Annotated in this window: 51 protein-coding genes and 2 pseudogenes (2 of these 53 running past the window's edge); 23 read left to right on the forward strand and 30 right to left on the reverse strand. The window is 72.4% G+C overall.

Annotation, left to right across the window (positions count from 1 at the left end; genetic code table 11):
- Positions 1-1,054, reverse strand: partial view of an alpha/beta hydrolase gene (locus WQO_RS02080; protein ID WP_029182396.1) — the 5' portion only. 617 nt of this gene lie to the left of the window's left edge; 1,054 of the gene's 1,671 nt are visible here — the first part of the coding sequence; the start codon lies at positions 1,052-1,054; the stop codon falls past the left edge of the window.
- A gap of 229 nt (positions 1,055-1,283) precedes the next feature.
- Complete coding sequence (locus WQO_RS02085) at positions 1,284-4,646, reverse strand: glycoside hydrolase family 2 (RefSeq protein ID WP_029182397.1); 3,363 nt, start codon at positions 4,644-4,646, stop codon at positions 1,284-1,286.
- A 230-nt stretch (positions 4,647-4,876) separates the two neighbouring features.
- Between WQO_RS02085 and WQO_RS02090 the strand changes: the two genes are divergently transcribed.
- Positions 4,877-5,293: an ATP-binding protein gene (locus WQO_RS02090; protein ID WP_010061746.1), complete on the forward strand. Its 417-nt coding sequence runs from the start codon at positions 4,877-4,879 to the stop codon at positions 5,291-5,293.
- 106 nt (positions 5,294-5,399) lie between these two features.
- Positions 5,400-6,410 carry a DUF6777 domain-containing protein gene (locus tag WQO_RS02095; protein ID WP_010061747.1) on the forward strand — a complete coding sequence of 337 codons (1,011 nt, stop codon included), beginning with the start codon at positions 5,400-5,402 and terminating at the stop codon, positions 6,408-6,410.
- A gap of 33 nt (positions 6,411-6,443) precedes the next feature.
- Here the strand turns inward: WQO_RS02095 and WQO_RS02100 are convergent, their stop codons facing one another.
- The 4 genes from WQO_RS02100 to WQO_RS02115 all read right to left on the reverse strand — a co-directional run bounded on the left by WQO_RS02100 (position 6,444) and on the right by WQO_RS02115 (position 9,260).
- Entirely contained in the window at positions 6,444-6,785 is a 342-nt protein-coding gene (locus WQO_RS02100; RefSeq protein ID WP_010061748.1) for a YkvA family protein, read from the reverse strand.
- Positions 6,786-6,857: 72 nt separating this feature from the next.
- Positions 6,858-7,133 carry a WhiB family transcriptional regulator gene (locus tag WQO_RS02105; RefSeq protein WP_010061749.1) on the reverse strand — a complete coding sequence of 92 codons (276 nt, stop codon included), beginning with the start codon at positions 7,131-7,133 and terminating at the stop codon, positions 6,858-6,860.
- Positions 7,134-7,265: 132 nt separating this feature from the next.
- Complete coding sequence (locus WQO_RS02110) at positions 7,266-8,369, reverse strand: PP2C family protein-serine/threonine phosphatase (protein ID WP_029182398.1); 1,104 nt, start codon at positions 8,367-8,369, stop codon at positions 7,266-7,268.
- 57 nt (positions 8,370-8,426) lie between these two features.
- Positions 8,427-9,260 carry a Scr1 family TA system antitoxin-like transcriptional regulator gene (locus WQO_RS02115; RefSeq protein ID WP_010061751.1) on the reverse strand — a complete coding sequence of 278 codons (834 nt, stop codon included), beginning with the start codon at positions 9,258-9,260 and terminating at the stop codon, positions 8,427-8,429.
- A gap of 177 nt (positions 9,261-9,437) precedes the next feature.
- On the opposite strand from WQO_RS02115, the gene WQO_RS02120 reads away from it, so the two are divergent.
- Positions 9,438-9,848, forward strand: coding sequence for an ATP-binding protein (locus tag WQO_RS02120; RefSeq protein ID WP_073823245.1), 411 nt, complete (start codon positions 9,438-9,440; stop codon positions 9,846-9,848).
- Between the two features lie 20 nt (positions 9,849-9,868).
- Here WQO_RS02120 and WQO_RS02125 read toward each other — a convergent pair whose 3' ends face one another.
- Together WQO_RS02125 and WQO_RS02130 are read right to left on the reverse strand one after the other, a co-directional pair.
- Positions 9,869-10,579 (reverse strand): ribonuclease H family protein, encoded by a 711-nt coding sequence (locus tag WQO_RS02125; protein ID WP_010061754.1) that lies wholly within the window; start codon positions 10,577-10,579, stop codon positions 9,869-9,871.
- A 63-nt stretch (positions 10,580-10,642) separates the two neighbouring features.
- On the reverse strand, positions 10,643-11,437 hold the full coding sequence (locus WQO_RS02130; RefSeq protein WP_010061755.1) for an SDR family NAD(P)-dependent oxidoreductase: 795 nt from the start codon (positions 11,435-11,437) through the stop codon (positions 10,643-10,645).
- A 191-nt stretch (positions 11,438-11,628) separates the two neighbouring features.
- Here WQO_RS02130 and WQO_RS02135 point away from each other — a divergent pair, with 191 nt between their 5' ends.
- Entirely contained in the window at positions 11,629-13,527 is a 1,899-nt protein-coding gene (locus tag WQO_RS02135; RefSeq protein WP_010061756.1) for an ABC transporter ATP-binding protein, read from the forward strand.
- A gap of 67 nt (positions 13,528-13,594) precedes the next feature.
- On the opposite strand, the gene WQO_RS02140 is transcribed toward WQO_RS02135, so the two are convergent.
- Entirely contained in the window at positions 13,595-13,861 is a 267-nt protein-coding gene (locus WQO_RS02140; RefSeq protein WP_010061757.1) for a hypothetical protein, read from the reverse strand.
- Positions 13,862-14,012: 151 nt separating this feature from the next.
- Here WQO_RS02140 and WQO_RS02145 point away from each other — a divergent pair, with 151 nt between their 5' ends.
- The 3 genes from WQO_RS02145 (at position 14,013) to WQO_RS02155 (ending at position 17,133) form a co-directional block, all read left to right on the forward strand.
- Positions 14,013-14,666, forward strand: a complete 654-nt coding sequence (locus tag WQO_RS02145; RefSeq protein ID WP_010061758.1) for a class I SAM-dependent methyltransferase — start codon at positions 14,013-14,015, stop codon at positions 14,664-14,666.
- Between the two features lie 327 nt (positions 14,667-14,993).
- Entirely contained in the window at positions 14,994-15,590 is a 597-nt protein-coding gene (locus tag WQO_RS02150) for a carbonic anhydrase (RefSeq protein WP_010061759.1), read from the forward strand.
- 73 nt (positions 15,591-15,663) lie between these two features.
- Positions 15,664-17,133 (forward strand): SulP family inorganic anion transporter, encoded by a 1,470-nt coding sequence (locus WQO_RS02155; RefSeq protein ID WP_010061761.1) that lies wholly within the window; start codon positions 15,664-15,666, stop codon positions 17,131-17,133.
- An 11-nt stretch (positions 17,134-17,144) separates the two neighbouring features.
- Here WQO_RS02155 and WQO_RS34640 read toward each other — a convergent pair whose 3' ends face one another.
- A complete protein-coding gene (locus WQO_RS34640) occupies positions 17,145-17,384 on the reverse strand; it encodes a helix-turn-helix domain-containing protein (RefSeq protein WP_079055628.1) in 240 nt (79 codons plus the stop codon).
- Between WQO_RS34640 and WQO_RS02160 the strand changes: the two genes are divergently transcribed.
- From WQO_RS02160 to WQO_RS02170, 4 genes and pseudogenes are all read left to right on the forward strand, one after another.
- Positions 17,292-17,981: a FecCD family ABC transporter permease gene (locus WQO_RS02160; RefSeq protein WP_237274089.1), complete on the forward strand. Its 690-nt coding sequence runs from the start codon at positions 17,292-17,294 to the stop codon at positions 17,979-17,981. The genes WQO_RS34640 and WQO_RS02160 overlap by 93 nt on opposite strands.
- Positions 17,981-18,409, forward strand: a pseudogene (locus tag WQO_RS34645) (iron chelate uptake ABC transporter family permease subunit); the annotation flags it as partial. The gene WQO_RS02160 and the pseudogene WQO_RS34645, both read left to right, overlap by 1 nt.
- Before the next feature lie 64 nt (positions 18,410-18,473).
- Positions 18,474-19,210: pseudogene (locus tag WQO_RS02165) on the forward strand (ABC transporter ATP-binding protein); the annotation flags it as partial.
- A 3-nt stretch (positions 19,211-19,213) separates the two neighbouring features.
- On the forward strand, positions 19,214-19,630 hold the full coding sequence (locus WQO_RS02170; RefSeq protein WP_010061767.1) for a methyltransferase: 417 nt from the start codon (positions 19,214-19,216) through the stop codon (positions 19,628-19,630).
- 66 nt (positions 19,631-19,696) lie between these two features.
- Here WQO_RS02170 and WQO_RS02175 read toward each other — a convergent pair whose 3' ends face one another.
- From WQO_RS02175 to WQO_RS02205, 8 genes are all read right to left on the reverse strand, one after another.
- On the reverse strand, positions 19,697-20,134 hold the full coding sequence (locus WQO_RS02175) for a DUF2267 domain-containing protein (protein WP_010061768.1): 438 nt from the start codon (positions 20,132-20,134) through the stop codon (positions 19,697-19,699).
- A gap of 198 nt (positions 20,135-20,332) precedes the next feature.
- Positions 20,333-21,118 carry an SAM-dependent methyltransferase gene (locus WQO_RS02180; protein WP_010061770.1) on the reverse strand — a complete coding sequence of 262 codons (786 nt, stop codon included), beginning with the start codon at positions 21,116-21,118 and terminating at the stop codon, positions 20,333-20,335.
- Positions 21,119-21,258: 140 nt separating this feature from the next.
- Positions 21,259-21,414: a hypothetical protein gene (locus WQO_RS36305; RefSeq protein ID WP_010061771.1), complete on the reverse strand. Its 156-nt coding sequence runs from the start codon at positions 21,412-21,414 to the stop codon at positions 21,259-21,261.
- 106 nt (positions 21,415-21,520) lie between these two features.
- A complete protein-coding gene (locus tag WQO_RS02185; RefSeq protein WP_058953846.1) occupies positions 21,521-22,531 on the reverse strand; it encodes an acyltransferase domain-containing protein in 1,011 nt (336 codons plus the stop codon).
- Positions 22,528-24,348, reverse strand: a complete 1,821-nt coding sequence (locus WQO_RS02190) for a glycoside hydrolase family 20 zincin-like fold domain-containing protein (protein ID WP_010061773.1) — start codon at positions 24,346-24,348, stop codon at positions 22,528-22,530. Before WQO_RS02190 ends, WQO_RS02185 begins: the two co-directional genes overlap by 4 nt.
- A gap of 82 nt (positions 24,349-24,430) precedes the next feature.
- Complete coding sequence (locus tag WQO_RS02195) at positions 24,431-25,336, reverse strand: polysaccharide lyase (RefSeq protein WP_010061774.1); 906 nt, start codon at positions 25,334-25,336, stop codon at positions 24,431-24,433.
- Positions 25,337-25,408: 72 nt separating this feature from the next.
- Positions 25,409-26,476: a dihydrodipicolinate synthase family protein gene (locus WQO_RS02200; protein ID WP_010061775.1), complete on the reverse strand. Its 1,068-nt coding sequence runs from the start codon at positions 26,474-26,476 to the stop codon at positions 25,409-25,411.
- Positions 26,476-27,510: an NAD-dependent epimerase/dehydratase family protein gene (locus tag WQO_RS02205; RefSeq protein WP_010061776.1), complete on the reverse strand. Its 1,035-nt coding sequence runs from the start codon at positions 27,508-27,510 to the stop codon at positions 26,476-26,478. Before WQO_RS02205 ends, WQO_RS02200 begins: the two co-directional genes overlap by 1 nt.
- A gap of 122 nt (positions 27,511-27,632) precedes the next feature.
- Between WQO_RS02205 and WQO_RS02210 the strand changes: the two genes are divergently transcribed.
- From WQO_RS02210 to proP, 7 genes are all read left to right on the forward strand, one after another.
- Positions 27,633-28,766, forward strand: a complete 1,134-nt coding sequence (locus WQO_RS02210) for a GntR family transcriptional regulator (protein WP_010061777.1) — start codon at positions 27,633-27,635, stop codon at positions 28,764-28,766.
- A gap of 55 nt (positions 28,767-28,821) precedes the next feature.
- Positions 28,822-29,844: a Gfo/Idh/MocA family protein gene (locus WQO_RS02215; RefSeq protein WP_010061779.1), complete on the forward strand. Its 1,023-nt coding sequence runs from the start codon at positions 28,822-28,824 to the stop codon at positions 29,842-29,844.
- Positions 29,841-30,617, forward strand: coding sequence for a sugar phosphate isomerase/epimerase family protein (locus tag WQO_RS02220; protein ID WP_010061780.1), 777 nt, complete (start codon positions 29,841-29,843; stop codon positions 30,615-30,617). The genes WQO_RS02215 and WQO_RS02220 overlap by 4 nt, the downstream gene beginning before the upstream one ends.
- A 104-nt stretch (positions 30,618-30,721) precedes the next feature.
- Positions 30,722-32,041 (forward strand): ABC transporter substrate-binding protein, encoded by a 1,320-nt coding sequence (locus tag WQO_RS02225; RefSeq protein ID WP_010061781.1) that lies wholly within the window; start codon positions 30,722-30,724, stop codon positions 32,039-32,041.
- On the forward strand, positions 32,038-33,027 hold the full coding sequence (locus WQO_RS02230; RefSeq protein WP_010061782.1) for a carbohydrate ABC transporter permease: 990 nt from the start codon (positions 32,038-32,040) through the stop codon (positions 33,025-33,027). The genes WQO_RS02225 and WQO_RS02230 overlap by 4 nt, the downstream gene beginning before the upstream one ends.
- Positions 33,024-33,950 carry a carbohydrate ABC transporter permease gene (locus WQO_RS02235; protein ID WP_058953847.1) on the forward strand — a complete coding sequence of 309 codons (927 nt, stop codon included), beginning with the start codon at positions 33,024-33,026 and terminating at the stop codon, positions 33,948-33,950. The genes WQO_RS02230 and WQO_RS02235 overlap by 4 nt, the downstream gene beginning before the upstream one ends.
- A gap of 220 nt (positions 33,951-34,170) precedes the next feature.
- Positions 34,171-35,688, forward strand: coding sequence for a glycine betaine/L-proline transporter ProP (gene proP, locus WQO_RS02240; RefSeq protein ID WP_010061784.1), 1,518 nt, complete (start codon positions 34,171-34,173; stop codon positions 35,686-35,688).
- Between the two features lie 45 nt (positions 35,689-35,733).
- Here the strand turns inward: proP and WQO_RS02245 are convergent, their stop codons facing one another.
- The 6 genes from WQO_RS02245 to WQO_RS36310 all read right to left on the reverse strand — a co-directional run bounded on the left by WQO_RS02245 (position 35,734) and on the right by WQO_RS36310 (position 43,398).
- Entirely contained in the window at positions 35,734-36,687 is a 954-nt protein-coding gene (locus WQO_RS02245) for a 5'-nucleotidase (protein WP_010061786.1), read from the reverse strand.
- Positions 36,688-36,753: 66 nt separating this feature from the next.
- Complete coding sequence (locus WQO_RS02250) at positions 36,754-38,211, reverse strand: lanthionine synthetase C family protein (RefSeq protein WP_010061787.1); 1,458 nt, start codon at positions 38,209-38,211, stop codon at positions 36,754-36,756.
- Positions 38,183-39,394 (reverse strand): JmjC domain-containing protein, encoded by a 1,212-nt coding sequence (locus tag WQO_RS02255; RefSeq protein ID WP_010061788.1) that lies wholly within the window; start codon positions 39,392-39,394, stop codon positions 38,183-38,185. The genes WQO_RS02250 and WQO_RS02255 overlap by 29 nt, the downstream gene beginning before the upstream one ends.
- Positions 39,391-40,665, reverse strand: coding sequence for a hypothetical protein (locus tag WQO_RS02260; protein WP_010061789.1), 1,275 nt, complete (start codon positions 40,663-40,665; stop codon positions 39,391-39,393). The genes WQO_RS02255 and WQO_RS02260 overlap by 4 nt, the downstream gene beginning before the upstream one ends.
- Positions 40,662-43,151, reverse strand: coding sequence for a DUF6624 domain-containing protein (locus tag WQO_RS02265; RefSeq protein ID WP_010061790.1), 2,490 nt, complete (start codon positions 43,149-43,151; stop codon positions 40,662-40,664). Before WQO_RS02265 ends, WQO_RS02260 begins: the two co-directional genes overlap by 4 nt.
- Positions 43,152-43,230: 79 nt before the next feature.
- Positions 43,231-43,398: a hypothetical protein gene (locus WQO_RS36310; protein WP_007449166.1), complete on the reverse strand. Its 168-nt coding sequence runs from the start codon at positions 43,396-43,398 to the stop codon at positions 43,231-43,233.
- A 231-nt stretch (positions 43,399-43,629) separates the two neighbouring features.
- On the opposite strand from WQO_RS36310, the gene WQO_RS02270 reads away from it, so the two are divergent.
- Positions 43,630-45,696: a neutral/alkaline ceramidase gene (locus WQO_RS02270; RefSeq protein ID WP_058953848.1), complete on the forward strand. Its 2,067-nt coding sequence runs from the start codon at positions 43,630-43,632 to the stop codon at positions 45,694-45,696.
- A gap of 33 nt (positions 45,697-45,729) precedes the next feature.
- On the opposite strand, the gene WQO_RS02275 is transcribed toward WQO_RS02270, so the two are convergent.
- From WQO_RS02275 to WQO_RS02290, 4 genes are all read right to left on the reverse strand, one after another.
- A complete protein-coding gene (locus tag WQO_RS02275; RefSeq protein WP_010061792.1) occupies positions 45,730-46,212 on the reverse strand; it encodes an NUDIX hydrolase in 483 nt (160 codons plus the stop codon).
- A gap of 30 nt (positions 46,213-46,242) precedes the next feature.
- Positions 46,243-47,835, reverse strand: a complete 1,593-nt coding sequence (gene lnt / locus WQO_RS02280; RefSeq protein ID WP_032748706.1) for an apolipoprotein N-acyltransferase — start codon at positions 47,833-47,835, stop codon at positions 46,243-46,245.
- A 181-nt stretch (positions 47,836-48,016) separates the two neighbouring features.
- On the reverse strand, positions 48,017-48,580 hold the full coding sequence (locus tag WQO_RS02285; protein WP_010061796.1) for a hypothetical protein: 564 nt from the start codon (positions 48,578-48,580) through the stop codon (positions 48,017-48,019).
- Between the two features lie 69 nt (positions 48,581-48,649).
- Complete coding sequence (locus WQO_RS02290; RefSeq protein ID WP_010061798.1) at positions 48,650-49,435, reverse strand: glutamate racemase; 786 nt, start codon at positions 49,433-49,435, stop codon at positions 48,650-48,652.
- Between the two features lie 58 nt (positions 49,436-49,493).
- On the opposite strand from WQO_RS02290, the gene WQO_RS02295 reads away from it, so the two are divergent.
- Positions 49,494-50,675 carry a glycosyltransferase gene (locus WQO_RS02295; RefSeq protein ID WP_010061799.1) on the forward strand — a complete coding sequence of 394 codons (1,182 nt, stop codon included), beginning with the start codon at positions 49,494-49,496 and terminating at the stop codon, positions 50,673-50,675.
- 42 nt (positions 50,676-50,717) lie between these two features.
- Here the strand turns inward: WQO_RS02295 and WQO_RS02300 are convergent, their stop codons facing one another.
- Positions 50,718-52,034 (reverse strand): TerD family protein, encoded by a 1,317-nt coding sequence (locus WQO_RS02300; RefSeq protein WP_050992318.1) that lies wholly within the window; start codon positions 52,032-52,034, stop codon positions 50,718-50,720.
- A gap of 258 nt (positions 52,035-52,292) precedes the next feature.
- Here WQO_RS02300 and WQO_RS02305 point away from each other — a divergent pair, with 258 nt between their 5' ends.
- The 3 genes from WQO_RS02305 to WQO_RS02315 all read left to right on the forward strand — a co-directional run bounded on the left by WQO_RS02305 (position 52,293) and on the right by WQO_RS02315 (position 56,169).
- A complete protein-coding gene (locus WQO_RS02305; protein WP_010061801.1) occupies positions 52,293-52,772 on the forward strand; it encodes a DUF6643 family protein in 480 nt (159 codons plus the stop codon).
- 179 nt (positions 52,773-52,951) lie between these two features.
- A complete protein-coding gene (locus WQO_RS02310) occupies positions 52,952-53,572 on the forward strand; it encodes an Rv1733c family protein (protein ID WP_010061802.1) in 621 nt (206 codons plus the stop codon).
- 167 nt (positions 53,573-53,739) lie between these two features.
- Positions 53,740-56,169 (forward strand): right-handed parallel beta-helix repeat-containing protein, encoded by a 2,430-nt coding sequence (locus WQO_RS02315; RefSeq protein WP_010061803.1) that lies wholly within the window; start codon positions 53,740-53,742, stop codon positions 56,167-56,169.
- On the opposite strand, the gene WQO_RS02320 is transcribed toward WQO_RS02315, so the two are convergent.
- A protein-coding gene (locus WQO_RS02320) for an integral membrane protein (RefSeq protein ID WP_010061804.1) crosses the window boundary here: on the reverse strand, positions 56,136-56,472 show its 3' end. The gene runs 2,093 nt beyond the window's last position; only the last 337 of its 2,430 coding nucleotides appear in the window; the start codon falls outside the window, past its right edge; its stop codon occupies positions 56,136-56,138. The genes WQO_RS02315 and WQO_RS02320 overlap by 34 nt on opposite strands.

The raw sequence follows: 56,472 nt of genomic DNA on the forward strand, positions 1-56,472 counted from the left end.
CGGCCTTCTTCAGCTCCACGACCGCCTCGGATGCGGCCTGCGGGGTGAAGGACAGCGCACGCATCCCCTGGCGGATGTCGTCGCCGCTGGTGGGCTGTCCGTCCACCTCGATCGGGTCCTTGTCGGCCCGCGCGACGAGATCCCAGAAGGTCCGGTCGACCTTCTTCGGGGTGTTGCCGAGGCCGTACGTCTTCGAGCGCGCAGCGGCCCACTCGGTCCACCGGTCGAACGCGGGTTCCGCACCCTCGGCCCACCACTGGATCATCCCGCGCCAGGCACGCTGCGGGTCGACCGCGCTGTCCAGCACGAACCGCCCGGCCCGGGCCGGGAAGAGCTGGGCGTAGACGGCCCCCAGATAGGTGCCGTAGGAGTAACCGAAGTAGGAGATCTTCTTCTCACCGAGGATCGCCCGCACCAGATCCATGTCGCGCGCGGTGTTGCGGGTCGTGATGTGCGGGAGCCGGTCCCCCATCTTCTTGCGGCACTTGTCCGCCACCGTGCGCGCCCAGGCGACGTCCTTGGCGTACGTCTCCGCCTTGTAGGGCCGCAGCCAGTTCTCCTGCTCCGGCGTCAGGTTGCAGGAGACCGGGCTGGAGCGGCCGACACCGCGCGGGTCGAAGCCGACCAGGTCGTAGCTCTTCAGTACGGACTTGGGCAGCTCCTCCTTCATCATCAGTGGCATCCACAGCCCCTCGCCGCCGGGGCCGCCGGGGTTGGAGAGCAGGATGCCGCGCCGCTTGCCGGGCTCGGCGGTCTTGATCCGGGATATCGCCAGGTCGATCCGCTTGCCTCCGGGCTTGCGGTAGTCCAGCGGAACCTTGACGGTGGCGCACTGGTACGCCGCGGAGGTCTCGGCGTCGCACCGCTTCCACGCGGGCTTCTGCTTCACGTACCGGTCGAGCACGCTCTTGGCGGCGGGCGAGGAGCCGGCCGAGGGGGTCCCGGCCGAGGGGGCGGCAGCCGGGGCCGCGGTGGCCGTCGAGGCGGCGAACGCCGGGGCCAGCGTCGCCAGGGCGCTCACGGCCACCAGGGGCGCGAGACGTCGTCTGCGCACGATATCGATCCTTCCGGTCGCATGTTCGGACAGGAGGATCTTGTCGGACCTCTGTACGTCTGCGTATCCCTCCCGGGGCCCCAACTCCTCTACGTCTCGGGAATGACGGCAAAAGGCGTGAATGGTCCGCGAGTTGGAGAACCATTCACGCCCTTGCGGGGTCCGCTCCCCTTCCGGCGCGCCCGGGGGTTCCGGATGCGCCGGAAGGGGGTCCCCCGGTCCTTGCGGGTTACGGCTTCTGACGGCCGTGCAGCGTGGACACCTCCTCCGCGGTCAGGGCCTTGTCGTACGCCTCGACCTGATCCACGGAGCCGTTCCAGAAGTCGACCTTGGCGCCGTCGTACTGGGCCCGGCCGACGGAGAGCGGGCCGGTGCTCACATCGGCCGGCCCGGCCTCCGCGGTGGCGGCGGGCTTCCCGTCGACGTACAGCGTGATCGCGTCACCCTTGCGGACCCCGACCAGGTGGTACCACTTCCCGGTCTCCGGGGTGATCTCCAGGCGGGCGCGCTTGCCGCCCGGGGTGGAGAAGGCGAACGCCCCCTGGCCGTACTGGAGGTAGAAGGGGTTCTCGGTGCGCCGGCCGTCCTGGCTGACGACGGTGGCGTAGTTGCCGGGTACGGCGTCGAGCGAGGCCCACGCGGAGACGGTGTAGTCCTTGGTGGTGTCCACGACCGGACCGGCGCTCTGCGCGTAACTCCCCTCGCCGTCGAACGTCAGCGCCGAGCCCGTGACGCCCGGGGCCCAGGACGAGCCGCCCTGCAGGGTGAGATGGGCCTTGTTGGGGCCGCTGTCCCGGGCGGTCGTGCCCTTGTTCTCGTCGAGCGACCAGGAACCGCCGCCCTTCAGCTCGTCGCGCTGACCGGCGTTGGCCCCGGCGGCGATGACCTGGCGGTTGATCTCCCGGACCTTCTTCGGGTCGACCTTGATCTCCCGGCGGTCGTATGTCCAGAGCCCGTTGAGCTCGTTCTCCAGGTCGCTGACCTGCGTGTAGACGGAGCCGGACAGTTCCGCGCCGGCGGCCGCGAGGTAGTACGTACGGGTGTTGTCGACGTACTTCGCGGTGAGGGCGGCCTTGTCCGCCACGCCGGAGTAGATGTTGGCCGGTGCCCCGGGCCACATGTGACCGGGCGTCCGGAGCGTGAAGCCGCCGTGCTCGCCGTCCATCGCGGCGCGGTGCTCGTCCGGGAAGGCCGGGTCGTTGTTCACGTAGTCGTGGTGGTCGATGATCTCGCCCTTGCCGGAATCACCCTTGGAGGCGCAGCAGTTGACACCGCTGTGCGCGTTGACCACGCGGGACGGGTCCAGCGCCTTGACGTCCTCGGCGATCTTGCCGGTCTCCGTGCGGTCCCACTCGCCCCAGCCCTCGTTGAAGACGATCCAGCCGCTGATCGAGGGGTAGTTGTGGAACTGCTTCATCAACTCCTTGCCCTGGGTGAGGAAGGCGTTCTTGCCGGCGTCGTTGTCGATGTCGGCGTTGACGAAGTCCTGCCACACCAGAAGTCCGAGCCGGTCTGCGTGGTAGTACCAGCGCGGCGACTCGACCTTGATGTGCTTGCGTACGGCGTTGAAGCCGAGGTCCTTCTGGGCCTTCAGGTCGAAGGTGAGGGCCGCGTCGCTGGGCTGGGTGTACAGCCCGTCGGGCCAGAAGCCCTGGTCGAGCATGGCGAGGGAGAAGAACGGCTTCCCGTTGAGGACGAGCTTCTGGTAGCCGCCCACCTTGTCGACCTTTAGCTGCCGCATGCCGAAGTAGCTTTCGACGCTGTCCTTGGAGCGGCCGTCGGTGAGGGAGACGTCGAGGTCGTACAGGTAGGGGTCGTCGGGCGACCAGACGTGCTGGTTCTTGAGCTGGAGGCTGAGCTTGCGGTTGGCGGGGCCGCTGACCGTGCCGACGGCCTTGCCCTTGCGGTCGCGGGCGACAGCGGTGATCCGGGCGTCGGGGGACGCCTTCGCGGAGTTGACGGTGACCGCGAGGCGGCCGGTGTCGATGTCCGGGGTGGTGGTCAGGGAGTCGATGGCCGCGGGCGCGACCGGCTCCATCCACACGGTCTGCCAGATGCCGGAGGTCGGGGTGTAGACGATGCCGCCGGGGTTGGTGGACTGCTTGCCCTTGGGCTGGTTCGGGCCCGTCTTGTCGGTGACCGCGACGACGATCTCCTGGGGGCCGCTGCCCTTGAGCGCGTCCGTGATGTCGGCGGTGAACCCGGTGTACCCGCCGGTGTGTTCGGCGACCTTGGTGCCGTTGACCCACACGGTGGACCGGTAGTCGACGGCGTCGAAGTTGAGCTTCAGCCGCTTGTCCTTGCCGGACGCACCCTTACCGCCCTTGCCGATCGACCAGTTCTTCGGCACGGTGACGAGCTTGCGGTAGAACATGTGGTCCTCGTCGCGCTCCAGGCCGGAGAGCTGGGACTCGACCGGGAACGGCACGATGATCTTCTCGTCGAGCTTCTTGCCGAAGACCGGCTGCTCGCCCTCGGCGGCCCCGGCGAACTCCCAGGGGCCGTTGAGGTTCTTCCACTGGTCGCGGACCTGCTGCGGCCGGGGGTACTCGGGCAGCGGGTGGTTCTTGTCCAGCTTGTCGCCCCAGGGGGTGGTGAGGCGGTGCGTGGAGAGGTTCTTCGCGGTCCGCCCGATCTCGGGCACGGTCTCCGACCCGGACTTCAGACCGCCCTGACCGTCGTAGGCGACCTTGACGCGCTGGTCCTTCTGAACGGGCGCGGCAAGGTCGATGACCAGCGCGTTCGGGTTGTTCGAAGCCCGGTTCACCGACTTCACCGGCATCGGGGAGGTGTCGACCTCGATCGTGAGGTGCTCCTTCACCTTCCGCCAGTCCGCGACCCGGTCCCTGAAGGTGGCCTGGAGGCGCTTGCCGTTCTGCGCGACACTCAGGGCGACCGGGTAGACCTCGAAGTCGGCGGGCGGGGTGAACGCGGACTCGGGGACGATCTGCTTCTTCAGGCCGTCGGCCTCCCAGCGGAGGAACATGCTGGCGCCGCCCGTGTCCTGGAACATCTCCAGCTTGAAGTCGTGCTTCTCCCCCGCCTTCAGGGAGATCGGCTCGCTGCGCTGCTCCTTGTCCCAGTCCGGCTCCCAGTGGTCGATGACAACGTTGCCGTCGAGGAAGAGCCGGAACCCGTTGTCGCCGATGGCGGAGAAGATGTACTCGCCGGTCTCGGGGGCCTCGATCTGGCCGGTCCACCGGGCCGTAGTGTGCTCGGTCTTCCCGGTCGCCGACTCGAACGCGCCGGTGAGTCCGGGGAAGTTGATGTCGGGGTCGAGGGTGGTGGCGCCGAGCTCGGCGAAGTCGCGGGCGCCCGGGGCGGACATGCTGAAGTACTCGCCCTTCAGCCCGTGGACATCGGTGACCGGGTCGTCGGCCGTGAAGGCCTTCGCGGCGGCTTCGGCCGGTACGGCGGGTGCGGCGGCCGCCGTCGGGACCAAGGTGGCACCGACCGGTATGAGCAGCGCCGCAGCGCAGGTCAGGGCCCTGAACAGGGCACGGGGGCGCGGGTGTTGTCGTCTCAAGGCGTCGTCCTCGTCGAAGAGCCGGGGGTGCCTCCAACCAGCGAGGCACTGCACATAGTCGAACATTGAGCCACAACACCAAACACTGCACAACGGTCGTGCACGCGAAATTTTCAACGATAGAAACAGCGGGCCTCACACCAGGAACGATGCGGCCGCGGGGACCGGCCGAGGAGGGGCGAAGGCTGGGCCAATCGGCACACTGAGCGCACGTTTCACCGCCGGGTCTCCATGAAACGCCGATTCGGGGGTACGCGAACGGCCAGACAGAAGGCTCACGCGACGGGGTGAACGCAATGAACGACCGCATCCTGATGACGTTTTCACCGGACGGCGAGACCCGTACCGACTTCGTCTGCCGGCCGGAGAAGGCCGCCGACGCGCGGGACGCCGTCAGCGCCTTCGTCGCCCGGCTGCATCCCGCACCGAACTCGCACATGGTCCAGAACCTCCTGATCCTCGTGTCGGAGCTGGTCACCAACGCCGTCCGGCACGCGGGGGCCGTCACCGCGCTGTGGCTGACCGCGGACCGCAGGGGCGTCCATGTCCGGGTCACCGACCCGAGTCCGGCACACCCGCAGGACCGGACGCCCGACCTGACCGGCCGGACCGGCGGGTTCGGCTGGCCCATGGTCCAGCGGCTGGCCCAGGAGGTGCGGGTCCGCCGGACGGTGAGCGGCGGGAAGGTCATCCTCGCCACCGTGCCGCGCTGAGGACCGGCCCCGGAATACCGGACGGACCGCGGAACCGGGCCCGGATACCGGAGCGACCCCCCGACGACGGACGGCCAAAACCTCGACGGCGGGCGCCACTCGGCACATGGTGCTGGTGGTCGTGCTGACCCGGCCCGAGGGCGGCGACGGGTCGAAGGAGGGCGGCGAGGTCTTCCTCCAGGCGGCGGGCGAGTCCGGGCCGGATCCGTTCACGGAGTCCACGGCGAACGACGACGCGCCCGCGCCCGGGACCGCCAGCCCCTCCGTCGCGCCGAGCCCGTCGAAGACCGGCGCGCAGGTGACGCGGGGCGTGGACGGCGCGGCCCCGGGGCTGTACGGAGGCACGCAGAAGATCGCGAGCTGCGATGTGGAGCAGCAGGTCAAGGTGTTGCAGGCGACGCCGGACGAGAACCGGGCGTTCGCCTCGGTCCAGGACATCGAGCCGTCCGCCGTCCCCGGCTATCTGCGCGGGCTCACCCCCGTGACGCTGCGCATGGACACCCGGGTCACCAACCACGGTTACCGGGACGGCGAGGCCAACGCCTATCAGGCCGTGCTCCAGGCGGGTACGGCCGTCCTCGTCGACGACCGGGGCGTCCCCAGGGGGCGGTGCGCGTGCGGGAATCCGCTGCTGCCGCCCGTCGCCCAGGACGACCCGCGGCAGACGGGCAAGGCGTGGCCGGGCTACCGGGCTTCCGATGTGGTCGTGGTGGAGCCGTCCGGGAAGCCGGTGAAAGAGTTCGTGATGGTCGATCCGGAGAACGGCGACTGGTTCAAGCGGCCGGCCGGCGACACGGGCGACGGCGACAAGAAGACGGATCCGCCGAAGAACGCCTCCGAGTCCCCCTGCCCGCCCGGGTCGGACCCCTGTCCCACCTCGTCCGGGGACACCACCCCGTCGGAGCCGGCGCCGGACGACCGTACGTCGCAGCCCGGTGAGGATCCGGCGACGTACGAGCCCCCGCCGGACGCCCCGGCGACCTCGGAGCCGCCGCCCGACGACCCGGGGACGGAGCCCGCGCCGGAGGACCCGCCGGGCTCGCCCGCCCCGGACACCGGGGCCCCGCAGGAGCCCGGCGCGGGGACACCCCCGCCGGGCGCACCCGCCTTCGGCTGAGCCGGTCAGGAAGAACGGTGGTCCGCCCGCCCCTCAGCCCACGGCGTCGGGGCGGCGCTCCACCGGGGCCGCCGGGGTCTTGGCCCGCGTGCCCGTTCCCGTACGCACTCCGGCCGCGGCTGCCGCCGAGTGCAGGGAACGCAGGGCGACCAGCAGGAAGCCGATGTCGTCGAGGTAGACGGGGTCGGGCAGCAGGTCGACGGGCGACACGGTGTAGATGACGGCGGCCCAGACGAGCGCCTTGCTGCGCAGCGGGATGCCGGCGTCGACCAGCAGCTTCCTGGCCCTGAAGACGCGGACCAGCAGCACGACGGCCAGAGCCAGCATGATCAGCGCGGCCACGGCGCCGAGAACGAGCCAAGCGGTGGTGTCCATGGCTCATCGTGTACCCACTCGTTCCCGGATCACGAACACCTCTCCGGGCGGCGGCACTCCGCGGCGTACGGGTCAGGCCGCGCCGCGTCCCCGGGCCTCCGCGCGCCTGCGGCTGCGCCGCTTCAGGGCGCGTCGCTCGTTCTCGGACAGGCCGCCCCAGATACCCGAGTCCTGTCCGTTCTCCAGGGCCCACTCCAGGCAGGCCGCCTGGACGGGGCAGGTCCGGCAGACGGCCTTGGCCTCCTCGGTCTGGACGACCGCGGGGCCGGTGCTCCCGATGGGGAAGAACAGGTCCGGGTCCTCCTCGCGGCAGGCGGCGTGCAGGCGCCAGTTCTCGGTGCTGCTCAACTCTGCTCACTCCCGAATGTCGTGACGTCGTAAGTCGGTTGCCGTACGTGTCTTCCGTGCGGGTGACCGATGATCGACGCCTCAAACACGTATCGGGCGGACAGAACCGGCCGCCGCAGCGCGTAGGGCCGGCTACGCGTGCGGGGGGACCGGAGGGCGGTGGAGGGCGAGCAGGGCCTGATCGTCCTGGATCCGGCCCCCGGTGTGATGGCCGACGTCCTCGATCAGCAGGTGGAGGATCTGTGCCGGGGAGGCCGGGTCGCCGACCAGCGCGCGGTGGTGGACGAGGAACGGCAGCCGGACGGACGCGTCGTAGAAGACCCCGGACTCGTCGCGGGCCTCGGTGACCCCGTCCGTGTAGCAGATGAGAGTGGCGCCCGGCGGGAACGGGAACGTGTCGACCGGGCACGACCAGGTCCCCAGGCCGCTCATGCCGAGCGGGGGTGCCTCCTCGGAGGGTTCGAGGACGGTGGCCCGGCCCTGGGCGTCCAGGAGCACCGGCGGTGGATGTCCCCGGTTGACGACCCGTACGGTGCCGAGGTCGTCGGCGAACTCCGCGATCAGCGCGGTGGTGAACCCCTCCTCCTGCTCCTGGCCGCCGCGCCTGCCGCCCTCGCGCTGGAGGGCCCGTTCCAGCGCGGCGACCAGGCCGGGCAGGTCCTCCGCCTCGTCCGCCGCGTAACGGAAGGCCCCCAGGTCCGCGCAGACCGCGCTCACCGCACCCAGGCCCTTGCCCCGGACGTCCCCGACCATCACGCGCACCCCGTGCGGGGTCTCCTGGACGACGTAGAGGTCGCCGCCGATCATGGCCTCGTCCTCGGCGGGCACATACCGGGCGGCGATCCTGAGCTCCCCGAGGCGCGAAGGGGGGCGGGGCAGGACGGCGCTCTGGGCCACGGCGGCGATGTGCCGGGCGCGCCGGGTCCGGGCGTCCCGGCCCTCCAGGGAGCGGTTGATGAGGACGGCCAGCACGGTTACGGCCAGAAGGGTGAGCTGGTTGGCGACGCCGCGCTGCCAGCCGAAGGTGCCGTCGTAGAGGGCGAGGACCGCGTGGACGGCCATGGCGAGCGCCCCGATCGCGATGATGCCGCGCAGACTCAGCAGCGGCGCGGCGGCGACCGGCGCCGCCATCAGCAGGGGCGCCGAGGTGACGTCCGTCGGGGTCACCAGGTCCAGCACGACGCCCAGCACGATGACCCCCAACGGGATCCACTTGGCCCTGCGCAGCTGCACCACTCCCCCACGCTGTACGGGACCGGGTCCCGCCGCATCCCGGCGGCGGGCCGGACGCGGTCACTCCGGCAGCGGGGTCCCGGGTCCCGGCGCGGCGGCGCAGGCGGCGTCGAGCCGGATGCGGTGGGCCGTCACGGCCTCGGGATCGTCGATGAGGTCGACCCGGACGCCCGGGGTCTCCAGCACCGCCTGGTCCCCGATCTCGGGTGCGGGCACCCGGAGGATGTGCAGGGGCGGTACGCCGGTCAGGGGATGCGGCGGGTGGTCCAGGGGCACCACCTGGACGGTGACGTGCTGCTCCCGCATGGCCTCGGCCAGCGCGGCCCGCTGCCCCTCCATGGTCTCCCGGTCGCCGACCCGCGTATGGAGGGCCGCCGCCGGGAGCAGGGCCCACAGGGTGGCTCCGCGCTCGCACAGACGGCGGCGGCGCTCGTGCAGCAACTCGACCCGGCGTTCCCGGCGGGCGGGGCTGTCCCCGGGGTACTGCGTGCGGTAGAGCGCGGCGGCGTACGCCGGGGTGCGCAGCAGTTCGGGCACGAGCGCCGGGTGCCAGGTCCGCACGAGGCTCGCCGAGGACTCCACGCCGATGACCTCCTGCTGCCAGGCCTCCATGGTGTCCCGCCAGCGGTGCCACCAGCCGGGCAGGTTAGCGGCCGCGAGCCCGGCCATGATGGGCCCGGCCACGGCGGGCGGCACGCCGTAGCAGCGCAGCAGTTCGCCGACCTGCCGGGCGTCGAGTCCGGTCTCCGCGCGTTCGATACGCCGTACGGTGGCGGGGTGGGCGTCCAGTGCCTCGGCGGCGGCCCGCAGGCTGACGCCCGCGCGTTCCCGCAGCATGCGGAGGCGGACCGCGAGGACGCGGTGTTCCACCGTGGGGCCGGACCGGGCTCGCATGCGCATACCTTCTTCGTCGAGCCCCGTGGCGGAGCATTACACACTCTGTCGCTTGCAAAGTATGCGTTTTGCGTCGAGAGTGCATACATGTCGGAAATAGTCAGTTGCGCGGAGCGTGCCCCCGATGACGGAGGTGTCCGAGGTGCCCGAGGTGCACACAGCTGGTGGGTTCCCCGATTGCCCGGGGGGGTGCCGGAGGCCCGGCACCGGGTCCAGGAGGCCATGCGGGCCTGGGGTGAACCGGCCGAACGGGTCGAGGCGGCGGCTCTGATAGTGACCGAACTGGTCACCAACGCGGTGCAGCACACCAGCACCCGGCGGATCCGCTGCCGGCTCCTGCGCTCCACGGCGGGCGTGCGCATCTGCGTGTGGAACCGCGGCCGGGCCCGGATCCCGGCCCCGGCCTCCCCGGCCGACTCGGCGGGCCTCCCCGTCGGCCAGGCCCCCGCAGCGGCCGACCTCGCAGGCGACGACGCGCTCGACCATCTCTCCGAGGACGGCAGGGGCCTGCTGCTCGTCGACGCGCTGGCGGCCCGCTGGGGCACCCGCGCGGCACTGGCGGGCCGGCTCGTCTGGGCCGACCTCTGAGACTTCTCGCCCCCGCCTGATCAGGCGGGAGCCGTACGGCACTCCGGGTGACCCCAGCCGTTCGGGTTCTTCGCGATCGGCTCCTGGGCCGCGTACGGCTTGCCGCAGTGGCACCGGCCCGCGAAGCGCGCCTTGATCGTGCCGGACCGCCCGCTCCGGGACGCGCCCCCGGCGCTCCTCCCCTTCGAGCCGCCCGCCGCCCCGGACGCCTCCGTACGCCCCTTCGTGGACCGCGCGGGCGCGGGCACCGGCAGAGCCGTCGCACCGTGCGCCGTACCGGCCGGAAGCTGGGTGACCGCCACTTCGCTGGCCGCCTGGTCGGCGATCGCGTTGAGCGGGTCGCCGTTCACCTGGTGGGCGGGAACATAGCGGAACGTCACCGAGCGGTCCGCGAGCAGGGCGTCGATGCGGGTGACCAGCTCACGGTTGGCGACGGGCTTGCCGCCGGAGGTCTTCCAGCCGTTGCGCTTCCAGCCAGGCAGCCACTTGGTCACGGCGTTCATGGCGTACTGCGAGTCCATCCGCACCTCGACGCGCACCGCCGGGTCGGTGGACTCCAGCAGCTCCGCCAGGGCGGTGAGCTCGGCGACGTTGTTGGTCGCGGTGCCGAGCGGACCGGCCTCCCAGCGCACCGGGTTGCCCTGCGCGTCGGCCGCGACCCACGCCCAGGCGGCCGGTCCCGGATTTCCCTTCGACGCCCCGTCACACGCGGCGATGATGCTCTCGTTCATCCCTCGATCATGCCAGCCCCGCATGACCACTCCGACCGGCCGCGGGGCGCCCGGCCACCCCGCTCAGGGCAGGATCGAGTCCACGTAACCGCCGTCGACCCGCACGGCCGCCCCGGTCGTCGCCGAGGCCTGCGCGGAGCTGAGGTAGACGACCAGGTTCGCGATCTCCTCGGGCTCGATGAGCCGCTGGAGCAGGGACTGCGGCCGGTGCAGCCGCATGAACTCGCGCTGTGCCTCGTCCCAGGGCAGCTCCTTGTCGACCAGCTCGTAGACGAAGTCCTCCACGCCACCGGTGTGCGTCGGGCCGGCGATCACGGAGTTCACCGTGACACCGGTGCCGGCCGCCTCCTTGGCGAAGCCCCGGGAGACGGCGAGGAGCGCGGTCTTCGACATGCCGTAGTGGATCATCTCGGCGGGGATCACGATCGCGGAGTCGCTGGCGATGTTCAGCACCCGGCCCCAGCCCTGCCCGGTCATCCCGGGAAGGTAGTGGCGGATGAGGCGCACGGCGCTGAGCACGTTCGTGTCGAAGTAGGTCTTCCACTCCGCGTCGGTGATCTCCAGCGGCGGCCGGGATCCGAAGATGCCGAGGTTGTTGACGAGGACGTCGGCCGCCGGGACGGCCGCGGACAGCAGTTCAGCGCCCTCCTCGGTGGTCAGGTCGCAGGCCACGGCGGCCACGGAGGCGTCCGGCACCGCGGCACGCACCGACCGCACCGCCTCGTCCAGCCGCCCCTGGGTCCGCCCGGTGAGGACGACCCCGGCACCCGCCCCGGCCAGTCCGATGGCGATGGCGAGGCCGATGCCCTGCGAGGACCCGGTCACCACCGCGTTCCTGCCCGTCAGATCGATACGCACGCCGCTTCTCCCTCATCCGCTCGTCGGGGCCGTCCCCGCCAGGCTCGCACCCCCGCCCCTCGAACGCCCCTCAGCGCTTGACCTCAAGCAAACTTCAGGTTTTAGCGTTCTCGCTGAACCCGGGGCCGCACGGCCGACGGGGATCCGCAGGCCGTCGGGCGATCCGGGGGCCATCGACTTCGGAGCGCCCCATGGACATGGAAGTCACGGCGTGGCATTCGCTGCACAGCGCGATGAACGCCCAGGAGGACCGTCGGCCCTTCTCCCGGGCGTCCTTGCGCCGCATCATGCTCTTCGCCCGGCCCCACCGACGGCGGATCCACCGCTTCCTGCTGCTGAGCGTCCTGACCGCGCTGCTCGCGGTGGCCACTCCGCTGCTGGCCGGGAAGGTCGTCGACGCGATCGTGAAAGGCGAGGACGCCGGCACGGTCACCCGGCTCGCGCTGCTCATCGCGCTCATCGCCGTCGTCGAGGCCGGTCTGGGTCTGCTCACCCGCTGGCTGTCGTCGACGCTGGGCGAGGGCCTGATCCTGGACCTGCGCACCGCCGTCTTCGACCATGTGCAGAAGATGCCGGTGGCCTTCTTCACGCGGACCCGGACCGGCGCCCTGGTCAGCCGGCTCAACAACGACGTGATCGGCGCGCAGCGGGCGTTCAGCAACACGCTCTCCGGCGTCGTCTCCAACCTCGTCACGCTGCTGCTGACACTCGCGGTGATGCTCACGATCTCGTGGCAGATCACCCTGCTCTCGCTGGTGCTGCTCCCGGTGTTCGTCGTACCGGCCCGCCGGATGGGAGCCCGGATGGCCGGACTCCAGCGGGAGGCGGCCGACCACAACGCCGCGATGGGCACCCAGATGACCGAGCGGTTCTCCGCTCCCGGCGCCACGCTCGTCAAGCTCTTCGGCCGCCCCTCGGACGAGTCGGCCGAGTTCGCCGCCCGCGCCGACCGGGTGCGTGACATCGGCGTCCGTACGGCGATGGCCCAGGCGGCGTTCATCACCGCCCTCACCCTGGTCTCCGCCCTGGCGCTGGCCCTGGTCTACGGGCTCGGCGGCTTCTACGCCCTGCGCGGCAGCCTGGACCCGGGGGCCGTGGTGGCGCTGGCACTGCTGCTGACCCGGCTGTACGCGCCGCTCACCGCCCTCGCCGGGGCCCGGGTCGAGGTGATGAGCGCGCTCGTCAGCTTCGAGCGGGTCTTCGAGATCCTGGACCTGAAGCCGCTGATCGAGCAGAAGCCCGATGCCCGCCGGGTGCCCGAAGGACCGGTCTCCGTGGAGTTCGACGAGGTGTCCTTCGGCTACCCCACCGCCGAGAAGGTCTCCCTCGCCTCGCTGGAGGAGGTCGCCACGCTCGACGACCGGGGCGGGCAACCGGTCCTGCACCAGGTGTCCTTCCGGGCCGAACCGGGCCAGACGATCGCGCTGGTGGGCTCCTCGGGAGCGGGCAAGTCGACGATCGCGCAGTTGCTGCCCCGGCTGTACGACGCGGACGCCGGTTCCGTACGGCTGAACGGGGTCGACGTCCGTGATCTGAGCGCCGACTCGATCCGGGACACGCTCGGCATGGTCACCCAGGACGGGCACCTCTTCCACGAGTCGGTGCGCGCCAACCTGCTGATCGCCCGGCCCGACGCCGCCGAGGACGAGATCTGGGACGCCCTGCGCCGCTCCCGGCTGGACGGGCTGATCGCCTCGCTGCCGGACGGCCTCGACACCGTGGTCGGCGAGCGCGGCTACCGGCTCTCCGGCGGGGAGCGCCAGCGCCTCACCATCGCCCGGCTGCTGCTGGCCCGTCAGCGGGTGGTGATCCTGGACGAGGCGACCGCGCATCTCGACTCCACCTCGGAGGCGGCCGTTCAGGAGGCGCTGGCCGAGGCGCTGTCGGGGCGGACCGCCCTGGTGATCGCCCACCGGCTCTCGACCGTACGGGCGGCCGACCGGATCCTGGTGCTGGAGGCGGGCCGGGTCGTCGAGAGCGGCACGCACACGGAACTGCTGGCGGCCGGCGGGCGGTACGAGGAGCTGTACCGCACCCAGTTCGAGCGGCCGTCCTCGGACGGGGAGCGACCGGTCCAGCCGGTCGGCTGACCCGGGGCCCACGCCCGTGTCGGCGCGCGCTGACACCGTCCGGCCGGACCTCACCGGCCGGGCGGCGTCAGCGCGTGCCGACACGGGCGAAGGAAGGCCGCTCGGCGGTCCGCAGCCGTCGCAGGGCGTGGCCGCCGCACCGGCTCCACTCCTTCGGCGACACCCGCGGGCGGTGCCCGTTGGTGACGAGCGCGTTCACCGAGGCCATCGGGTCCGCCGCCATGGTCTTGGCCAGCAGTACGCCGACCACCAGCGGGAGCAGCGTGACGGCCAGGGCGGAGCCGGCGGTGGTGACGTGCTCGATACGGGGGCGGCGCGGCGCTTCGGAGGTCATACGGCCATCGAACAGCGGCCCGGGAAGCCGGACATCGGGGAACGTACTCAGGAGCGGAGGACCGGCATACTCAGGCGCCCGTCGGGGGACGCTCACAGCGGCCGGGCACACGGCTCCCGGCCGGCCGCCGGACCACGGAAGGACCGCCTCGATGGGTGACAGCCAGGGACGTGCGGGCGAGGGTCACGGGAGTCCGGCCGCGGCCGTGTTCGACGCGCTGGGCGCGGAGTACGAGCGGGCCTTCGCCGCTTCGGCCGCCCACCGGGAGTCGCTGGAGCGGCTGCTGACGGATCTCGCCCCGGGCAGCCGGGTGCTGGACGTGGGCAGCGGGACGGGCCGGCCCACGGCACAGACCCTGGCGGATGCGGGGCACCGGGTGCTGGGCGTCGACGTGTCGCCGGTGATGGCGGCGCTCGCGGCGCGGCAGGTTCCGGAGGCCGAGTTCCGGTGCGCCGACATCCGCGATCTCCCCTTGGCGGAAGCCGAGTTCGACGCGGTCTGTGTGTACTTCTCGCTGCTGCAGCTGGAGCGCGACGAGCAGGCCGGGCTGCTGGAGCGGCTCGTGCGGTCGCTGCGGCCCGGCGGGCTGCTGGTCGCCGCGACGGTGCCGGTGGACGTCTCGGGGGTCGACGCGGTGTTCATGGGGCAGCCGGTCCGGGTCTCCAGCTTCGGCGCCGAGGAGTTCACCGCCCTGATCGCATCGGCGGGGGTCGCCGTGGAGTGGACGCTCAGCGCGCTGTTCACGCCGGACCACCCGGCAGGCGCACCCGAGCCGCACGTCTTCGTGCACGGCCGACGCATCTGACGGCACAGTCCCACCTCTCGAAACTCTCCACACTTCCCACCCATTGGCTATAACAAAGAACAAGCCGAATGAATGACTTGGGTGGCGCATTCACGTTCCTTCACGAGAAGGTAATGCGATAGCAAAGTTCTGGTCTATATGCTGGGCTGTAGTCGTATCCGTACGGAGCGGCCGGAGCAGACCTCATCACGGCTGCCGTCCGGCAAACCGCAAGGTGAGGAACCCTTCATCTATTCCGAACACGTATACGGATACAACTAACGCATTCGTCAATATGACCCGACCACACCGCTCCCCGGCACCGCCGGATGCAGGAGGCAGGCCACCATGCAGTCCCTCGTAGAACACGCCCGGACATTCACCGAGCACGTCGCCGCGAACGCAAAGGATTTCGAACGTCTCGCGGACGGCCAGACCCCCGAAGCACTGTTCGTCACGTGCTCGGACTCGCGTGTCGTCCCCTCGCTGATCACCGGCGCCCGCCCGGGTCAGCTCTTCGAACTCCGTACCGCGGGCAACATCGTCCCGCCCTATCCGGGCCGGGACCGGCCCACCGGCGAGGCCGCCACCATCGAGTACGCGCTGTGCGTGCTCCAGGTGCGCGACATCATCGTCTGCGGGCACTCCCACTGCGGCGCGGTGGGGGCGATCCTCCGCGGTGACGACCTCTCCGCCATGCCGGCTGTCCGCCACTGGCTGGAGCACTCCACGGACGGCCGCACACCCCCCGCCGACGCCGGGGACCTCCCCGGCGCGGTTCAGGCCCACGCCCTCGCCCAGCTCGACACCCTGCGGGGCTACCCCGCGGTGCGCGAGCGGCTCGCCGATGGCTCCCTCGGCCTGCACGCCTGGTACTACGAGGTGCACACCGGCTCCGTCAGCGTGCACCGGCCCGAGCGCGGCACCGAGTTCGCCCGCCTGTGACGGCTCTCCCTCCCCCCACGTCCCCGCGCTCGGCCCCGGCCGGGCGCGACCGTACCCCACAAGGGAAGCCATCGTGATTTCCGCGAAGGACCTCAAGAACCCCCACGTCGTACGCCGTGACCTGCTGGCGTCACTCGTCGTCTTCCTGGTCGCGCTGCCGCTGTGCGTCGGCGTCGCCGTCGCCTCCGGAGTCCCGGCCGAACTGGGCCTGGTCACAGGCATCGTCGGCGGACTCGTCGTCGGCCTCCTCCCCGGCAGCAAACTCCAGGTCAGCGGCCCCGCCGCCGGGCTCACCGTCCTCGTCTTCGAAGCCGTCAAGGAATTCGGCCTGGGCACGCTCGGCCCGATCGTGCTCGCGGCCGGACTGCTCCAGGTCGTGCTGGGTCTCGCGCGCTTCGGCCGCTGGTTCCGCGCCATCTCCGTCTCCGTGGTGCAGGGCATGCTCGCCGGCATCGGCCTGATCATCGTGCTGGGCCAGGTGTACGCCATGGCCGACCTCGAACAGCCGGGCAGCGGACTCGCCAAACTGGCCGGACTCCCCGGTCTCGCCGTCGACATCGTCACGAACCAGGAGGCCCTGACCGCCTTCGGCCTCGGCGCGGGAACCATCGCCGTGCTGCTGCTGTGGCCGAAGCTCCCGGCCCGGGCCCGGATCGTCCCGGCGCCCCTCGCCGCGGTGGCCCTGGCCACCGCCGTCGCCTCGCTGGCCGGCCTGCGGCCCGCCGTGGCCGATGTCAACGGGCTGCTCAACGCCATCGATCTGCCGGGCGGGGCGGAGTTCTCCCGGCTCGCCGATGTGGCGGTCATCGGCACCGTTCTGGCCTTCGCCCTGATCGCCTCGGCGGAGAGCCTGTTCAGCGCGGCGGCCATCGACCGGATGCACGACGGCCCCCGTACCGACTACGACAAGGAGCTGGTGGCCCAGGGCGTGGGCAACACCATCTGCGGGGCGCTCGGCGCCCTGCCGATGACCGCGGTCATCGTCCGCAGCGCCGCCAACGTCCAGGCCGGGGCGACCACCGCGCTCTCCCGGGTCGCCCACGGTCTGTGGCTGCTGCTCTTCGCCGCGCTGCTGCCCGCTGCCGTCGGGGTCATCCCGCTGGCCGCGCTCGCCGGAGTCCTCGTGCACGCCGGGTGCAAGCTGGTGCCCGCCAAGGATTTCGGCCCGCTGTGGCGCGAACACCGCGGGGAGGCGATCCTGTTGGCGATCACCGCGGTCGCCATCGTGGTGACCAACCTCTTCGAGGGGGTCGTGCTCGGCCTGCTGCTGGCGGTCGTCAAGTCGGCCTGGGAGACCTCGCACGTCCAGCTCACCACCCATGAGCTCACCGGCGGCCGGGTCGTGGTGACCCTCACGGGGAACGCCACCTTCCTCCGACTGCCCCGCATCCTGGAGCAGTTGGAGAAGCTCCCGCAGGATCAGCCCATAGAGCTGGACCTCACCGGACTGCGCCACCTCGACCACGCCTGCCGGATCGCCCTGGAGAACTGGGCGCGCCGGCACAACAACGCGGAGATCGAGCCGGTGACGATCCGCCAGTAGGTTCGGCTCCTCTAGGCAGCGGTACGGAACGCCGAGCGCTTCACGTAAGCGCCCGGCGTCTCGCCGAAGTAGCGCCGGAAGGCCAGGATGTAGCCGTTCGTGGAGACGAACCCCACCCGGGCGGCGACCGTGCTCACCATGTGCCAGGCGGCGAGCAGGTGGAGCGAGTGGTTGAGGCGCAGCCGGGTCCGCCACTCGGAGAACGCCAGGCCCGTCTCGGCGCGGAACCCCCGGCGCAGACGCTCGTCTATCTGATCGGGACCCGGACCAACGCGGGCAGTTCCCCCCTCGGTCTGGTGCTGGCGGGAGTGGCGCTGGCCGCTGTCATGTCGTCGCTGATCACGCTGCTGGTGGTGCGGGACGAGGCGGTCTACACGCACCTGCGGTTCTGGTCGATGGGGCAGCTCACCGGCCGGGCCGCGGTCCTCGACGACATCGTTGCGTTCGCCGTCGCCGGGCTGCTGCTGGCCCTGCCGTTCGGGCGGACGCTCAACATGCTGAGCATGGGCGAGGAGGCCGCGCGCGGGCTGGGTGTCCGGGTCGAACGCGCCCAGCTGCTCGGGGCGGCCGTGGCGGTGCTGCTGTACGCGGCGGGGACCGCGGCGGTCGGGCCGGTGGCCTTCGTCGGGCTGGTGGCGGCCCACTGCGCCCGGATGCTGGCGGGGGCCGACCACCGCTGGTCGCTGCCGCTGTCGATGGCGTGCGGAGCGATCCTGCTCATCGGCGCGGACATCGCAGGCCGGGTGGTGCTGGACCACGGCGAGATCCAGGTGGGCGTGATGACGGCGGTCGTCGGCACACCGTTCTTCGTCTGGCTGGCCCGCCGCCGGAATCTGGTGCGTGTGTGATGGATCTGCTGACACGTGTCCCCTCCACCGACGCCGCGCTGCGCGCCGCGACCCTGGCCCGGCTGCGCGCCGACCGGCGGTCCCGGTCGCGCCGTACGGTCCTGACCGTTTCGGTGCTCGTGGTGGTGCTGGCCGCCCTGCTCGTCGCCTCGGTGCTGCTGGGCGGACTCGGGCGGGGCGACCCCGCCGACGTGCTGCCCGCGGCGTTCGGGATGCGGACCGGACTGGCCGACTACATGATCTTCCGGATCCGGGTGCCCCGCGCCCTGGCCGCGCTGCTCGCCGGTGCGCTGTTCGGGCTGGCGGGCGCGCTGTACCAGCGGCTGATCCGTAACCCGCTGGCCACCCCGGACATCGTCGGGATCTCGGCGGGCGCCGGGGCCGGGGCGACGACCGTGCTCCTGTTCGCCCCGGCGCTCCCCTTCGGCGCGCCGCTCGCGTCGGTGGCCGGGTCGCTCGTCCTGCTGGCCGCGGTGTACGCGCTGAGCCTGCCTCTCGGCCGCCATCCCGACCGGCCGGATCACCGCGCTGGTCGGCCCCAACGCCTGCGGCAAGTCCACGCTGCTGAAGTCGCTGGCCCGGCTGCTGCCGATCGCGGCGGGGTGGGTGCTGCTGGAGGGCGCCGACATCCACGCCATGCCGACGCGGGAGGTGGCCCGGAAGCTCGGCATCCTGCCGCAGTCCCCGATCGACCCGGAGTCCATCACCGTCGGCGATCTGGTCTGGCGCGGCCGGCATCCGCACCGCAGGTTCGGTCAGCGGCGCACCGCGGCGGACGACGAGCTGATCACGGACGCGCTGCTGGCGACCGGGACGGCGGAGCTGATCGACCGTCCGGTGGACGAACTCTCCGGCGGCCAGCGCCAGCGCGTCTGGATCGCCCTGTCGCTGGCCCAGGACACCCCGGTGCTTCTGCTGGACGAGCCGACCACCTACCTCGACATCGCCCACCAGTTCGAGGTCATGGACCTGCTGGGCGACCTCAACGAACAGACCGGCAAAACGATCGTGCTGGTCTCCCACGACCTCAACCAGGCCGCCCTGTACGCCTCCTCGAACGTCGCCATGCGCGACGGCCGGATCGTGCACCAGGGACCCCCGAGCATGTGCTCACCGAGGAAACCGTCGCCGACGTGTTCGGTCTGAACTGCGTCGTCGTGCCCCATCCCCGTACGGCCAAGCCCCAGATCTTTCCGCTGGGCCGCCGCACCCTCACGCTGGAGAAGTGAACTGTGTCCTCTTCGATACGCCGCCGCCCGCTCGCCGCGGCCCTCCTCGACACCGACGTCGCTCCGCGCGTCGAACGGAGCCCGCGGACCGGGCCGGTGCCGCATGGGGGCAGCACCGTCCTGGTCTCGCGTCTTCTGGAGCGGCTGGCCGACGAGGACGCGGTTCTGGCGCTCTCGGAGGCGGCCGAAGCACTGCCCGCCGACGGGACGCTGCTGCTGGTCGAGCAGATCCGCCCGGCCGACCCGGACGAGGATGCCGCGCTCCAACACCTGCGGCTGGCCTGCCTGTTCGGCTCGGGGCTGCGCACGCAGGAGGAGCTGGAGACCCCGGTGGAGCGGGCTGGGCTGCGGATCCGCCGCCGCGAGGACGTCGGCTGGGACCACCGGCTGTGGGTCCTGGGCCCGGCCGGGGGCCGCTGAGCCCGGACACCTTCGCCGTACGGCTGCGCGGGGCCCGGATTCCGGGCCCCGCGCGGCCGTGTCCGCTCAGGCGGCCTGGGCGAGGAGTTCCGCGCGGCCGAAGAGGAGCGCGTAGCCGGGCGGCAGGCATCCGACGACCTCGGCGGCGAGGTCGTCGCCCACCAGGGCGGCGATCTGGCTGAGGACCACCCCGGCGTCCCACCGGGCGGTCGCCTGGGTGCCCCCGGTGCGCTCGGCGAGGTCGCCGACGAAGGCGGCCCCGGCGAACTGCTTCACGGCCGGGACGTCCGCGGTGAACACACGGGCGGCCTCCTCGGGCAGGGCGGCGGCCAGGGCGACGCGTTCGTCACCGGTGATCTGGCGGCCGAGCGCGCCCAGCACGGCACGCAGGCTCTCCTCGGCGCGTTCGCGCGTGGGGTAGGCGCCCTCGTACCGGATCTTCTCCAACAGCAGGCCAAAGGTCGTGTCCATCGGTGCGCCGGCGTTCCGAGGCTCGTGGGTCATCGTGGCGGCAGCCCTTCTCGTCCGTACTGCTCATGTCGACGCGCTATCCGCCCCCGCGGCTCGTCGTTGAGCGGGCGCGGGGGCGGACAGCGGGGGATCAAGGTCAGGTGCTCTTCGCATGCCCGCCGAAGAGCAAGTCATGCCCGGGTCCTGGCCTCGCTCCCGCAGATGGGCGAGAAACAGCCGTACGGCTGCCGGCTACGGCTTGCGCGCGACGAGTCCCCACTGGTCGACCGGCACCGCGTCGTCCTCCTCGGGCCGCCAGCGGTCGATCGGGACGAAGCCCGGCTCGAGCAGCTCCATCCCCTCGGCGCAGCCGGTGATCTCCTCCGGTTCCCGCACGAGATAGGGCGGGTTGTCGCCCGACGCGTACGCCTCCTGCGCCGCGAGCGTCTGCGGGGTCTTCACCGTGTCGCAGAGCACCAGATGGCTTCCCGACGGCATCCGGGCCAGATACCGCTGGACGACTTCGATGCCCTCGGCCGGAACGAGATGCCCGAGGGTCGAGAGCAGGAGCACGGCGACGGGCTCGGACAGGTCGAGGGTCTTCGCCGCCTCGTCCACCACCGCGTCCGTCGCGGAGAGGTCGCCGGCCACATAGGCCGTGCGTCCCTCGGGCGCGCTGGTCAGGAGCGCCTCCGCGTGGGCGAGGACGATCGGGTCGTTGTCGACGTAGACGACCCGGGACTCCGGCGCGATGCTCTGCGCCACCTCATGGGTGCTGTTCGCCACCGGCAGCCCGGTGCCGACGTCCAGGAACTGGCGTACCCCCACCGAGGCGAGATGGCGGATCGCGCGGATCTGGAAGGCGCGGGAGGCACGGGCGATGTCGACCATCTGCGGGTAGGCCGCACTCACCGCCTCGGCCAGCTCCCGGTCCACCGGGTAGTGGTCCTTGCCGCCCAGCCACGCGTTCCAGACGCGCGCCGAGTGGGGAATGTCGGACCGGACGCTGCGGCGGAATTCGTCGTCGTCGACGCTCATGGATCTCCTCTACCGGCTTTCCGTACCTGGCGGTTGACCGGACGCACACCGACCGGCCCCCTGCCGGCGACCGTACCGCGCGCCCCGGCTCCACGCAGCAGCGATGGCGGGGCGGGGCGGGCGGACCCGCGGGCGGACGCTCAGAAGATCCGGCCCACAAGGCCGAAGATCCAGCTGATCAGCACCGCGAGCAGGATGAAGATCCCGACGGTGATGACGCCGCACCACGACCAGCCGCCTCCGGTGTCCAGCCCCTGGTCGTCCCGACCGCGCAGCTCCCCGTCGAACAGATCCATGGTCCGCCCCTCCCCCGTACCCGGAACCCCCCGGTTCCGCAGGAAAGCAATCTCCCATGTCGTCCTCCTCCCGGTCGAGCCGGGTGGGGGCCGCCGGGGGGCGTGCTCACGGCAGTTCGGTCCACCCGTGGGCCGTACGCCAGTGGCCTCCCGTTCGCAGGTGGCGGACCAGGGCGCGGTGCAGGGTCGTCGTCTGCGGCAGGCGGTCGAGGTCGGCCGTCCCCGGCGGTGTGTGGAAGACGAAATCCAGCACGTCGTCGTCGCCCACCGGCCGGGCTCCGAAGGCCGTGAAGCGGCGCTGGAACGCGAGGATGTTGGAGCCGGCCGGGAGGTGGTCGGCGAGCTGCCGGTCCAGGAGCCAGGAGTGGCAGGTGGCGTGCCGGTGGGGGGCGCCGGGGAAGTACCGGGCCTGGAACTCCCGGGCGGCGGCGAAGGAGGCGTCGCAGCCGCCGGGGTCGAGCGGGCCGTCGCCGGGGATGTGTACCTGGAGGACCGGGTCTCCGTGGGCAGGGCCCCCGGCGGCCGCCGCGTCCCCGCCCGAGGCGTCGGCGTCGAGGACGCCCCGCTCGAACTGGAGGCGGCCGAGCCGGTGCAGGGTGCCCCGGAAGTGCCGGACCATCCACCCCTGGCGGTCGAAGCCGCCGGTGCCGTGGCCGAGCCGGTACGTGGTCAGCTTCGCGCCGAGGTCGGCGAAGGTGGCGGCGACGATGTCGTCCGGGATGCCGAGGCGCCGTTGCCGCTCCAGGGCGTGCGGGAGGGCCAGGAGGTAGAGGTGGACGTAGAAGTACCGGCCGGCGCTGCCGAGTGCGGCCGGCGCGGTCGGCCAGTCGGGCACGGTCGGCGGGGCGTCGGGGCCGGGGTCGGCGTGGAGCTGCTGGTGGCAGCGGACGAGCGCCTCCCAACGGACGGGGTCGTGCCCGGGGTCCGGCAGACCGGCGGCCACTTCTTCCCGGTCGGGGCCGGGGACGGCCAGCAGGTCCATCCGCTCGGCCAGTTCCGCACCGGTCGGCGGCGTCGGGTCCGCGACGGTGGTGACAGCGGGTTGTCCGCCGAGAGCGGCCAGCCACTGCCCTGCGGCGGCTTCCGGGCCGGCGGGACGGTCCGCGGGCCCGGTCATACGTGGGCCGCCGCGGTGAGCTGGTGGCGGAGCCGGTCCAGCTCGCGGATGCTGTCGTCGAGGCCGCCCGGGCGGGACCTGAGGAGCCAGCAGGCGCGTTGCTCGGCGAGCAGCGGCTCGATCCGGCGCAGCAGGCGGCGCGCGGTCGCCGGGTCGATCGCGTCGGCGCCGGGAACGGAGCCGGCGTCGGCCGGTCCGGCGGCGCGGGCGCGCAGAACGTCCAGGGCGAACTGAGCCAGCGCGACGGCGTGGTGGAGTTCGCGCCGCACGACGTCGCCGTCGGCGGCGGCCGGGTCGGCGGCGGTGAGGTCGTCCCGGCAGGCGGCGAGCGTCACGGCCACCCGGTCCAACGCCTCCGGTGCCGGAAGGGCCGGCAGCGGGACGGCGGGGTCGGGGAAGAGGGCGCGGGCGATCGGCGAAGCGTTGAGCAGCGGCACCCCCAGGTCCCGGTGGACCCGGCCGAGGCGCATCAGGACGCCGCCCGTCAGGCGGGCCTCGTCGAGCAGGACGTGGTCGTCGAGGACGGCGGCGATGTCGAGGTCCCGGTTGGCCTCCAGGGACCAGCTCACCGCGCCGCCGAAGACGACCGGGCCGTACGCCACCGAGGGCGCGTCCCAGTGGCCGTGGTCGCCCCAGGAGGTGAGCAGGAATCCCTGGGCGGCGTTCTCGCGGCCGGTCTCGGCGGCGTCCAGCATGTTGTCGACGGCGTTGTCGATCCGGCCGAGGAGGGAGTTCCAGTTGCTCGCGCCGGGGGCGACCCAGAACGGCACGCCGGCCTCGGAGAGGAGTTTGCCGCGCGAACGGAAGCCTTCGCGGAGGTTGTCGAGGTCGGCGCCGAGCCGCTGCCAGGTGCGGGCCTCGGGCGTGTCGCCGTCGATGACCTCGGACAGCAGCCGGGGCCCGTCGTACTGCCACACCACGGGGACGGCTCCCGGCGGGACCCGGTCCATCAGTTCCGGGTGGTCGGCGAAGACGTCGGCCCAGAACTCGACGGTGTACCCGGCCTCCAGCCAGGGAGCCATGAGCCGGGTGACGAAGGAGAAGTAGACCTCGCCGACGCCCTGTTCGGCCACCCGCTCCGCCGACCGTCCGCGTCCCAGCTCGAAGGGCTCGTCGGCGCCGATGTTGAGCCGCCGGGAGCGGACCTCGCGGGCGACCTCCGCGACCAGGGCGGTGGCGAAGGCGGCGTTGTCGTCGGCGGGTTCCAGGGTGCTGGGCGGGCGGTGGACGCCGCCGCGTTCGAAGCCTTCGGGGTTTTCGGCTCGGTGCGTGTGGCGGGGATGGCGCAGGAAGCGTTCCATGTGGCCGAAGGTGTTCTGATTGGCGACCAGTTCGATGCCGGCGGCGGCGCAGCGCGCGTCGAGCCAGCGCAGGTCCTCGGCGGTGAGCGGGGAGGCGTCCTGCCAGACGTCCCGGTGGTCGCGGAAGGCGTAGGTGTGCTCGCCGTACAGCTCCAGCTGGGTGAAGCGGGCCAGGGCCAGGATCTCGATCCAGCGGGCCAGGGTGCGGCGGGTGGGGACGCGGTCGCGGCTGATGTCGAGGAGGAAGCCGCGTACGGGGAAGTCGGGGTGGTCGCTGATGTCGTAGCCGGTGGCGGTGTAGTCGTGTCCGGCGCGGAGCTGGTCCAGGGTACGCAGGGCGTAGCGCAGGCCGAGGGCGTCGCGGTGGTCGACGGTGACGCCCTCGGGGCCGGTGCGCAGGCGGTATCCCTGGGGCGGGAGGTCCGGGTCGGCGGTCACGTGGACCGGGGCGTCGAGGGCCGCGCCGCCGGGGGTCGTCTTGAGGGAGCGCGGGGCGGGGAAGGGGGTGACGGGCACGGTGGGGCTCCGGGGTGCTGGGGCGGGAGGTGTGGCCGGGTGGCGCGGGGCCGGAGCCCCGCGCCACCCGGCGACGTGCGGGTCAGGTGCAGGAGCTGAGCTCGCAGATGTCGTTGCGGTCGGTGGAGACCTTGAGGTCGTCGTACCAGATGAAGCTGTTGTCGTTGTTCGGGGCGAAGGAGGGGGTCGCGCCGCCGGCGAAGCTGGAGAAGTAGGCGCGGTCGACCTGGTCGTTGTTGGTGACGAAGCGGAGGCCGGTCACCTTCGCCGCGGACTGGCCGTTGTAGAAGACCTCGATCTCGCCGTCGGGGTTGGCGTTGCCGCCGGTGACGGTGTTGACCTTGACGCGCTGGGCGACGTTGACCCACTGGTTCTTCGGCCAGTGGATGTCGGCGCCGTTCTTCTTGAGGACGGCGTAGTCGCCGTACTGGCCCGCGTGGCCCATGTGGTAGTAGTACACGGCCGCCTGGCCGTTGTTCTGCCGCCAGATCATGCGGGAGCTGAAGCCGTTGGTGCCGTCGCAGACCTGTCCCCCGGAGCAGGAGGCCCCGCCTGCGAGTCCGAGCCCGACCTTGCCGGCGTACTCGGTGGTGCCCCAGCTGAAGTCCCCGCTGAACTTCACCCAGAACGAGAGGTAGTACTCGCGCGCCTTGGTGAGGGCGAAGGGGGCCTGTGCTCCGGAGTCCTCGGGGCCGATCTTGCCCTTGGGGTAGTGGATGCGCAGCGACTTCGAACCGCCGTGCGCGGGTGTCGTGTCGTCGATGCGGGCCCGGGTCTCCATGCCCTGCTGCCAGGGCGCGGTCCAGCCGTCGGTGGCCCACTGGCCGAGCGGGTAGCCGTTCCCGGCGGCGGGGCGTTCGAAGGTGTTGACCTTGTACGTCGGCGCCTTCGCCGCCGGGGCGGGTCCGGCGGTGGCCTGCGGGGCCAGGACGGCGGCGGGGACGAGCAGCGCGGCTGCGGCGGTCAGGAGCAGGGTTTTCGTCTTCATCGTTCCTCTTCCCTGTGGGGTGGGGATGCCCGGTGGGGCGGGCGTCTCCCCGTGGGTGGGTGCGGGGTGATGTCAGGCGAGCCAGCGCGGCAGGGCGCCGGCGATGAACGCGTCCTCCTCTGCGAGCCAGGGGTAGGTGGAGTGCACGCGGTCGATCTCCCGCGCCTGTCCGGGCGAGAGGCCTTCCGCGGGATCGAGGCACCAGACGCCGTTCAACAGGCCCTGGCGGCGGAGCACTTCGTGGACGCCCGCGATGACTCCGGCGAAGGAGCCGCGGACGTCGTAGACGGCGGCGTTGGCGTCGGTGTCCCCGGCGAGCCGGGCCAGCGCCCGCTGCCGGGCCGCTTCGTCCCCGGCGTCGGCGGCGTGGACGTCGGCGAGCAGCCGGACCGCCGAGCGGGTCCAGACGGCCCAGTGGCCGAGCAGCCCGCCGACGAAGCGGCGGACGGCCGGGCCGGTGGGGGTGGTCACGTGGTACGGGGTGAGGAGGTCGGCGACGATGGTGTCGTCGTTGCCCGTGTAGAGGGCGACATCGGCTCCCCGGCCGGAGTCGGCGATGCCCTGGACCAGCTCCAGGGTGCGGTAGCGGTCGAAGGGAGCGGCCTTGACCGCGACGGTGGACTCCTGGTCGGCGAGCGCCCGCCAGTAGGCGCGGGGCAGTTCGCGTCCGCCGACGGCTTCCTGGAGGTAGAAGCCGATGACGGGGAGGATCTCGCCGACGGCGGCGCTGCGGTCCAGGAGGTCGTCGAGCGTGGCGTGCGGGAGCCCGGCGGGCGAGACGAGGACGGCGTCGTAGCCCAGTGCGCGGGCGGTGGCGGCCTCCTCGACGGCCTGGCGGACGGGTCCGGCGACTCCGGCGATCCGTAGGAAGGGGCGGCTCGCGACGGCCGACGCGCTTTCCTCGGCGGCGAGTTCGAGGACGGGCCGGAACAGGCCGTGGCCGCGGATGGCGAACTGGGTGGTGTGCACGCCCACCGCCACTCCCCCGGCGCCCGCCTCCAGGTAGTAGCGGGTGAGGGCGCGTTGCCGCCGTTCGTCGACGGTGCGGTCGGCGGTGAGGGCGAGGGGGTGGGCGGGGATGACGGTTCCCCGGTGGAGGAGTGCGGCGGCCGCCGGAGCCAGCGGAGCGGACGCGGGCATCAGAACGAGCCGTCCCGTCGCTCGAACTTGGTCGGCTTGTCCCAGAGTTCGCCGCCTTCGGTGATCCATCGGGCCTGGAGTTCGACGAGTTGGCCGAGGGTGCGGTCCGGGTAGCCGAAGAGGGTGTGGCAGAGCGTGGCGTCGGCGAGCAGGCTGGTGGCGGGCTCCTTGCCGGTGAACTCCGGTACGACGTCGAGGTGGTGGGCCAGCCTGGTGGCGAGGGTGCGCACTCCCGCCGTCTCGGGCCCGGTCAGATTGAGAACGAACGGCTCGGGTGCGGCCGCGTGGCCGACACTGCGCAGGACGACCTCGTTGGCGTACCGCTGCCAGACGACGTTCACCGCGCCCGCGCCGAGGTCCACCGGCCGGCCGGCGAGCAGGGTGCGGGCCAGGTCGGCGAGGACGCCGTAGCGGGGCTCCACCGCGTAGTTGAGGCGGATCAGGGCAACGGGGGTGCCCTCGATGCGTGCGGCGTGGGTGAAGACCTGCTCCCGGCCCCGGCAGGTGACGGCGTAGTCACCGACGGGGCGGGGCTCGTCGGTCTCGCGCGAGCCGCCGGTGACCGGGGCGGTCATGCCGTAGACGTTGCCGGTGGAGAGTGCGACGACACGGGCGCCCCGGTAGCGCCGGGCCACGAAGGCGGGCAGCACCGTGTTGGTCATCCAGGCCTGTTCGGGCGCGGAGGCGGTGCCGAACTTCGCGCCGACCAGGTGGATCGCGACCGCCGCGTCCGGGAGGTCGTCCACGGCGGCAGGGTCCGACAGATCGACGGCGAGGGTGCGGGCGCCGAGCTTCTCCAGTCCGGCCCGGCCCCGCGCGTCCGTCCACCGGGACACCGCCAGCACCTGGACGTCCTCACGGCCCGCCCCGTCCAGTGCCCGGCGGGCCATCGCGGCGATGCCCGCTCCCGTCTTGCCGCCGGCTCCCAGGACCACCACATCGCCGGGCCAGTCGGCGGCCTCGGCCACCAGCGCCGGTCCCGGGCGGCCCAGTTCCTCTTCGAGGTCCGGGACGCCGCTCCGGATTTCCTTCATCGCATTCTCCCACCCAATTCATTCCCTTGAAAGGAATGAATTTCCGCATTTCTTGACGCTGGGGTTACAAAAGCACCGCCAAGTGGTTGACGCAAGAGATTGATTGCTGCAATCTCACCGGCATGAAATCGGCAGAGAAGAAGGATTCATTCCTTCGCGGGCCCAAATACCTGCAAGTCGCCGAGCGGCTGCGCAGGGAGATCACGAGCGGCTCCTGGGCGCCCGGGGCGCAACTGCCCGTCGAGCGGGAGCTGGCGGACACGCTCGCGGTCAGCATCAACACGCTGCGCCGGGCGGTCAGCGAACTCGTCGACGAGGGCATCGTGCAACGGCGGCAGGGGGCGGGCACGTTCGTGTCGCCGTCGCCCGAGGCCGCTCCCGCGGAGGCCGGTTCACCCAGGGGCCGCCGCCTGGTGGGCGTACTCGTCCCCTCGACGACGTACTACTATCCGCGGGTCGTCGACGGTATCCAGCGGGTGCTGCGGGACGCCGGCGTCGGCGTCGTCCTCGCCTCCTCGAAGTACGACCTCGGCATCGAGCGCGACGAGGTGCGGGCGATGCTCGACAGCGGCGTGCAGGGGCTGCTGCTCGTGCCGAATCTTCATCTGCTGGACGAGCCGCAGGAGTACGTGGACGACCTGCGGCGGCTCACCGTGCCGTACGTCCTCGTCGAGCGGCGTCCCCCCTCTCCGGCGCCGGACGATCCCACGTCCTACGTGGCCACGGACCACCCCGGCGGGGTCGCTCTGGCCGTCCGCCATCTGCGCTCGCTCGGCCATGAGCGGATCGGTCATCTGGGGCGGCTGCGCACCGGGACGTCGGACGCCGTGGCGCGCGGGTTCGACGAGGCCGCGGCGCTGCTGGGCGCCGACGTGGTGGAGGGCGCGGTGGCCCGCGCGGACATCTGGTCCGCCGAGGGCATCGCCGCCTACGCGCGGCACTGCGTCGACGCGGGCATCACAGCGGTGTTCTGCCACGGCGACCGGGACGCGGCGGCCCTGGTGGTGGCCGCCCGGCGGCACGGCCTGTCGGTCCCCGAGGACCTCGCCGTCGTCGCGTACGACGACGAGGTCACCGAAGTGGGCGACATCCCGCTGACGGCGATCTCCCCGCCCAAGGAGGAAGTCGGAGCGCTGGCCGCCCAACTGCTGCTGGGCGGAATGGACTTCGGGTCGGGCGCGGTGTCCCACCGCGTCGACGTACAGCCGCGCCTGATCGTCCGGGCGTCCTGCGGCGCGGCGCCACGCGACCGCTGACCTCGCTTTCCTCTTCTCCTGACCTGCCCCGTACCTCACCTCTCTGGAGATCCCCATGCCCCCCGCCCCGTCCGCCGGCCGGTTCCGTATCGGCGTCCTCGGCGCGGGAGGTGTCGGCGCCGCCCATGTGCTCGCGGCCGCCGGCGCCCCCGACTACGAGATCGCGGCGATCTGCGACACCAACCGCCCCGCGGCCCAGGCCCTCGCGGACTCCGCCGCCGTGCCGGCCTACAGCGACCACCGGGTGATGTTCGCCGAGGCCGGTCTCGACGCGGTCGTGATCGCCGCACCGCACGCGCTGCACGCCCCGATGACCGTCGAGGCCGCGCGGGCCGGACTCCACGTCCTGGTGGAGAAGCCGATGGCCACCACCACCGAGGACTGCGCCCTCATGGCGAAGGCGTGCGAGGCGGCCGGTGTGCTGCTAGCGGTCGCCCATGTCATCCACTTCGACCCGGTCGTCCGCGAGACCCGGACCCTCATCGCCTCCGGGCGGTACGGACAGCCGCTGCTCATCACGCACCGGCGCTCCTCCCACTACGAGCCCGGCTCCCGCCCTCCGTGGTTCTTCGACCGGGCGGTCGCCGGAGGGGGCATCGTCCTCAACGTCGGTACCCATGGTCTCGACCGCATCCAGCTGTTCGCCGACTCCGCCGTCCGCCGCGTCAGCGGGGTCGTGCGGGGCCGCCCCGGGCTGGAGGTGGAGACCGACGCCCTGGCGCTGGTGGAGCTCGACAACGGCATCAACGCCAGCATCGCGCTCACCAGCCGGGGCATGCCGTACTTCGACGAGACCGAGGTCGTGCTCGACGAGGCCACACTGCGCATATCCGCGACCGAGGGGCTCTTCGTCCTCCGCGACGGGCAGGCCACGCACCTCCTCAAGGCCGACCCGGGCCACCAACAACATTCCTTCCGTGCCCAGTTGGACGGGTTCGTGACAGCGGCACGCGGCGGCCCCGGCCACTACGTCGACGGCGCGTACGGGCGCGGTGTCGTCGCCGCCGCACTCGCGGTGTACGAGTCCGCCGAGCGGGGACAGCGGGTCGAAGTGGCTGCCGAACGGGTGGCCCCGTGACCCCCCGGGCGTTCAGCACCCTGGGCTGCCCCGGCGCCGACCTGGACGAGGTGGTCCGACTGGCCCGTACCGGCCCCTGCTCCGGAGTCGAACTCCGTTGCTGCAAAGGCCAATTGATTCACCCCGGGTCGGATCCGGCCGAGGCGGACCGCATCGCGGGGGCGCTGCGCCGGGCAGGTCTCGCGGTGCCGGTGCTCGCCTCGTACGTCCAGGTCGCCGCCGACGGGCCGGATGTCATCGGGCAGTTGGCCCGGCACATCACCCTCGCGGCCCGGCTCGGCGCGGGCCAGGTGCGGGTCTTCGGCGGCGGGGCCGGGCTGCCGAGGGGACGGCGGGAGCGGGCGATGCGTCATCTGGCCGCGGCTGCGCCTCTCGCCGCGACGGCCGGGGTCGGCATCGCGCTGGAGACCCACGACGAGTTCCTGACGGGCGCCGAGGTGGCTGAGGTGCTGGAGGCCGTCGGCTCTCCCGCCGTGGGGGCCGTGTGGGACGCGGTCAACCCGTGGCGGGCGGGCGAGAGCCCGGAGCGCACCGCCGAACTGCTGGGGCCCTGGCTCCGCCACGTACAGCTCAAGGACGTCGCCTCGCCCACCGATCTGCGGCCGGTCCCGCCCGGCCGGGGTGTGCTCCCGCTCGGCGATGTGCTGGGACAGCTCCGCCGTCTCGGTTACGACGGCTGGATCAGCCTCGAATGGGAGCGCGCCTGGTACCCCGAGGCGGCTCCGCTCGCCGAGGCGCTCCCCGCCTTCCACCGGGTCCTCGACGCCGCCTGAGGGCGCGCGTACCCGTCTCCGTCCTCATCTCCCCACCCACGAAAAGGGGTTCTCCATGCGTTCTTCCTGTCCCACCGTCACCGTTCCCGCCCCGGGGGTCCGTCATGGCTAGCCCGGCGCTCAGCAGAAGACGCCTGCTCTCCGCCGGGCTGTGGACCGCCCTGGCCGGCGTCACCGCCACCGCGTGCGGGGGTGGCTCCGATGCCGGGCCGAGCGGTCCCGACGGCCCGCTGACCCTGTGGTCGGCGCTGCGCGGCACGGACACCCTGGTCGCGGCCTGGAACGAGCTGCACCCCGAGGAGCCCGTCGACTTCTCTCCGATGACGTCCGGGCTCGCGGGCGGCAACGCGAAGCTGTCGAACGCCGCGCGGGCCGGGAACGCGCCGGACATCGTGACGCTCGTCGACGCCGATCTGCCGTCCTTCGCCATCGACGGCGTCTGTGCGGACGTCACCGACCTCGTCACGCCCCGGCTGCGTGAACGGCTCGGTCCGCAGGCGTGGACCAACGGGGTGCTGGACGGCCGGACGTACGGCATTCCGGTCGACCTCGGCCCGATGCTGTTCGCCTACCGCGAGGACATCCTGACCCGGCACCGTATCGAACCACCCACGACCTGGGAGGAGTTCGGGGAGACAGCCCGTCGGCTGAAGCGGGACGCGGGCGTCGACCTCGCGACCTTCCACCCCAACGCGTACAACGTGCTGGCCGGGCACACCATGCAGAGCGGCGGGCAGTGGTTCGCCATCGAGGACGACGCCTGGGTGCTGGACTTCCTCGGCGAACCGAGCCGGCGGGTCGCGGAGTTCTGGCAGAGCCTGGTCGACGAGAAGGTGCTGATGTTCGCCCCCGGCTCCAGCCAGCAGTGGCTGTCCGCGCTCGCCAGGGGCGCGGTCGCCTCGCATCTCGTGGGGCCGTGGGGGCTCGCCGCGCTCGTCCGGTCCGTGCCGGGCACGTCGGGGCGCTGGCGGGTGGCGCCGCTGCCCCGGTGGGAGGGCGGCGAGGACGTCGTGGGGACCGACGGGGTCTCCGTGCACGCCATCACCGCCGACAGCGACAAGAAGGAACGCGCGATGCGGTTCCTGGAGTGGATGACCACGGCGCCCGAGGCGATCACCGCCCGTCTCTCCGGCGGCCGTTCCAGCATCCTGCCCGCCGATGCCGGTCTGGTGGCCAACGCCTCCCGCGAGTTCGACACGGCGTTCTACGGCGGCCAGGACGTCTACCGACTCGTGGAGCAGCAGGCCGAGTTGCTGCGTACCGGCTGGACGTGGGGTCCGCGTATGCAGGCGACCGCGACCTCGCTGCACCAGGGGCTGGCCCGGCTGGAGTACGGCACGACCATCGCCGAGGCGCTGCGCACCGCCCAATCCGAGACGCTGCCCGACCTGCGCAGCCTGGGTCTTTCTGTGAGGCAAGCATGAGCACCGCCACCGAACGTATGAGAACCGCCGCCGAAGGCATGAGCACCGCCAACGACTCCCGCCCTGCGCGCCGCCCTCAGCGGCTGGCCGTCTCCACCCTCCTCGGTCCGTTCGGGGTTCTGCTGGTCGCGGTGTTCGTCGTCCCGACCCTGTACGCCGTCTACCTGAGCTTCTTCTCGACCTCGCACAGCGGCCTGGGCTTCGGCAACGCCCGCACGGCCTTCGCCGGGCTGCGCAACTACACCGCCGTCCTGTCCGACCCGAGCTTCGTCCGGGGCGTCGGGATCACCCTGCTCTACGCGGTGGTGTTCATCCCGCTGGTCCTGGTGGGCGCCCTCGCCCTGGCGCTGCTCTTCGACTCGGGGCTGATCCGGGCCCGGCAGCTCACCCAGACGGTGCTGTTCGTCCCGCACGCGGTGCCGGGCATCATCGCCACGGTCATCTGGCTGTACCTCTACACCCCGGGGATCTCCCCCGTGCTGGACGCCCTCCAAGGCGTCGACATCACGGTGAACTTCCTGGGCCTGACGATGATCGTGCCGTCGCTGGTGAACATCGCGCTGTGGAGCGGCCTCGGCTACACGGCGGTCATCTTCTTCGCCGCGCTCAAGGCCATCCCCCGCGAGCTGATCGAGGCCGCCGCGATGGACGGGGCGGGCCCGGTGCGCACCGCGCTGACCATCAAGGTGCCGCTGGTGCGCTCCACGCTCTCGACGGTCGCGATCTTCACGACGATCGGCGCACTCCAGTTGTTCACCGAGCCGATGCTGCTGGCGAAGGCCACCCCGCTGATCAGCCCGCGCTACACGCCCAACATGTACATCTTCGACGCGGCGTTCACCCGGAACAACTACGGCCTGGCCTCCGCCGCCTCCGTCCTCCTCCTCATCGTCTGCTGTGCCCTGTCCTTCGCCGTGACGCGTGGTTCGGCCGGTTCGGCGCGACGGAAGACACGTGTCACCTCTTCGAGAAAGGCCCGCCCGTGAGTACGTCGGTCCGCACCACCCCGTCGGCGCCGACCGCGCCGGCCGGCTCCTCGCCCGGTACCCGGCGTCCGCCCGTCCGCCCGCGCCGGACCGGCTGGTACGGCCCGGCGGCGGCCAACCTCGTGGTCGGGGTCAGCGCCCTCTACGCGCTCCTGCCGCTGCTGTGGCTGCTCGTCGCCTCCGCGGTGGACTCCGAGGCGCTGTTCGCCTCCGACTTCTTCGACCTGTCCCACTTCGCGCTGTTCGACAACATAGGGACGCTGCTCGCCCAGGACGACGGGGCGTATCTGCGCTGGTACGGCAACAGCCTGCTGTACGCGGTCGGCGGCGCGGCCGTCGGGGCGCTGATCAGCACCGCCGCCGGATACGTCTTCGACAAGTTCGAGTTCACCGGGAAGGGTCCGCTGTTCGCGCTGATCCTGATCTCCGTCATGGTCCCGGCGACCGTCCTCGCGCTGCCGATGTATCTGCTCGCCTCCGACCTGGGCCTCGCCAACACGGTGTGGTCGGTCCTGATCCCGGTGCTCTTCAACCCCTTCGGCGTCTATCTGGCCCGGATGTTCTCCGCCTCCTACGTGCCGGACGAGGTGCTGGAGGCCGCACGGGTGGACGGGGCGAACGAGCTGCGGAGCTTCTTCTCGGTCGGTCTCCGGATGATCGCCCCTGGCTATGTGACGATCTTCCTGTTCCAGTTGACGGCGATCTGGAACAACTTCTTCCTGCCGCTGGTGATGCTGTCCGACGAGTCGCTGTATCCGCTCAGCCTCGGCCTGTACAGCTGGAACGCGGCCGCGCCCATCAACCCCGACTACTACCCGTTGATGGTGATCGGTTCGCTGCTGGCACTGTTGCCGCTGGTGATCGCGTTCCTGCTGCTCCAGCGGTACTGGCGGTCGGGGCTCACGGCGGGCAGTGTGAAGTAGGCACGTCGCCGCTCCTCTCCCCCGTACCCCTCACCCATGCGCACCGCCCAGGAGGCCGGTCCGCGGCGGCGGGGCCAGAATCGGAGGCGCTGAGCTCCGGGACGCCCCGTGCCCCACCGCGGCGGCCGTCCTCGCGGGCGGAGAGGGCGGACCGATGGCGGGACCTGCACGTCGGGGGCGTACCCCTCGGCACGAACGTGACAACGTGGCCGTGGAGCGCATGGTCCGCACCCTCATCCGGCGGCGGAAGAAGTCGTACCAGGAGGACGACGTCACCGTCACCGATCCGCCGAAGGTCCGGCGGGCCGTGACGGCGGCGGCCCTCGGCAACACCATGGAGTGGTTCGACTTCGGGGTCTACGCCTATCTGGCCGGGACGCTCGGCAAGGTCTTCTTCCCCTCCAGCTCGCCGGGCGCCCAGGTGGTGTCGACGTTCGCGACCTTCGCGGCGGCCTTCCTGGTACGCCCGCTGGGCGGTCTGGTCTTCGGTCCGCTGGGCGACCGGGTGGGGCGGCAGAAGGTCCTCGCGCTCACGATGATCATGATGGCGGCGAGCACCTTCGCCGTCGGGTTCCTGCCCACGTACGCGGCTGTCGGCTTCGCCGCCCCGCTGCTGCTCCTGGTCTGCCGCCTGGTGCAAGGTTTCTCCACCGGCGGCGAGTACGCGGGCGCCACGACGTACATCGCGGAGTACGCCCCCGACAAGCGGCGCGGGTTCCTGGGCAGCTGGCTCGACTTCGGCACGTTCGTCGGCTATTCACTGGGGTCGGGTCTGGTCACCGTGCTCACCGCCGTCCTCGGCACGGACGGGATGACGGACTGGGGCTGGCGCATCCCGTTCTTCGTCGCGGGCCCGATGGGCATCATCGGGCTGTACATGCGGCTGAAGCTGGAGGAGACGCCCGCCTTCCAGAAGGAGGAGGCCTATCAGGCCGCCGAGCGCTCGGGTTCCGGTTCCGGTTCCGGGGACGATCCGGTCGAGGAGGCCCGGCAGTCGGGCAAGGGACGGCTCAAGGAGATCTTCACGAAGCACTGGGAGGCCGTGCTCATCTGCATGGGTCTGGTGCTGCTGTACAACGTCACGAACTACATGGTGACGTCCTATCTGCCCACGTACATGTCCTCCACCCTGGGCGAGCCGGAGACCACCTCGCAGCTGCTGGTGCTCGGCACCATGCTGCTGGTGGTGCTGCTCATCACCACCGTGGGCCGGACCTCGGACCGGTGGGGTCGCAGACCCGTCTTCATGGCGGGCAGCGTGGCCCTGATCGCGCTGGCCGCGCCCGCCTTCCTGCTGATCCGGCAGGGCGGCATCCTGCTGCCGGCGCTGGGGTGCGCGGTGCTCGGGCTGCTGCTGGTCTGCTTCGCGGGAACGGCGGCCTCGACGCTGCCCGCGCTGTTCCCGACGCGGCTGCGGTACGGGGCGCTGTCGATCGCCTTCAACATCTCGGTGTCGCTGTTCGGCGGTACGACCCCGCTGTTCGTCTCGGGCCTGGTGGAGGCCACGGGCAACGAGATGGTGCCCGCCTACTACCTGATGGTGGCCGGGGGGATCGGTCTGGTGGCCACCTTCTTCCTGCACGAGACGGCGGGGCGGCCGCTGCGCGGTTCGGGCCCGATGGTGGAGACCCCCGAGCAGGCCCGCGAGCTGGTGGCGCGGAGCCGGACGGCGGCGGGCCGTCAGGCGCGCGATGTGTGGCTGCGGGTGCGGAACCTGTGGCGGGGGCCGCCGCGCTGAGCGCGGGCGGCGGTCCCGTACACGTAAAGGCGGTCCCGTACGCGCTCAGGCGTCCGGGGCCACCGCGGCCGCCGGCTCGTTGAGCTTCCCGAACGGTACGTGCACGCTCGGGGTGGTCCGCGAGGTGCTGGCCAGGTGGCCCTGCTGGTCGTCGAAGAAGATGTGCGGCTTCAGGATGCCCATGATCCGGCCCTTGTCGATGCCGCCGAGGAAGAACGCGTCGTTGACGGTCACGCCCCACCCCTTGAGGCTCTGCACCGCCCGCTCGTGCGCGGGCGCGTTGCGTGCCGTGACGATGGAGACGTGCAGGCGGATCCGGTAGTCGGGATCCTTGCGGCGCTCCTGCTCCTCCCGATGCTGGATCCGGTTCACGTTCGCCAGGAAGTCCCGCAGCGGCCCGGCGTCGTGCGGCACGGCGGCGTTCGCGACCTCATGGGCGCGGAACTTCTCGATCCCGCCCTCCTGGAACACCTGCTCCGAGGCGTCCGTGGCGAGGACACCGTCGAAGTCGAAGGAGATCCGCAGGTCGTGGTCGTCCGCGTCGTCCTCGTAGGGAGCGCCGAGGACATGCCCGGCGGGCAGTCCGGCGGCGACCGCCTCCCGGACGTCCCCCTCGTGCGCCGACAGGAACAGGGACAGGTTGAAGGCGGGCATGAACCGGTGGGGCGAACGGCCCTGCGTGAAGACGGCCCGGCTGATGGACAGGTGGTGACTCTCTATGGAACGCATGACCCGCAGCCCGGTTTCGGGGTCGTTGCGGGACAGGACGATCACCTCGACCAGCGGGTCGTTCACCTCGCCGAGGTCGTTCAGCGACAGCAGCCGACGGATGAAGGGGAACGCGGCGCCCGGGCGGAGCGGGTCGCCCACGTGCTTCTCCTGGTAGGCGCGGTAGCTCTCCTCGCCCTGCTCCCGGAAGACGGCGTCCGACTCGGTCAGGTCGAACAGAGCGCTGGACGCGATCCCGATGACCAGCCGGTCGGCGAGTTCGTAGTGCACGGGCGATTCCTCCGGTCGGGACCTGACGGGGTGGCCCCTAACTATCGCACCGGCGTACGACCGCGCTCAGCTCAGCATCAGGGCGCTGTCCCAGGAGGTGACCGGCGCGCAGCCGGTGGCGTACGTGTGCAGGGCCAGGGCGATGCCCGCGGCCCCCTCCAGGAAGCCGGGGCGGTCGAGCGGGCGCTTCGCGAGCGCGTGGGCGTAGCGGAAGCCGAACGGCGACCCGGGGTCGAATCCGTCCAGCACACGGGCCGCCAAGCGGTCGGCGATGGCGTGGAGTTCCGGGTCGTCGGTGTCCTCGGCGGTGCGCAGCACGATCTGCAGGAGGCCGGCCCAGCCGTGGCACAGCGCGGAGTCACGGATCGACGCGTCGCTCGCCACCGCCAGCGCCCCGCGCAGCGCCGCCTCCGCGTCGGCTCGCCAGTCCGGCCGGTCCAGGGCGGTTCCGGCGAGGTGGACGGCGCGGGCCGCACCGGCCGCTCCGTAGCACCAGGAGTCCCGTCCGCGCTCCGGCGGCTCCCCCTTCTCGATGCGCTCCCGTGACATCAGGTGCGGCCAGCGCGGGCCCGTCTCGTCACGGGTGCGCAGGCGGGTCAGCAGCGCCATGATCCGTTCGACGGCCTCGTCCTGGCGGTCCACCCGGACCCCTGCCCGCCAGGCGAGGGCGAGGAGGGCCAGCGGGCCGGGGACACCGTGGGCGAGGCCGAGGTTGACGTGCTCGGGGAGCCCGTGGTCCAGCCCGTCGGTGACCCACCACGCGGGCAGCCGGGAGCCGTGCCGGGTGATGTCGTCGGCGGTGGCCACGGTCACCAGGGAGGTGAGCACCTCGGTCAGCGCGGTTCCGGCCGCCTCCCGCGCCTCCTGCCCGTCGGCTGCCAGATGGCGGGCCAGCAGATAGCGGCCGATTCCGGCGGTGCCGGCGAGGACGTCGTAGCGGCTCCACGCTCCGGCAGGGTCCCCGGCGCGGGACCGCTCCAGGTCGGCGCGGGCGCGGGTATGGACCCGGTCGAGGATGTGCCGGTCCAGTCCGGCGAGCATCGTGGTGTATCCGCCGGAGCCGACGGCCGTCGTGTGTCCGGCGTACGCGAGGGCCACCATGCCGCCGAACAGCGACTGGGGAACCGGCCTGATCCCGGCCGCGAGCCCTGCTGACAGGTGTGCGTGGGCCCGGTCGCGCAGGGCCGGGTCCGTGACGGCCAACTCGGCGTACAACAGGGCGACTCCGGGGTGACCGTCGGAGAGCTGGAGCGGATCCCACACGGGTTGGGGATCGCCCGGGTAGTGCATGAGGTTGTCCGGCACACTCGCGATCCGGGCCACCCGCTCGGTGTCGGCCAGCCGGTCCGCGACCTCGGCGACGACCCGGGCGGCGGCCTCCCGGTGCGCCGGCTCGCGGTAGTTCCCGGCGGCGGCCTCCCGGTGCGTCGGCTCGGACGACGAGCGGGCGTTCCCGGCGGCGGCCTCCCGGCCGGCCCGCTCGCGGGGTGAGCGGTCAGTGGGCGTCGACGCGGATGACGGCACGGAAGCTCTCCAATTCCTGCAGCAGGCGGCGGACCTCGGCGCGGCCGGTCTCGGGCAGACCGCCGACCCGTACCGCCTCCCCGGCGTCCAGTCGGCGCAGGACCGCGAGGGCTTCGGCGGTGGTCGAGCCGGAGGTGACATGGCCGCCGGTGGCCCAGCGGCGCGGGGCCTCGCCGGGTGCGGGCAGCAGCGGGGCGCAGCCGCGTACGGGGGTGTCGTCGTCCAGGGGGCGGGGCTCGGCGGGCGGTTCGGTCGGCCAGAAGCCGCCCGCCGTCCTCACCCGCAGGGCGAGCTCGGTGGCACGGTCGGTGAACCGGTCCTGGTCCAGGCGGGCCGCGAAGGCGTCCACGGCGTCGGCGAGGGCCGTGGGCAGTTCGGCGGCGAGGCGGCCGCCCGGGGCGGCGTCCGGGGTGAACAGCGGGGCGGACGCGGCGGGCCGGGTGCCCCGGAACAGGTCCTTGATCTCGTAGTACGGCCGGTGCTCGCGGCGCGGGACGCCCACGTTGACGCTGGTCGCCGGGGCGTCCCCGGTGCTCTCACCCACGTGGTAGTAGCGCGAGGGCCAGTAGAGCAGGTCGCCCGGCTCGACCTCGGCGACGAACGAGGAGGCCAGGTAGGGCTGGTAGTCCAGCACCGTGTGCACCGGGTCCGACCACGGCCGCTCCGCCCAGAACCGCATCCGCTTCGTGCCGCGTACGCAGAACATGAAGGTGGCGAAGCGGTCCTGGTGCACGCCGACCGGGCTGTGCTCGTAGGAGCCGTGGAACATCGTGGAGCCCGCGCTGTGCGTAGGCTGGCCGACCCGCTCCCACAGTCCGGCGTAGAACCGCTGCGCGCGGTCCCACAGCGGGTGGGAGAAGGAGTGGAAGCGGTGGACGACGAGGGCGTAGCGCTGTGCGCCCAGCCGGTCGGCCATGCGCTGTTCGTAGCCGTCGAACGATCCGTCGGACAGCTCGGGCAGATAGTCGTGGGGCCGGGTCTGCTGCCGACGCCGTACGAGGAACTGGAGGTTGCCCGGTACGGCCAGCGGGTGGGGCGGGCGGCTGCCGAGCACCGCGGACCGGAACACCTCGGACTCGGCGAACGGGACGGCGTCGACGGCCTTGTAGAGCACGGGCTGCCGGTCCCAGAACCGCTCGGTGAACGTGTCCCAGTCGAAGGACTTCTCGACGGTCAGCGTCATCGTTTCCCCTCCTCGGCCAGGTCGATGCCGCGCAGCCGGTACAGCTTGTCGAGCAGCGCGAGCACCGTCGCCGCGTTCCGGTCGTCGTCGCCCGCGGCCAGCGCGCGGCAGACCTCGCCGGCCCTGGTCTCCTCTCCGTCGCCGAGCGCGGCGTACACCCGGTCGCCCGCTGCTCGCGGCAGGGTGAAGACGTTCCCCTCCACCGCCCAGACCTCGTGCGCGGGCCCGTCGGGCATCCGGACGATCTCGCCGGTGCGGCGGAAGCGGGTGGACCGGGTGATGGTGACTCCCTCGCGGGGCACCGGGATCGGTTCGAGGCCGGCGGCGGAACGCAGCGCGGCCCAGCGGATCCGCAGGGTCCTGCGCAGGTGTTCGCCGTCCACGACCGTGCGCAGGTCGTCGCCGAGCCCGGTCAGCCGGGGCAGCACGCCGTCCTGGTCGTCGATGCCGGTTCCGGGGCCGAACGGGAAGTACGGCACGGTCTCGTCGTTGCCCTGTCCGGCGTGCACCAGGTCGGCGAGCAGGTCCCGCAGGGCGGTGAACGGCAGGGTCCGGTCGACGGGGATCCGCAGGCGCAGGGCGACACAGCGGTCCCGGTAGGTGTCCACGTGCCGTTGGTCGCCGGGCCAGTACAGCAGCTCCCCGGCCCCCGCGCTCAGGGTGCGCACTCCGGGCACCTCCCGGTCCGGGTCGGCGATGTCCGGGGGCGGGGGGCCGCCGCGCTCTTCCCACAGCCGTACGTCCATCCGGCCGTGCAGCACCCAGGTCAGCGCCGCGTGGGTCGGGGCCTCGGTCGCGCCGACATGCTGGGTGAACCGGTCGCCGGTCAGCACCTCGGCGACGACGGGGAGGTTGGGCCAGCCGACCTGCCGCCACAGCCCGCTGACCGTGTCCCGTACGGCGGACCACAGCGCGTGGTCCAGGAGGAGCGGCTGACGCACCGTCAGCAGGTAGCCCTGGCGCCCGCTGTCGGAGTCGAGCCGGTCGAGGTAGGCGTCCAGGCTCGGATCGGTGGTGTCCGGCAGGAGGGCGCCGGGGGCGCGCAGCCAGCCGTCGCCGACGAGGAACCGGACATCGGGCATCACCCAGAACCGGGTTCCGGCGCGGAAGGGTGCGCACGAGGCGACGTTCAGGGGGTGGACCGCGTCGAAGCCGAACGGGGGCCTGGCGTGCAGCCGGACGGGCCGCCGGTCCCAGTAGCGCTGCCCGAACAGCTCCCAGTCGACTCCGTCGGGCGGCGTCCGCCGTGTCTCGGGGGCGAGGGTGCTCATGTCGCTTCCCTTCCGGCCGGGGTCCGCCCGGCGTCCCCCAGGGGGAAGCGCCGCCGGATCCGGTCCGTGTGATCGGCCAGGGGTTCCATGCCCAGCGCGGCGCGCCGCCGGTCGACCTGCTCCGGCTCCTCGACCGGCCAGGGCACCAGCTCGCCCGCGACGGGCTCGAACTTGGTCCCGTAGACCTGGGGGCGCCCTTCGTCGACGCGTAATTCGTCCGTGAGATAGGCGACTTCACGCCACGGCAGATCGCGGCGCTCCGCCGCGTCCCGCATCAGCTCCAGGCAGTGCCGCCGGAAGTCGAGGTGTTCCCTGGTGTGTTGTACGAGGCGGCTCGCGGCGGCGGCCGCCTCCGCGCCGACGAGGGCGTGTCCCGGCCATCCGTGGTCGGCCACGACCGTGGTGAGCCAGGCGATTCCGGCGTCGGTCAGTTCCCGCAGGCGGCGTTCCGCTCTCTCGTCGCGCATGCCGCCGTCGGCCCACGGCGTCCGGATCGTGCCGTCGAGCCGGTCCAGCCTCAGCAGTCTGCGCCGGATCTCCCCGGCGGGCGCGGGCTCGACGGGGGCCTCGGTCGCGTCGATCGGGTCGACGCTCAGCCGCACCTTCTGCCGGTCCCAGAGGTAGGTGATCCGCCGTCCGGCCTCCGGCCAGTCGAAGGAGACCCGGCCCTCGGAGGGGCTCTGCAGATGCAGGCGCACGCCGAGCGAGGCGTCGGTGACGATGTGGTCGGTCACATCGTCGAAGACGTGCTCCACGGCGTCCCGCAGGGCCACACCGAGACCGGCGAGGGTGAGGTTCTCCCCCGTCAGCAGGTGGGGCAGCGGGGGCCAGCCGCCCTCGGGTTCCGCACGGGCCGCGACCCGGGACGTGCCGAACGGCCCGGGCGGGGGCTCGACGCTGAGCACCGGGCCGCCCTCCAGCGAGCGGACGAAGTAGGGCACGTCCATGCGCCGCAGCTGGTCGGTCTCGGGCCGGTCGAACTGGACGTCGGGTTCGGCGGGGCGGGGTGCGGCCCCGCCTCCGGACAGCCAGCGGGGCACGAGCGCGTCGAAGTACCGGAACGTGGGCTGCCGCAGGACCCTGACGTAGTGGCCGGCGGTGGCGGTCGCCAGGAAGTCCCGGATGGCGGGCCGTTGCCGGCACATCAGGGTCCAGGCGTCGAACATGCCGCGCAGCATGGCCGGGAGGTAGGGCCCGTAGCCGGTCCGCCCGTCGGTGTCGGCGACGACGTTCCTGGTCTCGTCCCGGACGAAGGAGACCCGGCGGCGGTGCAGGATCAGCGCGCCCGTCGGCCGAGCGCTCCAAACCACCGGCGGGCCCTCGGCGCTGCACCAGCGGGCGGCGCGTTCCAGGCCGACGTGGTGCTGGTCGATCTCGGCGGTCGCGTCGTGCAGGAGGCCGGTGTCGTAGAGGCGCGGGACCCGGCAGAAGTAGATTTCCAGGTCGATCGGATGGAGCAGCGGCTCCGGGTCGCCGGGTCTGCTCCCGGTGACCACGTTGCCGCCGATCAGGTCGGTGATCCCGAAGGCGAACGTGGCGGCGGTCAGCGAACCGGTCCGGTGCCAGAACCGCCCCGACTCCGCCGGGGTGAGCCGGGTGCCGGTCAGTTCCCACGGCCCGGAGGTGCGGATCGTTCCCCATTGGGTGGGCGGTTCGATCCACTCCTGCCAGAGGTAGCCGGGCTCGGCCCCGGGCCAGCAGGACAGCACGGGGAGCCGGATCCCGCCGGACGCGGCGGGCGCCTGGTTGAGCAGGTCGAACAGTGAGGCGGGGGAACCAGTCCCGCCGGTTCCGGGAGCCTGGGTGAACAGCAGCTCACCGGAGGCCGGACGGGGTTTGTAGGCGATCCGGCCGCCGCCCGCGCAGTCGAGGCGCAGGACGCGCTGGCGTCCGTTGTGGGTCTCCTCGCCGTGGGTCCAGACTCCGACGACCGGTCCCCGGAACGCCGGTTCGTCGGGCCAGCAGGCGTCCATGTCCCGGAGCAACCGGTCGAGAAAGAGCGTCAGGAATTCCTGGCAGCGCACCGCCCACTCGGCCACCCGGTCGCGGGCGTAGTGCGGCTTCCCCGCAGCACAGGCGACGAATGCCTCGGATACCGCGGGGCCGAATAGGTCGGCGTTCGTGATATCGAGTATTTCGGGAGAAATAACGGACGAATAGCGCTGCCGGGAATGGGCGCACCAGCCGTCGAGCCGCTCCCACAGCTCCAGCAGCGGCGCGAACCGCCGGTCGCGGAGGGCATGTTCGATCATCCGCGCGTCGCTCTCGCCGCCGAGCAGCCGGTCGACCGCGACGGTCCCTTCGGGGCCCGCGGCGACCACGGGCGGGAACATTCCGCCGGCCTCACCCTTGCGGACCGCGTCGACGATCCGCCGTGCCGCTGGTGACAGTTGGGGAGTCACGCCCCGGTCAGCACCCGTTCCGGTGACCTCGCCCGGGGCGCGCATCCCCCAGAGCGCCCGGGGGTCCAGGGGGGAATCCGGCACAGCAGCCTCCGACTCGTCACCGATGGACGGACGGCGCGACCGGGTGACGCCGGACCAGGCCGACGCCACCCGCCACGCATCAACAGCAGTAGACGCCCGCGCACGTACCACAGGCGGTGCCGCTGCCCGAGTTCGTCGGAGAGGCGAGCGGCGGAATTTCCTGTTCCAGATCGCCGATCACCAGATCGAATACCTCATCGGCGTTCCGGTCCGTTCCGCTCTGGACCTTTTCCTCGACTGCCTGCATGAATATCCTCCTCCCGTACTGCCCAATTGATCCGCCACTCAGTAGAACAATGCGGCATGCACCTGTCAACGAGGCGGATGCCGACGCGGCACGGGCGCGAGAGCTCTACTGGCCGGTAGACATCTATGCGACGCAGGTCACACTGCTCTACGGTCGGGGCACTGCCCCGGCCCCACGTCGGTGAGCCGCCGACCGGGCCCCGGCATCCCGTCTCCCGCCCCAGGAGGTTCCATGCCACCCCGCACCGTCCGCCGCTCCCGGCGCAGGCTCCCCGTCGCCGTGCTCGCCGCCGCCCTCGGCGCGGTCACCCTCGGCGCCCCCTCCCCCGCGTCCGCGTCCGCGTCGGGCGCTGCCGAGGACACGGGCTACCTCGTCGGGCGCGGCATCGCCGATGTCACGGGCGAGGCGGCCGAGACGGGGATGATGGGCTACTCCAGCTTCGACCAGAAGACCTCGGGCATCCACCAGCGGCAGCGGTCGCGCGCCTTCGTCGTCGTGGACCGGGCGAGCGGCAAGCGGGTGGTGTACGTCAACGCCGACCTCGCGATGATCTTCCAGTCCGTCCGGCAGGGCGTCATGGCGCAGTTGAAGGAGCGTTACGGCAGCCTGTACGGCGAGGACAACGTCCTCCTCTCGGCCACCCACACTCACTCGGGGCCCGGCGGGTACTCCCACAACGTCGCCTACAACCTCTCCGTCCTCGGCTTCCAGAAGGAGACCTACCGGGCGATCGTCGACGGCATCACCGAGTCCGTGGCCGAGGCGCACGAGGACCTGAAGCCCGGCACGATGAGCCTCGGCACCGGGACGCTGACCAACGCCAGCGTCAACCGTTCCCGGGAGGCTTTCGACCGCAATCCGGCCGCCGACCGGGCCGCCTTCCCCGACGGCATCGACCCGGCGATGACCGTGCTGCGCTTCAAGCAGGGTGAGAAGGACGCGGGCGCGATCAGCTGGTTCGCCACCCACAACACCTCGATCACCAACAAGAACACGCTCATCAGCCCCGACAACAAGGGCTACGCCTCCTACGCCTGGGAGCACGACCACGAAGGCGTCCGCTACCTCGACGACACCCCGGGGTTCGTCGCGGCCTTCCCCAACACCAACGCCGGCGACATGTCCCCCAACCTGAATCTGAAGCCCGGTTCCGGGCCCACCGAGGACGAGTTCGAGAACGCGCGCATCATCGGCGAGCGCCAGCTCGACAAGGCACGCGAGATCTACGACGACGCGCGGCCCGTCGCCGGAGGGGTCGACTCCCGGCTCACGTATGTCGACATGGAGAACGTGACCGTACGCCCGGAGTACACCCCGGACGGCAAGGAGCACCGCACCTGCCCCGCCGTCGTGGGCGCGTCCACGCTCGCGGGCAGCGTGGAGGACGGCCCGGCCATCCCGCTCTTCGAGGAGGGCATGCGCACCCCGGTCGCCCCCATCCTCGAAGCGCTGCGCGTCGACACCCCGTCCTGGCTCGCCACCTGCCAGTACCCCAAGGCGAGCCTGATCCCCACGGGCCTGCTGAGCAACGTCCACCCGGTCACCCCGAAGCGGCTCCCCCTGCAGATCATGAAGATCGGGGAGCTGCACCTGGTGGCCGCCCCGGGCGAGTTCACGATCGCCTCCGGACTCCGCGTGCGCCGCACGGTGGCCGAGCAGCTCGGTGTGCCGCTGGACCGCGTCCTGCTCCAGGGGTACGCCAACGCCTACAGCCAGTACGTCACGACGCCCGAGGAGTACGACACCCAGAACTACGAGGGCGGCTCCACGCTGTACGGCCGCTACACCCTGCCCGCCTACCAGCAGGAGTACGCCCGCGTCGCTCAGTCCCTGCGCGCGGGCACGGCCCTGGAGCGGGGCACGTTGCCGGCGGACGAGTCGGGGCGCCAGTTCACCTTCCAGACGGGGGTCGTGTACGACAACCCGCCCTCGGGCAAGGCGTTCGGCGGAGTCCTCAAGGCCCCGGAGAGCTCGTACGCGCGCGGCTCCACCGCCACCGCCGAGTTCGCCACCGGCCACCCGAAGAACAACGTCCGCCGGGGCTCCACCTTCCTGGAGGTCCAGCGGCTGGAGAACGGCACCTGGAAGCGGGTCCTCGACGATGGTGACTGGGAGACCGCCTACCGCTGGACCCGGCTCAACGGTCTGACCGGCACCTCGAAGGCCACGATCACCTGGAAGATCGCGGCGGACACCGCACCCGGCACCTACCGGATCGTCCACCACGGGGACGCGAAGAACCTGTTCGGGAAGATCACACCGTTCACCGGGGCGACCGGGACCTTCACCGTGGAGTAGAGGTGACGGGAACCCTCACCGTGCGGTAGAGGTTCAGGTGGTGCGCGGGGTGGGCTGGAACCAGGCGGGACCCTCGGTGAGGGCCTGCTTGATCCGGAACAGGGCGAACTCGCCGAGGGGCGGGAGCCCGTCCAGCGGGAACCAGCCCACCTCCAGCGACTCGTCGTCGTTGACCCGCGCCTCGCCGCCGGTCGCCCGGCAGCGGAAGGTGATGTCCAGGTACTGGCAGCGGTCGCCGTTGGCGTACTGCACGGGCTCCAGCGCCTGGGTGAGCACGACCCGTTCGGCCACGCAGTGCACGCCCGTCTCCTCCAGCACCTCGCGCTCCGCCGTCGCCGCCGGCTCCTCCCCGGGCTCGGAGATCCCTCCGATGACCGACCACTTCCCCGTGTCCGCGCGCCGGCCCAGCAGCACGCGGCCCTCGTCGTCGAGCACGATGGCCGTCACGCCGGGCAGCAGGAGCAGCTGGTGCCCGGCGGTGGCGCGGATGTCACGGATGAAGTCGGGAGTAGCCATGGATCCGAGCCTACGTGGCCGGTTGTGGTGCTACTTCCCGGCGCCCGGCACCTTGCGGGCCCGGAGCGCCGAGACGCTCACCCAGCCCAGCCCCGCCAGGGCCAGCAGCGCGATGACGCCCTCGGGCAGCGGGCCCATCCGGGTGGCGGGGGTGAGCGAGGAGCGCAGCGGGACCTCGTCGACGAGGGCGTCGGGGGTGAACATCCCGCTCTTCTCCACGATCGTGCCGTCGGGCCGGATCACCGCGCTGACCCCGCTGGTGACGGGGACGACGACGGCCCGGCCGTGCTCGACCGCTCGCACCTGGGACATGGCCAGCTGCTGGTAGGTCATCTCGCTGCGGCCGAACGTCGCGTTGTTGCTCGGCACGGCGATCATCTGCCCGCCGTGGGTGACGGTGTCGCGTACGGCGTCGTCGAAGGCGGCCTCGTAACAGGTCACGAGCCCCACCTTCGTGCCCGCGAGGTCGAAGACGCCCACCTCGGTGCCGGGGACGAACTCGCGCTGCACCCGGTCCACGTCCTCGCTGAAGAAGCGGGCGACCGTGCGCATCGGCATGTACTCGCCGAACGGCTGGATGTGGCGCTTGTCGTAGGTGTCGACGGGGCCCTGGTCCGGGTCCCACTCGATCAGGGTGTTGCGGAGGCTGTCGGAGCCCTTCTCGACCACCGAGCCGACGACCGTGGGCGCGCCGATCGCCTTGACCGCGTCGTCGATGACCTGGCGGGCGTCCGCGTTGAGGTACGGGTCCAGGTCGGAGGAGTTCTCCGGCCACAGCACGAGGTCGGGCTGCTTCTCCTTGCCCGCCTTCACCTCCTCGGCCAGCTCGGTGGTGCGCCGGGCGTGGTTGTCGAGGACGGCGCGCCGCTGGGCGTTGAAGTCGAGGCCGAGGCGCGGCACGTTGCCCTGGATCGCGGCGACGGTGGCCGTGCCGTTCTCGGCCGAGTCGTCGACCAGGGGCAGCGCCGCGAGGGCCCCCGCGATGGGTACGAGGACGCTCGCGGCGGCCCCGGCGACGGCGGCGCGGGGGATCTTCCCGGTGGACCGGTACGCCATGATCTGGCGCACCGCCTCGTACAGGCCGAAGCCGCACAGGACGACGGCGAAGGAGAGCAGCGGGGTGCCGCCGAGCGCGGCGAGCGGCAGGAAGGCGCTCTCGGACTGGCCGAAGGCGATCTTGCCCCAGGGGAAGCCGCCGAACGGGATGCGGGCGCGGACCGCCTCGTCCAGCGTCCAGACCGCGGCGGCCCACACGGGCCAGTACGCGAGGCGGGTCACGGCGGCGATGCCCAGGCACCCCACGGCGATGAAGAGCCCCTCCGCGGCGGCCAGGGCCAGCCACGGCACCGGGCCGACGTCCTCGCCGGTCCAGTGCAGCAGCGGCAGCATGAAGCCGAGGCCCGAGAGGAGGCCGAGGCCGAACGCGGCCCGCAGCCGGCGCCCGTGCAGCACCCAGCCGAGCAGCGCGAACCCGGGCAGCACGAGCCACCACACGGTCCGGGGCGGGAAGCTCGCGTAGAGCAGGAGCCCGGACAGTACGGCGGCGGCCGGGCGGAGGAGCCGCCGGGGCAGTCCGGCGGCCCGGGGGGCTGCCGGGGGCGGCGAATCGTCGACGGGGGTCATGGTGGCGCTCACCCGCCGGAGTCTACGGTGGGCGGCTGTGAGCGGCGGCGTTGACCTGCGCGGGTCATCGGTGACTGCTGTGGGGCGGCTCGCCGCCGGAGCGGCGCGGTCTCCGGCGGGAGTGCCGGGCGGTGGGGCTGCCCGGCCACCGGACGGGATGCCGGGCGCCGGGCCTGCCCGGTCAGTCGCCGGGCCGTTTCCCGGGGGACGGCAGGTGCAGGCGCTGCCGGATGAACCGTACGGCCGTCTCCGCGTCGTCGACCGTGACGGTGAAGGTCCGGCCGTCGCCGAGGCGCAGGGCCATGCCCTCGCCCTTGCGGACCACCACGGCGGTGCCCTGTTCGGGGCGCCAGCGGTAGCCCCAGCCGCCCCATTCACGCGGATGGATCCGGGGGACGAACTCCGCGCCCGTGACATGACTGAGCAGGATCCGGCGGCGCGGCAGGCCGGCGTGGCCGCAGCGGACCTCCAGGCTGTCCCCGTCGACCTTGACGGCCACATGGACGAAGGCGAGCGTGCCGAAGAGGATCAGCAGTCCGGCGGCGAGGCAGCCGATCACGGACATCAGCAGCGGGGCGATGCCCGAGGTCCAGGCTCCGTCGACGGCGAGTTCGATGCCGAGCGCCACACATCCCGCGCCCGCGAGCGCCAGCAGCCACTGGAGGCGGTTGGTGGCGCGGCCGTTCCACTCCGTGGGCGGCGCCTGGCTCGACCCGTGCCTCGCACTCTCGGGGTGGTCGGTCATGTTCAGCAGCGTAGCCGCGTTCCGGGCTGCCGGCCGGGGCTGCGGGGGCCGATCGGGCGAGCCGTACGGTCAGCGGACGGGTGCCCCCGCCGCCAGGATCCGGCCCTCCGCGTAGGTCAGGGCGGCGTCCGGGAGGGCGGCGACCCGGCCCGCCCGCAGCACGGTGAGCGCGCCGGAGGGTGCGGCCGTCGGGGCGGGTTCCGCGCCGATCCGGCGCAGCGCCTGGGCGGCGACCGCCCCGGCGGACGCGTGCAGCGCGAGGGGCGGGCGGCCGGGGCGCTGCACGGCGTCGCGGATCCGGGTCGCGACCAGCTCGTAATGGGTGCAGCCGAGGACGACGGCCCGCACATCGGGCGGGGTGAGGGCGGCGGCCGCCCCGACGGCCCGGTCGATCGCGGCCTCGTCGCCGTGCTCCACGGCGTCGGCGAGTCCGGGGCACGGGACCTCGGTGATCTCGGCGGTGCCGCCGAATTCCGCGATCAGTCCGCGCTGGTAGGGGCTGCCGGTGGTGGCCGGGGTGGCCCAGATGGCGACGGAGCCGCCCCCTGCGGCGGCGGGCTTGATCGCGGGGACCGTGCCGATGACCGGCAGGGCGGGCTCCAGCTCGGCGCGGATCGCCGGGAGGGCGTGGACCGAGGCCGTGTTGCAGGCGATGATCAGCGCGTCGGGGCGCTGGGCCGCGGCGGCGCGGGCGACGTCCAGGGCCAGGGCGGTCAGGTCCTCGGGGGTGCGGGGTCCCCAGGGCATCGAGCCGGGGTCGGAGGAGAGCACCAGCTCGGCGTCGGGCCGCAGGCGGCGCACGGCCGCCGCTGCCGCCAGCAGGCCGATTCCGGAGTCCATGAGCGCGATCTTCACCCGGTCACCCTAGCCGACAGCCCTTGCGAACCGGGCTCGGTGGGGCAGACTTCGGCGGATGAGCGCCGTTGCCTGGATCGCCGTGGGTTCGCTGATCGCGTGGGTGTGGCTGCTGCTGGGGCAGGGCTTCTACTGGCGGACGGACCAGCGGCTCCCCCGGCGCACCGACCCGGCGCGCTGGCCGTCGGTCGCGGTGGTCGTGCCGGCCCGCGACGAGGCGGCGATGCTGCCGGTGAGCCTGCCGTCGCTGCTGGTCCAGGACTATCCGGGAGAGGCCGGGATCATCCTCGTCGACGACTGCAGCAGCGACGGCACCGGGCAGCTGGCCCGGGATCTGGCCGCCCGGTACGGCGGTCTCCCGCTGACGGTGGTGACGCCCGGGGAGCCGGAGCGGGACTGGACGGGCAAGCTGTGGGCCCTGCGGCACGGGATCGCGGTGGCCCGGCGGGACAAGCCGGACTTCCTGCTGCTGACCGACGCGGACATCGCGCACGAGCCGGACAGCCTGCGCGATCTGGTGGCCGCGGCCGGTCCCGGCGGCCCCGACGGCTTCGACCTGGTGTCGCAGATGGCGCGGCTGCGGGTGGAGAGCGTCTGGGAGCGCCTGGTGGTCCCGGCGTTCGTCTACTTCTTCGGGCAGCTCTACCCGTTCCGCCGGGTCAACAGCGCCCGGTCGCGGACGGCCGCGGCGGCGGGGGGCTGTGTCCTGCTGCGTACGGAGGCCGCCGAGCGGGCCCGGATCCCGGAGTCGATCCGGCAGGCGGTGATCGACGACGTGTCGCTGGCGCGGGCGGTGCGGCGCAGCGGCGGCCGGATCTGGCTGGGGCTCGCGGAGCGGGTGGACAGCGTGCGGCCGTATCCACGTCTCGCGGATCTGTGGCGGATGGTCGCGCGCAGTGCGTACGCGCAGTTGCGGCACAGCCCGCTGCTGCTGGCGGGGACGGTCCCGGGGCTGCTGCTCGTCTATGTGGCGCCGCCCGCGACGCTGGTGGCGGGGCTGCTGACCGGTGACGGGGCGGCGGCATGGGCGGGCGGGGCGGCCTGGGCGGTGATGACGGCGACGTATCTGCCGATGCTGGCGTACTACCGGCAGTCGCTGTGGCTGGGCCCGCTGCTGCCGCTGACGGCGGTGCTGTACCTGCTGATGACGGTCGACTCGGCGGTGCAGCACTACCGGGGGCGGGGCGCTGCCTGGAAGGGCCGCACCTACGCGCGCCCGGAGGCCGCGCCCGACCGGTGATGCCGCCGGGGGCGGGATACCGGTCCGGGCAGGCGCGGGTCGTCACTTGCGGCCGGGCGTCCAGTTCATGCCCCAGCCGTAGGCGGCGTCGATGGTGCGCTGGGGGCTGACGCCCCGGTCGGGGACGAGGTAGCGGGCCTCGCGCTGCACGGTGAGGTCGCCGCCGTTGTTGGCGATGAGGGCGAGGGCGCAGACGGTGGAGGGCACGGTGCACTCGTCGAGGGAGAAGTCGATGGGCGCGCCGTTCTGCGGCTGGAGGGTGACGGTGGCGTGGAGATCGGCGAAACTCCGGGCGCCCTCATAGATAGTGACGAAGATCAGTACACGCCGCAGCTGGTTCTTGTGGTCGAGGTTGATGGTCATGTTCTCGCCGGTGGAGAGCGCGCCGGTGCGGTCGTCGCCGTCGAGATGGATAAAGGGCGGCTGATTCAGAGAACCGAACGCGTTTCCGAGGGACTGCACAACTCCCTTGCGCCCATCGGTGAGTTCGTAGAGCGCGCAGAGATCAAGATCGAGATCGGCGTGCATGGCGACGGCCCGTCCGAGTTTCGCTCCCCAGCCTTTGAACTGTTTGCGCACTTCCCAGTTGAGGTTGACGCGCAGCGCGCCGGAGGTGCCGCCCTGCTTGGCGAGCGAGACGGACGGCGCGCTCTTCGTCAGCGTGACCTTGGTCAGCCGCACGGGCTGCGTGACGGGCGGGGCCGCGGGAGCGGAAGGCGCGTGCGGAGCGGGGGGCCGGCCGGCGACCGGGGCCGAGGCGGGCGCGGGAGCCGGGGCCGGAGCGACCGGCGTGGAGGCCTGCGGGGCGGGCGGGGCCTGCTGCGGTTCGTCCACGGAGATGCCGAAGTCCGTCGCCAGGCCTTCGAGGCCGGTGCTGTAGCCCTGCCCGACCGCCCGGAACTTCCACGCGCCCTGACGGAGGTACAGCTCGCCGAGGATGAAGGCGGTCTCGACCGTGGCGTCCGTGCTCTCGAAGCGCGCCAGCTCCGAGCCGCTCGCCGCGTCCGTGACCCGCACGTACAGTCCGCTCACCCGGCCGAAGTTCCCGCCGTCCGCCGAGGCCGCGACCACGATGCGCTCGATCCCGGGCTCGACCTTCCCGAAGTCGACGAGGAGGGTGTCGGTGACCCCGTCGGGGGCGGTCCGCTTGCCCTCGTGCCGGACCGCTCCGGAGGCGTGGGCCGGCTGGTTGTAGAAGACGAAGTCGGCGTCGCTGCGGACCTTGCCCGCCACCAGCAGGAGCGCGGAGGCGTCGACGTCCGGCACGCCGGGTGCGGCACGCCACCCCAATTCGACGCGCACCGCGCCGGCAGGCACCGGAACGTTGGTCCCTTTTTGCATGATCATGCTCGCCCCCATCACGAGTCCGGCTGCCCGCAGGCATTTCCCGACAACCTAATCCCCGGTCCGCCGGAGCGTGCCCCCGCCGGCCCCGCCCCCTCCCGGCGATCTCCCGGTAACCCCCCGTGAACTCGGCCTTTACACGATCAGTAGACGTCAGTGCGCCCTTTTTTGCCAAGTTCGCTCGCATTGGGGATCGCGGTTCACTCACATCGCGGAAAACATCCCTCTTATCGGGCTCCACAACCGGCGTGTCGAGGGCTTAACTTAGGTGGCATGACGTCCCCCCGCTCCACCTTCGGCGGCGGCTACTACGCCGCGTCGTTCCCCGACACTCCGATCTACGACTCCTTGGTCGCGGAGCGGGGAACCCCTCAGATCGCCCCCATCCGTGTGCCGGCCGCGTACGACACCGGTAACAGCTACCTGCCGGCCCTGCCGTCGGCGCTGCCTGCTCTGCCCGCGGCCCCGTCGCAGCAGACCGGCTCCTACGGCTACCCGCAGCAGCAGCCGATGCCGCAGTACCAGCAGGCTCCGGCGCAGCCGATGCAGCACGCCCAGCTGCAGCACGCGCCCGCGCCGTACATCCCGCAGCAGCCCTCGGCGGTCCGCGGCTATCCGCAGCAGCCCCAGCCGCAGCGCCCCGCGCCCGCCACCGGGTACGAGTCGATGCGCCCGGCCTCGCCGCGCCCCGTACCGGCCCAGTCGCCGTACGAGGACCCGTACAACCGGCCGTACCAGAGCCGGGGGTACTGAACCGCCGCCCCCTCTCCGTACGGCACGGTGCGCCGGGGGACGCACCAGGCAACCTCTGACGGCTGAAAGCGGTCTAGGGGTACGGAGGCCGGGCTCGGCATCTCGACGATCCACCCGCACCACGGGCCCGCCGAGGCAGGCCGCGGGGACATCGATCGACGGGGAGACGGGGGCACGGTGTGAGGGGGCAGTGGGCACTGCTGCGGGGGCTGTTGTGCGGGCGGGACAATCCGCTGCGCCGCGCCACCGACCGCCGCGAGGCCTGGGTGGCGCTCGGAGCGCTGCTGCTCCTCGTCGTGGGGGCCCCGGTCGCGGGCTGGGCCGGCGGTTCCGTCGCCGACGCCGCCCTCCAGCGGTCGGTGCGCGCCCAGCACCAGGAGCGCCACCCCGTCGACGCGGTCGTGGTGGGCCGGGCGCCGGGACGGGACCGGTATGTGGGTGATCCCGAGGGCGGCTCCGAACGGGCCGCGCGCATCCGGGTGGTGGCGTCCTGGCAGGCCCCGGACGGCAGCCCGCGCACCGGAGAGGTGACCACAGCGTCGAAGCCCGGCGTCCCGGGGTCCTCGCTGCGGATCTGGACGGACGCGACGGGCCTTCCGGTTGCCCCGCCGATGGACGGGCACGCCGCCCGGACCCATGCGGTGCTGGGCGGTATCGGTACGTTCCTGCTCGCCGCCGGATGTGTCGAGGCGGGCCGCAGGGTGGTCGTAGGGCGCATGGTGCGGCAGCGGTACGCGCGTCTCGACCGGGAGTGGGCCGCGGCGGGCACGGACTGGGGCCGGGCCGGAACGGGCGGCTGACCACGGTCGCCGCCGGCCGGACGCGGCCGCCGGCGACATCACCCCGCGGGGCCGACTCGTCAACTCCGGGCCCTCACGCGCGCTACGGTGGTCCGACCCCGTCCGCCTCCCCGGCGACGGACGGGCCCGAGGCAGCGCACAGCACGAGGTGGGGGCACAGCAACGCCATGGCACAGGGCACGGTCCAGGTGACGCACACCGGCACATCGCGATGGCGCCGCCGCACCGGCGAGTACGCCTCCCTCTCCGCGGCCCTGGAGGCGGCGGCCGAGGGCGACGTCCTCACCGTCGCGCCCGGGACCTACCGGGAGAACCTCGTCGTCCCGCGCGCGGTGACGCTGCGCGGCCCCGAGGGCTCGGCCGGCTCCGTACGGATCGCGCCGCTCGACGGCGTACCGCTGACCGTGCGCGCCTCCGCGGTCGTGCAGGGCCTGCACATCGAGGGCCAGGACTCCGCGGCCCCGGCGCTGCTGGTCGAGGACGGCACGGCGGAACTGACGGACCTGCGGATCGTGACCCGGTCCGCCGCGGGCATCGAGGTGCGCGGCGCGGCGCGGCCCACCGTGCGGCGCTGCACGGTCGACAATCCGGCCGGGGTCGGCATCGCCGTACTGGACGGCGCGGGCGGGGTGTTCGAAGAGTGCGAGATCGTCTCGGCGGGCCAGTCCGGGGTGTCGGTCCGCGACGGCGGGCACCCGCGTCTGGACCGCTGCCGGATCCACCACGCGTCCGGGGCGGGCATCGGCGTCACCGGCGACGGCAGCGGTCTCGAGGCGTTCGGCTGCGAGGTGTACGAGATCAAGGGCAGCGGCATCCAGGTCACCGCCCGCGCCTCGGCCCACCTCACCGACTGCACCGTGCACCGCACGTCGGCGGACGGCGTCACGCTGGACACCGACGCGGTGCTGACGCTCGCCGACTGCGACATCCACGACATCCCGGAGAACGCCGTCGACCTGCGGTCGCGTTCGGTGCTCACGCTGACCCGTTCCACGGTCCGCCGGTTCGGCCGCAACGGGCTCTCGGTCTGGGATCCGGGGACCCGGGTCGACGCCAACCAGTGCGAGATCCACGACAGTACGGGCGACTACCCGGCGGTCTGGGTCAGCGACGGCGCGACAGTGATACTGGACGCCTGCCGGGTGCACGACGTGCCCGACGCGCTGTTCGTCCTGGACCGGGGGTCGCGGGCCGATGTGGTCGACAGCGACCTCTCCCAGATCCGCAACACCGCCGTGTCGGTGAGCGACGGGGCGACCGCGCAGCTCGACGACTGCCGGATCCGGGAGGCGTCCACGGGCGCCTGGTTCCGTGACCACGGCAGCGGCGGCACGCTGAACAACTGCACCATCGACGCGGCGCAGACCGGGGTCATCGTCACCAAGGGCGCGGACCCCACCATCGAGCGCTGCACGGTCACCTCGCCCGCCGAGGCCGGGTTCTACGTCTCGGCCGAGGGCCGGGGCACCTTCGACGGCTGCCGGGTGACGGGCAGTGAGGGATACGGCTTCCATGTCATGGAGGGCTGCCGCACGACCCTGACCCGGTGCCGTACCGAGCGGTGCGCGCGGGGCGGTTACGAGTTCCCCGAGGGGGACGGGGCGTCCTCGGCCGGGCCGGTGGCCCGGGACTGCACGAGCGACGAGAGCGGTCTGCGGACGGCTGCGGCCCCACCTCCCCCGGTGCTGACGGCCACGCAGTCGACGCCGGGGCTGCTGGGCGCGCTGCCCGGGCAGCGCGCGGTCGAGCCCGCCCCCGAGCCCCTCGCCCCGGCGGAGCCGGCCCGGGACTCCTCGGCGGTCCTCGGTGAACTGGACGCACTCGTGGGCCTGGAGAGCGTCAAGCGGGAGGTGCGGGCGCTCACGGACATGATCGAGGTGGGCCGGCGCCGCGCGGAGGCCGGTCTGAAGGCCGCGTCCGTCCGCCGCCACCTCGTCTTCACCGGCTCGCCCGGGACGGGCAAGACCACGGTGGCCCGGCTGTACGGGGAGATCCTGGCCTCGCTCGGTGTGCTGGAGCGCGGCCATCTGGTCGAGGTGTCCCGGGTCGACCTGGTCGGCGAGCACATCGGCTCGACGGCGATCCGGACCCAGGAGGCGTTCGACCGGGCACGCGGCGGGGTGCTGTTCGTCGACGAGGCGTACGCCCTCTCCCCCGAGGACTCCGGCCGGGACTTCGGGCGGGAGGCCATCGACACGCTGGTGAAGCTGATGGAGGACCACCGGGACGCGGTGGTCGTGATCGTCGCGGGCTACACCGTGGAGATGGAGCGGTTCCTCACCGTCAACCCCGGGGTGGCCTCACGGTTCTCCCGGACCATCACCTTCCAGGACTACCTCCCCGAGGAACTGCTGCGGATCGTCGAGCAGCAGGCCGAGGAGCATGAGTACAGCCTGGCGGCGGGGACCGGGGAGGCGCTCCTGAAGCACTTCACGGCGCTCCCCAAGGGCCCCGCCTTCGGCAACGGCCGCACCGCCCGCCAGACCTTCGAGTCGATGGTGGAGCGGCACGCGGGCCGGGTCGCCCAGCTCGCCGAGCCGAGCACGGACGACCTGACCCTGCTCTACCCGGAGGACCTCCCCGACGTGCCCTTCTGAGTCCGCGCCTCCGCCTGCCGGGGGACCTGCGGGCCCAGCTCCGCGAGGAGGTCGGCCCGCGCGTCGGCGAAGGCCGGGTCGGCCTGGTAGTCGGAGTGCCCGAGGATCGGTTCGGGCAGCGGGAGCTTCGTGGTCCGCCCGTAGGCCAGCGGGTCCTTCAGCGGGCCCCGGTCGACACTCGGATCGGGGTCGGCACAGATGCGGACGGGGCCGCCGATGGGGTCGGTGGCCCGCCACAGATTGCGCCAGCAGTGCACCGAGCGGTGCAGCCCGAGCAGCGGCCCGGGGCCGAAGTAGGCCGGG

Origin of the sequence: Streptomyces globisporus C-1027 (assembly GCF_000261345.2) — a bacterium.
Classification (GTDB): Bacteria; Actinomycetota; Actinomycetes; order Streptomycetales; family Streptomycetaceae; genus Streptomyces; species Streptomyces pakalii.

Excerpts from the sequence above, each read along its gene's own strand:
- WQO_RS02295 (WP_010061799.1), top strand. The coding sequence starts at position 49,494 with ATGAGCGCCGTTGCCTGGATCGCCGTGGGTTCGCTGATCGCGTGGGTG.
- WQO_RS02140 (WP_010061757.1), bottom strand. The coding sequence starts at position 13,861 with ATGACCTCCGAAGCGCCGCGCCGCCCCCGTATCGAGCACGTCACCACC.
- WQO_RS02210 (WP_010061777.1), top strand. The coding sequence starts at position 27,633 with ATGAAATCGGCAGAGAAGAAGGATTCATTCCTTCGCGGGCCCAAATAC.
- WQO_RS02095 (WP_010061747.1), top strand. The coding sequence starts at position 5,400 with ATGGTGCTGGTGGTCGTGCTGACCCGGCCCGAGGGCGGCGACGGGTCG.
- WQO_RS02200 (WP_010061775.1), bottom strand. The coding sequence starts at position 26,476 with ATGCCCGCGTCCGCTCCGCTGGCTCCGGCGGCCGCCGCACTCCTCCAC.
- WQO_RS02305 (WP_010061801.1), top strand. The coding sequence starts at position 52,293 with ATGACGTCCCCCCGCTCCACCTTCGGCGGCGGCTACTACGCCGCGTCG.
- lnt (WP_032748706.1), bottom strand. The coding sequence starts at position 47,835 with ATGACCCCCGTCGACGATTCGCCGCCCCCGGCAGCCCCCCGGGCCGCC.
- WQO_RS02135 (WP_010061756.1), top strand. The coding sequence starts at position 11,629 with ATGGACATGGAAGTCACGGCGTGGCATTCGCTGCACAGCGCGATGAAC.
- WQO_RS02085 (WP_029182397.1), bottom strand. The coding sequence starts at position 4,646 with ATGTTCGACTATGTGCAGTGCCTCGCTGGTTGGAGGCACCCCCGGCTC.
- WQO_RS36305 (WP_010061771.1), bottom strand. The coding sequence starts at position 21,414 with ATGGATCTGTTCGACGGGGAGCTGCGCGGTCGGGACGACCAGGGGCTG.
- WQO_RS02260 (WP_010061789.1), bottom strand. The coding sequence starts at position 40,665 with ATGAGCACCCTCGCCCCCGAGACACGGCGGACGCCGCCCGACGGAGTC.
- WQO_RS02090 (WP_010061746.1), top strand. The coding sequence starts at position 4,877 with ATGAACGACCGCATCCTGATGACGTTTTCACCGGACGGCGAGACCCGT.
- WQO_RS02185 (WP_058953846.1), bottom strand. The coding sequence starts at position 22,531 with ATGACCGGGCCCGCGGACCGTCCCGCCGGCCCGGAAGCCGCCGCAGGG.
- WQO_RS02100 (WP_010061748.1), bottom strand. The coding sequence starts at position 6,785 with ATGGACACCACCGCTTGGCTCGTTCTCGGCGCCGTGGCCGCGCTGATC.
- WQO_RS02215 (WP_010061779.1), top strand. The coding sequence starts at position 28,822 with ATGCCCCCCGCCCCGTCCGCCGGCCGGTTCCGTATCGGCGTCCTCGGC.
- WQO_RS02230 (WP_010061782.1), top strand. The coding sequence starts at position 32,038 with ATGAGCACCGCCACCGAACGTATGAGAACCGCCGCCGAAGGCATGAGC.
- WQO_RS02300 (WP_050992318.1), bottom strand. The coding sequence starts at position 52,034 with ATGGGGGCGAGCATGATCATGCAAAAAGGGACCAACGTTCCGGTGCCT.
- WQO_RS02285 (WP_010061796.1), bottom strand. The coding sequence starts at position 48,580 with ATGACCGACCACCCCGAGAGTGCGAGGCACGGGTCGAGCCAGGCGCCG.
- WQO_RS02270 (WP_058953848.1), top strand. The coding sequence starts at position 43,630 with ATGCCACCCCGCACCGTCCGCCGCTCCCGGCGCAGGCTCCCCGTCGCC.
- proP (WP_010061784.1), top strand. The coding sequence starts at position 34,171 with ATGGTCCGCACCCTCATCCGGCGGCGGAAGAAGTCGTACCAGGAGGAC.
- WQO_RS02255 (WP_010061788.1), bottom strand. The coding sequence starts at position 39,394 with ATGACGCTGACCGTCGAGAAGTCCTTCGACTGGGACACGTTCACCGAG.
- WQO_RS02315 (WP_010061803.1), top strand. The coding sequence starts at position 53,740 with ATGGCACAGGGCACGGTCCAGGTGACGCACACCGGCACATCGCGATGG.
- WQO_RS02205 (WP_010061776.1), bottom strand. The coding sequence starts at position 27,510 with ATGAAGGAAATCCGGAGCGGCGTCCCGGACCTCGAAGAGGAACTGGGC.
- WQO_RS02225 (WP_010061781.1), top strand. The coding sequence starts at position 30,722 with ATGGCTAGCCCGGCGCTCAGCAGAAGACGCCTGCTCTCCGCCGGGCTG.
- WQO_RS02115 (WP_010061751.1), bottom strand. The coding sequence starts at position 9,260 with ATGCGAGCCCGGTCCGGCCCCACGGTGGAACACCGCGTCCTCGCGGTC.
- WQO_RS02180 (WP_010061770.1), bottom strand. The coding sequence starts at position 21,118 with ATGAGCGTCGACGACGACGAATTCCGCCGCAGCGTCCGGTCCGACATT.
- WQO_RS02195 (WP_010061774.1), bottom strand. The coding sequence starts at position 25,336 with ATGAAGACGAAAACCCTGCTCCTGACCGCCGCAGCCGCGCTGCTCGTC.
- WQO_RS02145 (WP_010061758.1), top strand. The coding sequence starts at position 14,013 with ATGGGTGACAGCCAGGGACGTGCGGGCGAGGGTCACGGGAGTCCGGCC.
- WQO_RS36310 (WP_007449166.1), bottom strand. The coding sequence starts at position 43,398 with ATGCAGGCAGTCGAGGAAAAGGTCCAGAGCGGAACGGACCGGAACGCC.
- WQO_RS02125 (WP_010061754.1), bottom strand. The coding sequence starts at position 10,579 with ATGAACGAGAGCATCATCGCCGCGTGTGACGGGGCGTCGAAGGGAAAT.
- WQO_RS02150 (WP_010061759.1), top strand. The coding sequence starts at position 14,994 with ATGCAGTCCCTCGTAGAACACGCCCGGACATTCACCGAGCACGTCGCC.
- WQO_RS02275 (WP_010061792.1), bottom strand. The coding sequence starts at position 46,212 with ATGGCTACTCCCGACTTCATCCGTGACATCCGCGCCACCGCCGGGCAC.
- WQO_RS02175 (WP_010061768.1), bottom strand. The coding sequence starts at position 20,134 with ATGACCCACGAGCCTCGGAACGCCGGCGCACCGATGGACACGACCTTT.